At 39.8% G+C, this 57,671-nt stretch carries 59 protein-coding genes and 1 pseudogene (2 of these 60 running past the window's edge); 11 read left to right on the top strand and 49 right to left on the bottom strand.

The features are described from left to right. Nucleotides 1-703, top strand: the 3' portion of a protein-coding gene (locus tag JOC34_RS02100) for an N-acetylmuramoyl-L-alanine amidase (protein WP_205135046.1). Its footprint begins 527 nt before the window's first position; the window shows 703 of its 1,230 coding nt (coding positions 528-1,230); its start codon lies off the left edge, out of view; it ends in the stop codon at nt 701-703. A gap of 79 nt (nt 704-782) precedes the next feature. On the opposite strand, the gene JOC34_RS02095 is transcribed toward JOC34_RS02100, so the two are convergent. From JOC34_RS02095 to JOC34_RS02050, 10 genes and pseudogenes are all read right to left on the bottom strand, one after another. Further along, on the bottom strand, nt 783-2,078 hold the full coding sequence (locus JOC34_RS02095; protein ID WP_205135045.1) for a thymidine phosphorylase: 1,296 nt from the start codon (nt 2,076-2,078) through the stop codon (nt 783-785). A 399-nt stretch (nt 2,079-2,477) separates the two neighbouring features. Further along, nucleotides 2,478-2,753 (bottom strand): annotated as a pseudogene (gene deoA / locus JOC34_RS02090) (pyrimidine-nucleoside phosphorylase); the annotation flags it as partial. Between the two features lie 15 nt (nt 2,754-2,768). Further along, nucleotides 2,769-3,584, bottom strand: coding sequence for a purine-nucleoside phosphorylase (locus JOC34_RS02085; protein WP_205135044.1), 816 nt, complete (start codon nt 3,582-3,584; stop codon nt 2,769-2,771). Continuing rightward, nucleotides 3,581-4,780: a phosphopentomutase gene (gene deoB / locus JOC34_RS02080; protein WP_205135043.1), complete on the bottom strand. Its 1,200-nt coding sequence runs from the start codon at nt 4,778-4,780 to the stop codon at nt 3,581-3,583. Before deoB ends, JOC34_RS02085 begins: the two co-directional genes overlap by 4 nt. A 92-nt stretch (nt 4,781-4,872) precedes the next feature. Further along, nucleotides 4,873-5,766, bottom strand: coding sequence for a site-specific tyrosine recombinase XerD (xerD, locus tag JOC34_RS02075; RefSeq protein ID WP_205135042.1), 894 nt, complete (start codon nt 5,764-5,766; stop codon nt 4,873-4,875). Between the two features lie 5 nt (nt 5,767-5,771). Then, nucleotides 5,772-5,978: a YqzK family protein gene (locus tag JOC34_RS02070; RefSeq protein WP_205135041.1), complete on the bottom strand. Its 207-nt coding sequence runs from the start codon at nt 5,976-5,978 to the stop codon at nt 5,772-5,774. A 286-nt stretch (nt 5,979-6,264) separates the two neighbouring features. Then, on the bottom strand, nt 6,265-6,720 hold the full coding sequence (gene fur, locus JOC34_RS02065; RefSeq protein WP_205135040.1) for a ferric iron uptake transcriptional regulator: 456 nt from the start codon (nt 6,718-6,720) through the stop codon (nt 6,265-6,267). Nucleotides 6,721-6,827: 107 nt separating this feature from the next. Further along, a complete protein-coding gene (gene spoIIM, locus JOC34_RS02060; RefSeq protein WP_205135039.1) occupies nt 6,828-7,463 on the bottom strand; it encodes a stage II sporulation protein M in 636 nt (211 codons plus the stop codon). A 93-nt stretch (nt 7,464-7,556) separates the two neighbouring features. Next, entirely contained in the window at nt 7,557-8,729 is a 1,173-nt protein-coding gene (locus JOC34_RS02055) for an endonuclease Q family protein (RefSeq protein ID WP_205135038.1), read from the bottom strand. Then, the gene (locus tag JOC34_RS02050; protein WP_205135037.1) at nt 8,729-9,274 is read right to left on the bottom strand and encodes an NUDIX hydrolase; all 546 of its coding nucleotides are present in this window, start codon (nt 9,272-9,274) and stop codon (nt 8,729-8,731) included. The genes JOC34_RS02055 and JOC34_RS02050 overlap by 1 nt, the downstream gene beginning before the upstream one ends. A gap of 193 nt (nt 9,275-9,467) precedes the next feature. On the opposite strand from JOC34_RS02050, the gene JOC34_RS02045 reads away from it, so the two are divergent. Further along, the gene (locus JOC34_RS02045; RefSeq protein WP_205135036.1) at nt 9,468-10,388 is read left to right on the top strand and encodes an aldo/keto reductase; all 921 of its coding nucleotides are present in this window, start codon (nt 9,468-9,470) and stop codon (nt 10,386-10,388) included. Nucleotides 10,389-10,474: 86 nt separating this feature from the next. Here JOC34_RS02045 and JOC34_RS02040 read toward each other — a convergent pair whose 3' ends face one another. The 3 genes from JOC34_RS02040 to JOC34_RS02030 all read right to left on the bottom strand — a co-directional run bounded on the left by JOC34_RS02040 (nt 10,475) and on the right by JOC34_RS02030 (nt 13,335). Then, on the bottom strand, nt 10,475-10,804 hold the full coding sequence (locus JOC34_RS02040; protein WP_205135035.1) for an iron-sulfur cluster biosynthesis family protein: 330 nt from the start codon (nt 10,802-10,804) through the stop codon (nt 10,475-10,477). Between the two features lie 12 nt (nt 10,805-10,816). Further along, on the bottom strand, nt 10,817-11,629 hold the full coding sequence (locus JOC34_RS02035; RefSeq protein ID WP_239544030.1) for an SDR family NAD(P)-dependent oxidoreductase: 813 nt from the start codon (nt 11,627-11,629) through the stop codon (nt 10,817-10,819). A gap of 86 nt (nt 11,630-11,715) precedes the next feature. Continuing rightward, nucleotides 11,716-13,335, bottom strand: a complete 1,620-nt coding sequence (locus JOC34_RS02030) for a M20/M25/M40 family metallo-hydrolase (protein ID WP_205135034.1) — start codon at nt 13,333-13,335, stop codon at nt 11,716-11,718. A gap of 72 nt (nt 13,336-13,407) precedes the next feature. On the opposite strand from JOC34_RS02030, the gene JOC34_RS02025 reads away from it, so the two are divergent. From JOC34_RS02025 to JOC34_RS02010, 4 genes are read left to right on the top strand one after another with little or no spacing between them, the layout of a single operon-like run. Further along, nucleotides 13,408-14,154, top strand: coding sequence for a glycerophosphodiester phosphodiesterase (locus JOC34_RS02025; protein ID WP_239544029.1), 747 nt, complete (start codon nt 13,408-13,410; stop codon nt 14,152-14,154). Beyond that, nucleotides 14,151-15,167: an NADPH dehydrogenase NamA gene (namA, locus tag JOC34_RS02020; protein ID WP_205135033.1), complete on the top strand. Its 1,017-nt coding sequence runs from the start codon at nt 14,151-14,153 to the stop codon at nt 15,165-15,167. Before JOC34_RS02025 ends, namA begins: the two co-directional genes overlap by 4 nt. Before the next feature lie 18 nt (nt 15,168-15,185). After that, nucleotides 15,186-16,109, top strand: coding sequence for a ribonuclease Z (gene rnz / locus JOC34_RS02015; RefSeq protein WP_205135032.1), 924 nt, complete (start codon nt 15,186-15,188; stop codon nt 16,107-16,109). Between the two features lie 14 nt (nt 16,110-16,123). Beyond that, entirely contained in the window at nt 16,124-17,494 is a 1,371-nt protein-coding gene (locus tag JOC34_RS02010; protein WP_205135031.1) for an aldehyde dehydrogenase family protein, read from the top strand. A gap of 136 nt (nt 17,495-17,630) precedes the next feature. On the opposite strand, the gene JOC34_RS02005 is transcribed toward JOC34_RS02010, so the two are convergent. Next, on the bottom strand, nt 17,631-18,881 hold the full coding sequence (locus JOC34_RS02005) for a DNA polymerase IV (protein ID WP_205135030.1): 1,251 nt from the start codon (nt 18,879-18,881) through the stop codon (nt 17,631-17,633). Nucleotides 18,882-18,985: 104 nt separating this feature from the next. Next, nucleotides 18,986-20,113, bottom strand: coding sequence for a M20/M25/M40 family metallo-hydrolase (locus JOC34_RS02000; protein ID WP_205135029.1), 1,128 nt, complete (start codon nt 20,111-20,113; stop codon nt 18,986-18,988). A gap of 262 nt (nt 20,114-20,375) precedes the next feature. Between JOC34_RS02000 and prli42 the strand changes: the two genes are divergently transcribed. Then, nucleotides 20,376-20,513, top strand: a complete 138-nt coding sequence (gene prli42 / locus JOC34_RS01995) for a stressosome-associated protein Prli42 (RefSeq protein WP_205135028.1) — start codon at nt 20,376-20,378, stop codon at nt 20,511-20,513. A 35-nt stretch (nt 20,514-20,548) separates the two neighbouring features. On the opposite strand, the gene JOC34_RS01990 is transcribed toward prli42, so the two are convergent. The 9 genes from JOC34_RS01990 to JOC34_RS01950 form a co-directional block, all read right to left on the bottom strand. Further along, the gene (locus JOC34_RS01990) at nt 20,549-21,532 is read right to left on the bottom strand and encodes an aromatic acid exporter family protein (protein WP_205135027.1); all 984 of its coding nucleotides are present in this window, start codon (nt 21,530-21,532) and stop codon (nt 20,549-20,551) included. A gap of 126 nt (nt 21,533-21,658) precedes the next feature. Next, the gene (locus JOC34_RS01985) at nt 21,659-22,090 is read right to left on the bottom strand and encodes a BrxA/BrxB family bacilliredoxin (RefSeq protein ID WP_205135026.1); all 432 of its coding nucleotides are present in this window, start codon (nt 22,088-22,090) and stop codon (nt 21,659-21,661) included. 136 nt (nt 22,091-22,226) lie between these two features. After that, the gene (locus tag JOC34_RS01980) at nt 22,227-23,498 is read right to left on the bottom strand and encodes a dihydrolipoamide acetyltransferase family protein (RefSeq protein WP_205135025.1); all 1,272 of its coding nucleotides are present in this window, start codon (nt 23,496-23,498) and stop codon (nt 22,227-22,229) included. A 21-nt stretch (nt 23,499-23,519) separates the two neighbouring features. Further along, nucleotides 23,520-24,503, bottom strand: coding sequence for an alpha-ketoacid dehydrogenase subunit beta (locus JOC34_RS01975; protein WP_205135024.1), 984 nt, complete (start codon nt 24,501-24,503; stop codon nt 23,520-23,522). A 14-nt stretch (nt 24,504-24,517) separates the two neighbouring features. Next, nucleotides 24,518-25,459, bottom strand: a complete 942-nt coding sequence (locus JOC34_RS01970; protein WP_205135906.1) for a thiamine pyrophosphate-dependent dehydrogenase E1 component subunit alpha — start codon at nt 25,457-25,459, stop codon at nt 24,518-24,520. Nucleotides 25,460-25,538: 79 nt separating this feature from the next. Next, nucleotides 25,539-26,960, bottom strand: coding sequence for a dihydrolipoyl dehydrogenase (gene lpdA / locus JOC34_RS01965; protein WP_205135023.1), 1,422 nt, complete (start codon nt 26,958-26,960; stop codon nt 25,539-25,541). A 25-nt stretch (nt 26,961-26,985) separates the two neighbouring features. Then, on the bottom strand, nt 26,986-28,065 hold the full coding sequence (gene buk, locus JOC34_RS01960; RefSeq protein ID WP_205135022.1) for a butyrate kinase: 1,080 nt from the start codon (nt 28,063-28,065) through the stop codon (nt 26,986-26,988). Nucleotides 28,066-28,110: 45 nt separating this feature from the next. Continuing rightward, entirely contained in the window at nt 28,111-29,205 is a 1,095-nt protein-coding gene (locus JOC34_RS01955) for a Glu/Leu/Phe/Val family dehydrogenase (protein WP_205135021.1), read from the bottom strand. Between the two features lie 280 nt (nt 29,206-29,485). After that, complete coding sequence (locus JOC34_RS01950; protein ID WP_205135020.1) at nt 29,486-31,540, bottom strand: sigma 54-interacting transcriptional regulator; 2,055 nt, start codon at nt 31,538-31,540, stop codon at nt 29,486-29,488. A gap of 145 nt (nt 31,541-31,685) precedes the next feature. On the opposite strand from JOC34_RS01950, the gene JOC34_RS01945 reads away from it, so the two are divergent. Continuing rightward, on the top strand, nt 31,686-31,925 hold the full coding sequence (locus tag JOC34_RS01945; protein WP_205135019.1) for a DUF2627 family protein: 240 nt from the start codon (nt 31,686-31,688) through the stop codon (nt 31,923-31,925). A gap of 118 nt (nt 31,926-32,043) precedes the next feature. Further along, nucleotides 32,044-33,402, top strand: a complete 1,359-nt coding sequence (locus tag JOC34_RS01940; RefSeq protein WP_205135018.1) for an aspartate kinase — start codon at nt 32,044-32,046, stop codon at nt 33,400-33,402. A gap of 436 nt (nt 33,403-33,838) precedes the next feature. Here JOC34_RS01940 and JOC34_RS01935 read toward each other — a convergent pair whose 3' ends face one another. The 12 genes from JOC34_RS01935 to JOC34_RS01880 form a co-directional block, all read right to left on the bottom strand. Then, nucleotides 33,839-37,048 carry a phage tail tape measure protein gene (locus JOC34_RS01935; protein ID WP_275577676.1) on the bottom strand — a complete coding sequence of 1,070 codons (3,210 nt, stop codon included), beginning with the start codon at nt 37,046-37,048 and terminating at the stop codon, nt 33,839-33,841. 77 nt (nt 37,049-37,125) lie between these two features. Next, a complete protein-coding gene (locus JOC34_RS01930) occupies nt 37,126-37,452 on the bottom strand; it encodes a hypothetical protein (RefSeq protein WP_205135016.1) in 327 nt (108 codons plus the stop codon). 247 nt (nt 37,453-37,699) lie between these two features. Further along, nucleotides 37,700-37,987, bottom strand: a complete 288-nt coding sequence (locus tag JOC34_RS01925; protein WP_205135015.1) for a hypothetical protein — start codon at nt 37,985-37,987, stop codon at nt 37,700-37,702. A gap of 135 nt (nt 37,988-38,122) precedes the next feature. Further along, nucleotides 38,123-38,458, bottom strand: a complete 336-nt coding sequence (locus JOC34_RS01920; protein WP_205135014.1) for a hypothetical protein — start codon at nt 38,456-38,458, stop codon at nt 38,123-38,125. Nucleotides 38,459-38,478: 20 nt separating this feature from the next. Next, a complete protein-coding gene (locus tag JOC34_RS01915; RefSeq protein ID WP_205135013.1) occupies nt 38,479-39,147 on the bottom strand; it encodes a hypothetical protein in 669 nt (222 codons plus the stop codon). Between the two features lies 1 nt (nt 39,148). Further along, the gene (locus JOC34_RS01910; protein WP_205135012.1) at nt 39,149-39,301 is read right to left on the bottom strand and encodes a hypothetical protein; all 153 of its coding nucleotides are present in this window, start codon (nt 39,299-39,301) and stop codon (nt 39,149-39,151) included. Between the two features lie 32 nt (nt 39,302-39,333). Continuing rightward, the gene (locus JOC34_RS01905) at nt 39,334-40,056 is read right to left on the bottom strand and encodes a hypothetical protein (protein WP_205135011.1); all 723 of its coding nucleotides are present in this window, start codon (nt 40,054-40,056) and stop codon (nt 39,334-39,336) included. A gap of 11 nt (nt 40,057-40,067) precedes the next feature. After that, nucleotides 40,068-40,280 carry a hypothetical protein gene (locus JOC34_RS01900; RefSeq protein ID WP_205135010.1) on the bottom strand — a complete coding sequence of 71 codons (213 nt, stop codon included), beginning with the start codon at nt 40,278-40,280 and terminating at the stop codon, nt 40,068-40,070. Nucleotides 40,281-40,349: 69 nt separating this feature from the next. Next, complete coding sequence (locus tag JOC34_RS01895; RefSeq protein WP_205135009.1) at nt 40,350-41,549, bottom strand: hypothetical protein; 1,200 nt, start codon at nt 41,547-41,549, stop codon at nt 40,350-40,352. A 425-nt stretch (nt 41,550-41,974) separates the two neighbouring features. After that, entirely contained in the window at nt 41,975-42,208 is a 234-nt protein-coding gene (locus tag JOC34_RS01890; RefSeq protein ID WP_205135008.1) for a helix-turn-helix domain-containing protein, read from the bottom strand. A gap of 251 nt (nt 42,209-42,459) precedes the next feature. Continuing rightward, nucleotides 42,460-43,014 (bottom strand): DUF5067 domain-containing protein, encoded by a 555-nt coding sequence (locus JOC34_RS01885; RefSeq protein WP_205135007.1) that lies wholly within the window; start codon nt 43,012-43,014, stop codon nt 42,460-42,462. 238 nt (nt 43,015-43,252) lie between these two features. After that, on the bottom strand, nt 43,253-43,510 hold the full coding sequence (locus JOC34_RS01880; protein ID WP_205135006.1) for a hypothetical protein: 258 nt from the start codon (nt 43,508-43,510) through the stop codon (nt 43,253-43,255). A gap of 215 nt (nt 43,511-43,725) precedes the next feature. Between JOC34_RS01880 and JOC34_RS01875 the strand changes: the two genes are divergently transcribed. Beyond that, on the top strand, nt 43,726-43,977 hold the full coding sequence (locus JOC34_RS01875) for a helix-turn-helix domain-containing protein (RefSeq protein ID WP_338062628.1): 252 nt from the start codon (nt 43,726-43,728) through the stop codon (nt 43,975-43,977). Between the two features lie 378 nt (nt 43,978-44,355). Here the strand turns inward: JOC34_RS01875 and JOC34_RS01870 are convergent, their stop codons facing one another. Then, nucleotides 44,356-44,769: a hypothetical protein gene (locus JOC34_RS01870; RefSeq protein ID WP_205135004.1), complete on the bottom strand. Its 414-nt coding sequence runs from the start codon at nt 44,767-44,769 to the stop codon at nt 44,356-44,358. Between the two features lie 232 nt (nt 44,770-45,001). Here JOC34_RS01870 and JOC34_RS01865 point away from each other — a divergent pair, with 232 nt between their 5' ends. Continuing rightward, nucleotides 45,002-45,610: a recombinase family protein gene (locus tag JOC34_RS01865; protein WP_205135003.1), complete on the top strand. Its 609-nt coding sequence runs from the start codon at nt 45,002-45,004 to the stop codon at nt 45,608-45,610. A gap of 224 nt (nt 45,611-45,834) precedes the next feature. On the opposite strand, the gene JOC34_RS01860 is transcribed toward JOC34_RS01865, so the two are convergent. The 12 genes from JOC34_RS01860 to folD all read right to left on the bottom strand — a co-directional run. Then, on the bottom strand, nt 45,835-46,404 hold the full coding sequence (locus JOC34_RS01860) for an HTH domain-containing protein (protein WP_205135002.1): 570 nt from the start codon (nt 46,402-46,404) through the stop codon (nt 45,835-45,837). A gap of 271 nt (nt 46,405-46,675) precedes the next feature. After that, nucleotides 46,676-47,647, bottom strand: coding sequence for a tyrosine-type recombinase/integrase (locus tag JOC34_RS01855; protein ID WP_205135001.1), 972 nt, complete (start codon nt 47,645-47,647; stop codon nt 46,676-46,678). A 149-nt stretch (nt 47,648-47,796) separates the two neighbouring features. Beyond that, nucleotides 47,797-48,576 carry a sporulation transcription factor Spo0A gene (gene spo0A / locus JOC34_RS01850; protein ID WP_205135000.1) on the bottom strand — a complete coding sequence of 260 codons (780 nt, stop codon included), beginning with the start codon at nt 48,574-48,576 and terminating at the stop codon, nt 47,797-47,799. 295 nt (nt 48,577-48,871) lie between these two features. Beyond that, nucleotides 48,872-50,155 (bottom strand): SpoIVB peptidase, encoded by a 1,284-nt coding sequence (gene spoIVB / locus JOC34_RS01845; RefSeq protein WP_205135905.1) that lies wholly within the window; start codon nt 50,153-50,155, stop codon nt 48,872-48,874. A 283-nt stretch (nt 50,156-50,438) separates the two neighbouring features. After that, entirely contained in the window at nt 50,439-52,157 is a 1,719-nt protein-coding gene (recN, locus tag JOC34_RS01840) for a DNA repair protein RecN (RefSeq protein ID WP_205134999.1), read from the bottom strand. Nucleotides 52,158-52,186: 29 nt separating this feature from the next. Continuing rightward, the gene (ahrC, locus tag JOC34_RS01835) at nt 52,187-52,636 is read right to left on the bottom strand and encodes a transcriptional regulator AhrC/ArgR (RefSeq protein WP_205134998.1); all 450 of its coding nucleotides are present in this window, start codon (nt 52,634-52,636) and stop codon (nt 52,187-52,189) included. A 30-nt stretch (nt 52,637-52,666) separates the two neighbouring features. Then, entirely contained in the window at nt 52,667-53,458 is a 792-nt protein-coding gene (locus JOC34_RS01830) for a TlyA family RNA methyltransferase (RefSeq protein ID WP_205135904.1), read from the bottom strand. A 47-nt stretch (nt 53,459-53,505) separates the two neighbouring features. After that, entirely contained in the window at nt 53,506-54,078 is a 573-nt protein-coding gene (locus tag JOC34_RS01825; protein ID WP_205134997.1) for a hypothetical protein, read from the bottom strand. 681 nt (nt 54,079-54,759) lie between these two features. Next, nucleotides 54,760-55,644, bottom strand: a complete 885-nt coding sequence (locus JOC34_RS01820) for a farnesyl diphosphate synthase (protein WP_205134996.1) — start codon at nt 55,642-55,644, stop codon at nt 54,760-54,762. A gap of 2 nt (nt 55,645-55,646) precedes the next feature. Then, nucleotides 55,647-55,880: an exodeoxyribonuclease VII small subunit gene (locus JOC34_RS01815; RefSeq protein ID WP_205134995.1), complete on the bottom strand. Its 234-nt coding sequence runs from the start codon at nt 55,878-55,880 to the stop codon at nt 55,647-55,649. Beyond that, nucleotides 55,870-57,222 carry an exodeoxyribonuclease VII large subunit gene (gene xseA, locus JOC34_RS01810; RefSeq protein ID WP_205134994.1) on the bottom strand — a complete coding sequence of 451 codons (1,353 nt, stop codon included), beginning with the start codon at nt 57,220-57,222 and terminating at the stop codon, nt 55,870-55,872. Before xseA ends, JOC34_RS01815 begins: the two co-directional genes overlap by 11 nt. Next, nucleotides 57,219-57,671: the 3' portion of a bifunctional methylenetetrahydrofolate dehydrogenase/methenyltetrahydrofolate cyclohydrolase FolD gene (gene folD, locus JOC34_RS01805; protein ID WP_205134993.1), read on the bottom strand. 402 nt of this gene lie beyond the right edge of the window; 453 of the gene's 855 nt are visible here — the last part of the coding sequence; its start codon lies beyond the right edge, outside the window; its stop codon occupies nt 57,219-57,221. Before folD ends, xseA begins: the two co-directional genes overlap by 4 nt.

Below are 57,671 nucleotides of genomic sequence, written 5' to 3'. Positions count from 1 at the left end.
AGACATGGCACAGGCTGATGCACAGGCTGTTATGGATTATTTAGGAGTTAAGGGTGGCGCTAAGGTACCTAATAAAACATCTAAGCCAAACAAAACACAAACTGGTTCATCCACTACCACTAAACCTAAAGTAACATGGATAAAAGTAACAGGTAGCTGGAATGGTACTCCCACTCTTAGAAATGGTCAATACGGAAATCCTGTAAAGCAATTACAGGACAAATTGAAAGCTAAAGGATACTTGACTGCAAAACAAGTTGATAGCTATTTTGGAAGTACATCAGAAACAGCTGTAAGGAATGCTCAAAAAGATGCTGGGATCACTAATGATGGATTGGCTGGTAAAGGAACATATAAGGCTTTGAGTGGTTCTGCGGGCAATTTAAAAATCGACGGCATTTGGGGTAATGGAACAACTCGACAGCTTCAGAAAGTATTAAAGACAACCGCTGATGGAGTTATCTCAAATCAACCAAACAATGCTGTCACAAAACAAATCATTGGAGTTACATTTGGAAATGGCTCTAGTCCGATGGTCAAGAAGTTGCAGAAGAAAGTCGGTTCTGCCCAAGATGGTCGTTTAGGAGCCAACACTATAAAACAGTTACAGAAACATCTCGGTACGGTTCAGGATGGAAAATTATCTAATCCTAGTTTGGTTGTTAAAGAATTGCAACGTAGACTAAACAAAGGAACATTTTAATTAACATATGTCTCCCCTATTGAGTTAGGGGAGAACCATTTAGTCCTCCCCACCTCTTCCCTGCTCTATTTAATTAACCTCATGATGATATTATCTTAATTATTGGCGACTTATTGACAATGTCTCGACTGTCTGATATCCTAACTGAGTTTTTTAATATATTAATCGAATCATCGGCATTATCGTGATTTGTTCTTATCACAAACAAGTCATCACCCTTACTTATCTCATCTCCAATTTTAGCTTTTACCGTTATCCCAGCTAAAGGATCTATAACATCATTCTTAGTAAGCCTACCTGCTCCAAGCAGAGAGGTTGCATGCCCTACATCCTGAGTATCGAAACCCTCTATATAACCCCTCTTATCGCTTTTAACTACAAGCTCCTTAACGTTATCATTACCCGTTACACTATCCATGTTTCCGCCTTGAGCTGTAATAAATTCATTAAATTTATCATAAGCCTTGCCGTTACTGATCGAATCTTTTACAAGTTGTCTTGCTTTGTCGATGTTGTCAGCTTTATTTCCTAGAAGTACCATCTGAGATGCTACTTCTACAGACACGTCTATAACGTCTGACTCTTTCAATTTGCCCGTTAGTACGTCTATGGTCTCTTGTACTTCATTTAAATTTCCAACTTCATTTCCCAAAGGTTGATCCATACGTGTCAGAATCGCAACGACTTTCCTTTTAAGCTTATTACCTATGCTTACCATAGTATTAGCAAGTTCTTCTGCTCTTTCTTCCGACTTCATGAATGCACCACTGCCCACTTTTATATCCAGTACTATAGCATCTGCACCGCCAGCAATCTTCTTGCTCATAATAGAGCTTGCAATCAACGGAATAGAATCCACAGTGCCAGTAACGTCTCTTAGCGCATATATCTTCTTATCAGCTGGGACTAAGTTTTTAGATTGGCCAATTATTGAGACTCCGACATTCTTAACATTGTCCTCAAACTCTTTATCACTAAGTTCTGTTTTAAACCCTTTGATCGCTTCTAATTTGTCAACAGTTCCTCCTGTATGACCTAATCCTCTTCCGCTCATTTTAGCAACTGGTATCCCCAATGACGCGACGATAGGAGTTATAATGAGACTAACCTTATCTCCAACTCCGCCTGTGGAATGTTTATCTACAATTACATCATCTATAAATGACAAATCAATTTGATCACCTGAATCGACCATGATTTCAGTAAGCCATGAAGTTTCATCAAGAGATAAACCTTTAAAGTAAATTGTCATTAAGAAGGCTGACATTTGATAATCAGGTATAGAGTCATTTGTATATCCGTCAACCATATATTTGATTTCATCGTAAGTTAAGTTTTCGTTCTTCTTTTTATTAATTATATCCACTGCGTTCATAAAGTTTATCAACCTTTCCTAGTAATTGCTCACTGCTCTTCTTGAGTTTCTTCTAATAGCATACGCGTCACTCATTATCTGAATCAATATTTCCTCACTACAAAGCAAAGATTTGCTTCTTATGAAATTAATATAATCGTCTACGGTGCGACCTGCAGAAGAAAGCATATTGGTAAAGTTTTCGTAGGACGGAATGCTTCCATTTTGCTTGTAGTCTCTGTGAGTGCTTAATGAAATATTTGTTAATTTACTGAAATAAGTTGGTGAATTTAGCTTGCTGTCGATTGTTATAAGGTAGCTGTAAAATGTACTAGATACGCATTCAACAAGAGCTGTTAGCCAATCAAAGAAGTTTAAGGAGAATGTTTTTTCGTCTGATTTAATCGTTATGTTCTTAGATGTTGTCGTGTCTCCTACGCCACCAGTCGAATGTTTATCAACCTTTATACCTTCTATAGCAGAGAGATCAATTTGGTCACCTGACTCCACCATGGCAGTTGTCAGATTTGCACGTTCCGCTTCCGTCATATCCTGAAAGTAGATCGCCATTAATAAAGCACTTGCCTGATAATCTGGAATGTTATTATTTGTATATTGATCGATAAAAAAATTAATTTCCTCTTTTGTTAATGCATGACCATCTCTTTTTTTCTCTATGATGTCGTACATACGCATTTTCTATCAGCCCTTTTATAGTTTATGAATGACTTTTTTTACAAATTGCAGGAATGTTTCCTTTACTTTTTCCGTTGTTTCAATCACTTCACTGTGTGTTAATGGCTGGTCTAATATGCCGGCGGCCATATTGGAAATACAAGATATACCTAGTACACGCATACCAGCATGTGTTGCCACGGTAACCTCAGGAACTGTAGACATCCCTACCGCGTCGCCTCCCAATGTTCTAAGCATTTTTATCTCTACTGGTGTTTCGTAAGCAGGACCGGTGTTTCCTACATATACGCCTTTTTGAATCGACAGTCCAAGCTCCTTGGCACAGAATTGTGCAAGCTGTATATAATCTCTATCATAGACTTGTGACATATCTGGAAAACGGGCGCCGAATGCTTCATCGTTATCACCAATTAGTGGGTTATCTCCCATATTATTGATATGATCGGTAATTAACATTAAATCACCAGGCTTGAAGCTTTTATTGATTCCACCTGCAGCATTCGTAACAATTACCGATCCAATTCCCAGTTGCTTCATAACACGAACCGGAAAGGTCACTTGTTTCATGGAATAGCCTTCATAATAATGAAAGCGACCCTGCATTGCAATAACTTGTTTACCCTCTAATGTACCGGCAACCAACTGACCTTTATGACCCGTTACAGTGGATTCCGGAAAGTGCGGAATTTCTTTATACGGAATAATCGTTGGGTTTTCGATTTCTTCCCCTAAAACGCCTAGTCCCGATCCGAGAATTAAGCCGATAGACGGATTAATTGATAATTTACTTTGGATATACGAACTAGCTTCTTTCATCGCTTCTTGATTCATGACTGCTCACCCTTTGATTTAATATCCTGTAAAAAACTCTTTCCAAATGCCGGCATCTTTACATTAAAGTTATCAGCAATGGTTGCTCCAATATCTGCGAAAGTATCCCTAATCGGTAATGCCTTTCCTTCTTTAATGCCCGGATGATAAACAATTAACGGTACATATTCCCGTGTATGGTCTGTTCCATGATGGATCGGATCATTTCCATGGTCCGCCGTAATTAGCAATAAATCATCCTGCCGCAGTTTGTTCAATACTTCTGGAAGTCTTGCATCAAATTGTTCCAGTGCTTTTCCGTAGCCTTCTGGATCACGGCGATGGCCATATTTTGCGTCAAAGTCAACTAAATTAACGAAACTGATCCCAGTGAAATCTTTGTCCATAGATTGAACTACCTTTGTCATACCGTCCTCATTATCGATGGTTCGGATGGCTTCCGTAATTCCTTCTCCATCATAAATATCGGAGATCTTTCCTAGGGCTATCACATCTTTCGCAGCATCTTTAAGCTCATTCATAACTGTTCTGCCAAAAGGCTTCAATGCATAGTCATGCCGATTTGCTGTCCGTTCAAAAGCACCCGGTTTACCCAAAAATGGTCGGGCAATTACGCGACCTACCATATATTTCTCGTCTAATGTCAACTCGCGGGCAATTTCGCAGATGCGGTATTGTTCTTCTATCGGCACAATTTCTTCATGTGCTGCAATTTGCAATACAGAATCTGCTGATGTATACACAATAAGAGCGCCGGTTTTCATATGTTCTTCACCAAGTTCATCGAGGATGACGGTACCTGAAGCAGGCTTGTTTCCAATGATCTTACGACCGGATTTTTGCTCTAATGCATCGATTAATTCTCCCGGAAACCCATCAGGAAACGTTCGGAAAGGTTGTTGAATATTTAACCCCATAATCTCCCAATGGCCTGTCATTGTATCTTTTCCATTTGAGGCTTCCTGCATTTTTGTAAAATGTGCCTGTGGTATAGCAGCTTTTTCAATGCCTTGTATTTTTTTAATATTGCTTAAGCCTAATTTTCCCATATGTGGCATATCAAGTCCGTTCATGTGCTCCGCAATATGACCTAATGTATCGGCACCTTTATCATTAAAATTTTCAGCGTCGGGAGCCTCTCCAATTCCAACCGAATCCATTACAATTAAAAATACACGCTTAAAATGTTGTTTCATTATGAATACCTCCTACTGTTTCTATTCCCAATGATAGATAAATATATGCATCTTATTACCGTTGTAGGATGTCAGACGACTTACAACAAAAACTATGCACGGGGATGATAGGTTTGATACATATCTTTTAATCTCGCTTTTGTCACATGGGTATAAATTTGCGTCGTAGAAATGTCTACATGTCCCAACATTTCCTGAACGATACGTAAGTCTGCCCCATTTTCAAGTAAGTGTGTGGCAAAAGAATGCCGCAATGTGTGTGGTGTAATTGCTTTCGTAATGCCAGCATGCACAGCCGCTGCTTTTAGAATTTTCCAGAAACCCTGGCGCGATAGTGGCCGCCCATGTTGATTCACAAACAGAATATTATCATCTTGTTTTCTTTTCACTAGAATTCCCCTAGCATGTTCTAAATAATCTTCAACTGCCTGCTTTGCTACATTTCCAAGTGGAACGATTCTTTCTTTTGAACCCTTACCCATGCATTGTACAAACCCCATGGTTAAGTGGATATCACTAACTTTTAATGTAATTAATTCACTGACGCGCAGTCCAGTTGCATAAAGTAATTCAAACATCGCTTTATTGCGCAATAATAATGGTGTATTTCCACTAAATGCAAGCAATGATTCAACTTCCTTTACCGATAATACATCGGGAAGCTTTCTTTCCTTCTTTGGTGTTTCGATATGTAAGCTTGCATCCTGGTGTACAATTTGTTCCCGAATTAGAAACTGGTGAAAAGAACGTATGGAAGCAATATGTCGTGCGATCGTTGCCGAAGACTTGCCGTCGTCCTTTAACATATAAAGAAAATGAACGATATCACTTCTGACGACATCTTCCCAAATTGACTTTTCCACCACTTTATCAATATATGTTATATAGTTGCTTAAATCTCTTTTATAGGATGTTAAAGTGTTTTCAGAAAGCCCTCTTTCTATTTGCAGAAAATGAAAATAATCTTCAAAGGCATACGTCAGCATGTTTCTTACTCCCCTAGTCGAAAAAATAAATTCAAGCGATCAATCAAGCTTTGATCTTCATTAAATACCTTTACTGCAGCACCCTCCGGTGTATCATAACGATGATATTGTTCATACTCCGAATGCATGACACGTAGGCCATAGTAAAATAAAAATGTACAGGCTATAAATATAACAAATACCTTCGATGTGTCCCACACGATCCGTCCCATAGAGCATGTCTCCTTTTAAATAGCTTCTACTATAAAAGATATGCCTAAAATGACCGATATTATACATATAACCTATAATTAATAATGCTGTATTTTAAATGTAACCCTTTTCCATGTATTTGTAAATCACATTTTTGCGTAAAAAGAGTTGAAAGTCCTTCCAGAATCGCCATTAGATAACTTGGCATTCGCCTACGCTCATGCAAATAGGTAAGTTTTTTCTTACCTATGTGAAAATAAAAAACCTTTCATCCCGTAAGGAAAAAAGGCTTCGAGTCATCGATGATTAGTTTGCTTTCACTGCTGCTTCCTGACATTGTTTACAAATACCGTGAAAAGTCAAGCGATGATCTTTTACTTGAAATCCCCAATCATTTTGTACTACTTCTTCTACATCTTTTAATAAATCGTCAACAATCTCTTCAACAGAACCGCATTCAATACATACGAGATGATGATGAAAATGTTCTGCTCCTTCTTTACGAAGATCATAACGGGAGACACCATCACCGAAGTTAATTTTATCAACAATTTTTAATTCCGATAATAATTCTAAAGTACGGTATACTGTAGCAAGACCAATTTCAGGTGCTTTTTCTTTCACTAATAAATATACTTCTTCCGCACTTAGATGGTCTGTTTCTCGTTCTAACAATACGCGAACTGTCGCTTCCCGCTGGGGTGTAAGCTTATAGCTCTGCGAATGGAGTTGTTTTTTTATCCGATCAATTCGATGTTCCATGGTAAGTCCCTCCCTCATAGCCCATCTATATTATAGGCACCAATGAATTGCGTGTCAAAGTATAATCTCACATTGTATTTATAACAATTATAATCTAAGTTTCATTATTAGTAAAATGATTTAATCAAAGATTCCATCGCCCCATTGGCAACATAGACCTCTAACACTGCTGCAATCAATGATCCAGCTAATAAAAAAATAAAAATTGTTATATATCTTCCGAACGGCTGGAAGATGGAATGAGAAATTCTGCGTGTGAAAAGTTTATTTAATAAAGTTAGTGAAAATATCATGGATAAACTGCCAGCAATAATATAGACTGGTATAATTAAAATATTTTGTGGTGCAATCGATAATGAAGCAAGTAATAAGCCCTTAGCACCTAGTTGATTTACAATAAAACCAACTGAGAATCCTACGACCAGCCCTTTTATGAATAGCAAAATCCAGACAATTGGTAAACCGATAACCGATAACCCCAAAACAAACAACAATAATAAATATTTGGCATGGTAAAAGAAACTGTCTTTTAATAACTCGGTACTTCCCGGCTGTTGCTCATCCACAACTTGTCCAAAAAAACGTTCCAGATAGAAAAACAAATCCTGTTTTTGTACAAAGCTCATGCTATTTACAATAATAGCGCCAAATATGATCCCAGTTAAAAATAAAATAATCATGAAAATATAAATGGTCGCATGTTCCTTTATGTGGTTCATTACAAGTACTTTGTTTGTTTGCATCGGAATCCTCCATTCCATAAATGGGTCTATCATAAAACTATGAAGCATTCCGATGAATAATACCAAAATATCTATTTTTTATTTTTTGTTCGCCTAATTTATGGGAGTAATGCTGCCATACTTTCCACCGCCACCTGCCTTTATGGCTAACTTACCCTCTCTCATATGAATAATAGATTGTGCTAGTTTTTCCGGTACAACTGTTTTTAGCTGCGACATTGGAACATGATGGATTATATTCATTTCTGTCTGAAAGTGACTTAACAATTTCTCAAAGGTTTTCGGTCCAAGCGTCGGTAAATATTCTAATGGTACCTGATATAAATATGGCGGACGTTCGATAACTTCCTTCGTATCCTTTAATTCCTTAATCCGGTCTGCTACCCCTTTAATAATCTTCGTTGAACCGCATGCTGGGCATTGCTTTTGTTCCGGAGAAAGCGCATGTAAACAGTCCTTACAAACCGTTGTATGATATTTTCCGAGTTGTGGATTCATTCCAAAGTTTCGTGTGATTTCACGTCCATTCACTTGATGCAATGCCCAATAAAACTCTTTAAATGATGGTTCTTCCATAAGCACTTCTTGGTATTCACGGGCAATCTTGGCCAAGGAATGTGCATCTGAATTCGATACAAACGTATAATCGTGCAACTCTTTTATTTGATCTGCCATACCTGTATCTGAGCTTAATCCAAGCTCAATGCCATCAATTAAATCGGGGTCAAGCACTTCTGTCAACGATCGCTTAACACCCTTTCCATACATGCTTTTAAACGGAGTGAACACATGAGCGGGAATAAAGATCCCTTCCAGTTCTTTCACTTTATATTGCAGTTCTTTTGCTGTTCCATAATAGCGCTGAGAACTAAGCGTAATATTTTTCATTCGAGTTGTTAGCCATTGAGAAAAACGCTCAATCGTCTCCAAGGTTGGAAAATAACATAAAACATGGATAGGCCCTTGACAGCTTTCATCATAGACCTCTATTTCCGATCCGAGTAATAAGGTAACCTTTTCAAATCGGATGCCACCATCGGTTAATTCATAGGCATCTTTCGCCCCTATCAATTGTCTGATTTCCTGTTGAACCGCTGGTGCGTGACTATCGATCACACCAACCAAGTCAATGCCTTTATTACGGCTGCATTCCTTTAATATGTTGGTTAGTGTTAAGCTTTTTGATCCAGTAATCTTAACTGGTTTCTGATACATATCACGTCCAATATGAATATGCATATCCGCAAAGTATGTTTGCAGTGCCATCACATCTGCCCCAATGCGTGTAAATAAAGAACAGCATAATTCGTTTTCGCGTCCTGGATGCGTTCTTCTTCCACGTATTGTTTAGCCTCATCCAATGTTAATTCCAATACTTCAACAAATTCGTCATCGTCTCCAGCAACGGGATGTTCTAATTTTTCAAGCTGATCTGTAATATAAATGTGCAATAGCTCATCAGCGAAGCCAGGTGAGGAATAAAATGATGTAACAAAAGACAATTCACGGGTTGTATAACCAGTTTCTTCTTCCAATTCACGAACGGCAGTTGCTTCCGGCTCTTCTCCTGGTTCTAACTTGCCCGCAGGAATTTCAATGATTGATTTTTCCAAAGGCTTCCGGTATTGCTCGACAAAGACAATTTTATTATCCTTTGTAATTGGGATAACGGCTACAGCCCCTTGATGTTTTACCAACTCCCTTTTGGCTGTTTTTCCATTTGGCAATGTAACATCGTCAACCTGTAACTTTATAATTTTCCCATCATAAATGGATTCAGTTTTAATTGTTTTTTCTTCAAATTTTTTCATTTATGTTCATCCTTTAACTTTTAATGCTGTTTCCCTGCGCTGGCACGTCCTGTGTATTATATAAGTGCAACGCTGAAACGATTCTTCTTTATATTTTACCATAGTTTGCTTCAATCTGATTGTGAAATAGTTGTAATCGCAAACAGCTATTCTTACAATGGGATTATACCGAAGAGAAAATGGGGGCTGGAACATGATTAAAAACCAATTAGGCAAATCCGATATTTATGTATCGGCATTAACACTCGGCTGCATGTCCATCGGAACGGACGCAAAACAAGCAAGCTATATTATTGATCAAGCGCTGGATACTGGAATTAACCATCTTGATACGGCTGATTTATATAACTTTGGGGAAAATGAGCAGATCGTCGGCAAGGCAATTCAGGGTAAACGCGCACAAGTTGTATTGACTTCCAAGGTCGGCAATCATTTTAACAAGGAAAAGAATGACTGGTACTGGGATCCATCCAAAGCACATATTAAAAACGGACTCAAAGATAGTTTGCACCGTTTACAGACAAATTATCTTGACTTTTATATGTTACATGGGGGAACAATAGAAGATCCAATTGATGAATCAATTGAAGCGTTCGAGGAATTGAAAAAAGAAGGCCTTATCCGTGCATACGGTATTTCCTCGATCAGACCCAACGTGATTCGTGAATATGTTGAAAAATCTTCTATTGATGCGGTAATGATGCAGTATAATTTGTTAGACCGTAGACCAGAGGAAGAAATGCTGGATCTTTTGCACGCAAATGAGATCAGTGTATTTACCCGTGGTCCATTAGCAAAAGGTATGTTAAGTAAGCATGGAAAGAAACAAATCGAAAAAAAAGGTCAAGGTGGCTATTTGGATTATTCACAAAAAGAGCTTTTCGCTATTTTTGATAACATCTCCAATCAATTTACGAGTGAGACATCCTGTAATGAAATAGCCTTAAAATATGTTCTTAAACACCCGGCAGTCGCAAGTGCAGTATTTGGAGCAAGCTCCAGTGAACAAGTGAAAGAAAATACCGATTTCGACCATGCAAAGGCACTAACAAATGAAACGTACCTGGCAATCCAACAACTGACGAAACCAATTAAATACACGGATCATAGATAAGTATTCCAATAAAGGATGACCGAATGGTCATCCTTTATTGGTAGTACAAGCACGTCATGTGCGTCGCAAGCTACTAATGCAATTCGCTAAGGGTTAACTTCACAGACGCTTGCTTGCGCTATAAATGGATTTAAAATTTCTTCTGGGCTGGATAGACGGAAAGTACCATTGGCAAAATCTAATTTCAAATCATCCGCAAAAAAGATAGCCTGCTGTTTATGAATTAATGTTGGGTATTCAGCATTCTCTATCTCCATATGACTAGCACTTTTTTCATTTGTATATCGAATCGTTGGAACACCATTAACCCCGCATCCACAATCATCGATATCGTACCACAACAACAAATAGCGATATGTCTGATCATTGAGTGGCTGTAATTGCGCCGCAGCTTCAGGTGTTACAGTTAATTTCATTTTCTCACCTTCCTACTTCTTATTAAATTGCCCTTTCAATAGACGCTCCATTATCCCAGGAAAAAGCTGATACATTTTGCTTCCTGCTTCCATCCATAACGGCAAATTTATCTCCCGTTTATTCGTAAAAAGCTTTCGAACTATCTTTTGCGCGACAATATCCGGATCAAGCATGTAGCGGTCTACATTTTTTTGATAGACACCCGACGGATCAGCCTGAATAAAAAAGTTTGTTCGAACCGGGCCCAAATTGACTGCTGTAACATGAAGTGTACTGCTTTTGATTTCCAATCGTAAGGCATTGGTAAACCCCAGTACTGCATGTTTTGTTGCCCCATATATGGCCGATTTTGGTGTGGCCATTTTACCTGCCTGTGACACGATATTGATAATGTGCCCTTCACCCTGCTCCAGAAAGTGCGGTACGATCAGCTTCGTAGCCTGAATTAATGCCAGTACATTTAACTGAAACATATGATCAATGTCATGCCATTCCGTATCCTTTACATATTCAAACACCCCAACACCAGCATTATTAATCAATCCATGAACTTGCTCATGTTCTTTTATAATAGTTGACATGACTGCATTCAATTCTGTTTCATTGGATATATCCACTTGATAAACAAAACTGGTCGCATGCAACTCCTGTTTTAATAGCTGTTGCTGTTCTCTCATTTTATTCAGCGAACGGGAAAGCAAGACGGGTATACCGCCCCTTTTGGCAATATGCCATACTAACCGTTCCCCGATCCCGCTGGACGCGCCTGTGACAATGATCTTCTTATCATTTAAATTATTTTGCATACGAATATAAATTCCCATCCTAATCTCATCATTCAACTAGTTAATGAAGATTTCTTCATCTTACTTTTATTTTACACCTTTATTGACGAATAGTCATTGAAATACTACGCCAACAACTTGTGAATTGCTTCAGTAATAATAGATGGCAGTTCATTAAAACTAAAATCAAGCTCCAATCGTTCTGTCCATTGATGGGCATCCTTGCCAAACGGTCCAATGTTTAAAATCGGCATTGTCAACTGCTCCATTACTTTTTCAGGAAAAACAAAACCATTGTTTTGTAACGGCATATGCTTTGTTAGTTGTTTCAAACTACTATTTGAAGTCGTTGGACCAACAAAACTCAAATCTGAAAGTCCTGTAAAAAACTCAGCTATCGTTAAATCCATTTGATGATTCTTGCGTGCATATGCTTGGATCTCATCCATTACTCGTGTGACACTCGGATCCTGATGGGAGGATACCGCTGGATAAAATGGTGGACTGTAAAACAATACCATCATCGGTGTTAATTCTTTACACATTGCTGCTAAGTCCTGAACAAGTAAGGTTGAGAAATCACGGTCGCCTGACTCTCGATCACTCAATAATAAATTTTGTCGGCGGACAATCTCATCTTCTCCGTATTTTTTTACAGCTTCGGCATATAATTCCTCATACATGAATACATGAATTTTTGCTGCCGGCATAGAAAATTCACCAGCTATTTTTGCAAAGGCTGTTGCTTTTTGTGTCACAAAGCGTTCAGTTTCTAAAGCCGCATTTTTTGCAGCAGTTAAAAGTTTATCATTTAATGTCTGAAAGCTTTGTTTTAAAAATAATATATTATACATCGCGATGGCTGCATGAGGTGTCTGTACGGAATAGGCTGCTTTTAGATCCCGTTGCATTAAACTGATTGGTGGCGGGGTAATTTCCTCACCAACACGCTCGGTAAATTCCTCACTCAATTCCAGTTGTTTGGATAAATGACTAATCATGACATTTGGACTGATACCGGCAAATGGGTCACCAACATGAGACTCCTTTCCATAACAATAGAATCCTGGTAATACTTTACCAATGGATCCGGTATAGACGTAATAATGCGAATCACCAGGATATTTACTAAATGTCGGTTCTCCATTCAGACAGGCCTTAAATGTCAAATTCTCTTTTTCTTTTAATTCATTTAAAACTGGAAGTGCTGTTAACATGCCTTTTGAATTAACTTCTTCGTCCGGAACAGTCAATAATAAGATATTCCCGTCAAAATCTCCTTCTATCGCCTTCTCCATCATGGATAAATGAATGGTTAAGCCTGCTTTCATGTCCATCGTGCCACGGCCAAACAGCCAGTCACCTGAAGCGATATCCTCCAGAACGGCTTGCGGTAATTCGCTCTTTATCTGATGAATTTTACTGGTCAATTCCATGGGGTGAAATGCCAGGTTTTCTAATGAACCATAGTCTTCCACACCAACGACATCAAAATGGCTCAATAAAATCACTGTATCTTTTGTTTCGCGCTTTCCTTTTACTAAAGCTGTCAACAAATGCCTACCATCATCAAGCGGGTGTAAATTCAGTTGATCTGGATGTGTTTGAAAATAGGCTTTTTGTGCTAATAGATGGTATAAGTACTCAGCTAAAGCAATTTCAGCATTTGTCCCTGAAATACTTTGATGATTAACGAGCGAGCACAATAAATCGGTTAATTCTTTTTTCGTTTGCCAGGTTTTCATTTGAATTCCTCCTTGTGTCTAAATTGACTTTTCACGCGAAATAAAACACAATCAAACTAGAGGTGAATCATATTGACAAAGATATTTGCACATCGGGGTGCAAGCAAATATACACCTGAAAATACCATGCCGGCATTTGAGTTAGCCTACGCGATGCATGCAGATGGGATTGAAACAGATATTCAGCTAACAAAAGATCAGATTCCGGTCATTATCCATGATGAACATGTAAAGCGTACAACCAATGGTACTGGATACATAAAAGACTTTACCTATCAGCAACTGTTGCAGCTTGATGCCGGCTCATGGTTCTCAAATAAGTTCTCAGGTACTTCGATTCTTTCACTTGACACGTTTTTGCAATGGGCCAAGGATAAATCATTAAGCTTAAATATTGAGCTTAAAAATAATAAAATAGATTATCTGCATATCGAGGCGATTGCCTACGAAATGATAGACTATTACCAATTATTAAATCGTACCATATTATCGTCTTTTAATCCAAGCAGCATTAAACGCATGAAACACTTTTCCAATAAGGTCCATGTTGCATTTTTAACTTCGAGCAGAAATAAAAAACTTGTTACTGCCGCAAAGGAACTCGGTGCTACCGATCTTCATATCAACTATCGATTGCTTAATCGTTCATTGGCAGCACAGTGTCGACAGATCAATATGCCATTACGCGTATACACCGTTAATAAAATGTACCGTATATCGAAGTGTTTACATAACAAGTGTAGTGGTCTATTCACGGATGTCCCAGATCAAGCTTTAGCATTTCGAGAACAGCAGATAAATAAAGGAGTATTAGAATGACAAAGTTATTTTCACCATTTAATCTAAAAGAATTAACACTTAAAAACCGGATTGTGATGTCCTCCATGTGTATGTACTCATCCGTAGAAGAAACCGGGCATATGACACCCTTCCATTTCTCCCACTATATTTCCCGTGCAGTTGGCCAAGTAGGTTTAGTCATGACAGAAGCAACAGCTGTTCAACCTGAAGGTAGAATTTCTGCACAGGATCTCGGTATTTGGGATGATGAATTTATACAAGGATTCACCGAATTAAACGAACAAATTCATGCTTATGGTGCGAAGTCCGGGATCCAATTAGCACATGCTGGAAGAAAGGCAGAACTGGAGTCACCGGGTTATGCACCATCCACACTCGCCTTTAATGAATCATTTAAAGAACCGATCGCAATGTCCACTGCAGATATTCTAAATACGATACAGGCATTTGCTGATGCTGCAAGGCGTGCAAAAAAAGCAAACTTTGATATAGTAGAAATACATGCTGCACACGGCTATTTAATAAATCAATTTTTATCCCCATTATCCAATAAGCGCTCGGATCAATATGGAGGAACAAGAGAAAATCGTTATCGTCTTCTATCGGAAATAATTAGTGCAGTTAAAAAGGTTTGGGACGGCCCCCTATTTGTTCGTATTTCAACTGATGAATATCATGAATTAGGAAATAAAATAGAGGATATCCTCTATTTTACGAAACAAATGAAAGATCAGGCAGTCGATTTAATAGATTGCAGCTCAGGCGGTGTCGTTCCGGCATCCATTTCAACTTACCCTGGCTATCAGGTAAAACGTTGTGAGATAATCAAGCAATCCACAATGATTGCGACAGGTGCAGTCGGTTTAATTACAACCGGCATTCAGGCAGAAGAAATTTTGCAAAATAATCGCGCAGACCTTGTATTTATCGGTAGAGCTTTATTAATAAACCCATATTGGGCAAAAATGGCCGCTGATGAACTGCGACAAAGTTTGGAAGCACCCACCCAATATAAACGCGGATGGCATTAATTTGCAGGAGGAATCACAATGGAAATCACTTTTCTGGGGACTGGTGCAGGTGTTCCTTCGAAAGAACGAAATGTATCAGCGATCGCATTAAGTCTGCTACAGGAGCAAAAATGTATTTGGATGTTTGATTGTGGCGAATCGACACAACAGCAAATACTGAGAACAACAATAAAACCGGGGAAAATAAACACTATTTTTATTACACATATGCATGGTGATCATATATTTGGGTTACCCGGACTGTTAAGCAGCCGTTCCTTTCAAGGGGGGAATGATCGTTTGACTGTATATGGGCCAAGCGGGATTAAGGAATATATTGAAACGAGTTTAAAGACTAGCGGAAGTCATTTGACTTATCCTTTATCTATTATTGAGATTACCGAAGGAAAAATAATGGAGAATGGTCAGTTTATCGTATATGCAACACTACTAGATCATGCTGTTCCCAGCTATGGATTTAGGATCGTAGAAAAAGATAAACCCGGGGAATTGTTGGTTGATAAATTACTCGAAATAGGTATTAAGCCGGGACCCATCTATCAACAAATAAAAGACAACGAAATCACACAATTGCCGGATGGGCAAAAACTTTATCGTAGGGAATTTATCGGTCCTGACAAAAAAGGGCGTATCGTCAGTATTCTTGGTGACACACGGGCAAGAGATGAGCACCAATCGTTTGTAGAACAATCAGATCTACTGATTCATGAGGCAACATTTGACCATACAAAGGCAGACCTGGCCAAACAATATTTTCATTCGACTACAACACAGGCTGCCTCCCTTGCCAAAGCTGCTGACGTTAAGCAACTTGTATTAACACATATATCATCACGTTATCAACAGGAAGATCAGATCGATTTATTAAGGCAGGCCCGTGATGTTTTTCCCAATACTAAGCTGGCGTATGACTTTTATCACATACAAATAGATTCTAAATAGAGGAGCGGTTTCAAGTGGAACAAATCAGTTCAATCGTTGCCAATCAACGCGCGTATTTTATGAATGGCAACACATTAAGCTATGATTTTCGAAAAGACCAATTACTTAAATTAAAACAGATGCTAAAGGACTTTGAAACAGAAGTTTATCAAGCATTAAAAATAGATTTAAATAAGTCCCAACATGAAACATTAACAACAGAGCTTGGATTCCTTTATACGGAAATAGATTTTGCCATTAAAAATCTATCAAATTGGATGGAGCCCGATAAAGTCTCCGCACCGTTCACACATAAAGGCTCAAAGAACTTTATATTGAAAGAACCTTATGGTGTGAGCCTAATTATTTCTCCGTGGAACTATCCATTGCAGCTAGCGCTTGCCCCTGCAATTGGTGCGATAAGTGCCGGGAATTGTATTGTATTAAAACCTTCTGAATATGCGAAAGCTACGTCTATTTTGCTTACGGAAATGATACAGGAAACCTTTAATGCTTCCTATTTTACCGTTGTAGAAGGTGCAAAGGAAACAAGTCAAGCCTTATTAAAAGAGCGATTTGATTATATATTCTTCACTGGTAGTACAGAGGTTGGGAAAAGTGTCATGCGGGAAGCAAGTACGCACCTTACACCGGTAACACTTGAATTAGGCGGTAAGAGCCCTGCCATCGTCGATAAAGATGCCAACATAAACCTTGCAGCCAAAAGAATCGTTTGGGGAAAATTTACAAATGCTGGTCAAACTTGTGTGGCACCAGACTATTTATATGTACATGAAAAGGCTAAATTTAAACTGTTGAAAGCTATGAAAAGACAAATTAAAGCTTTTTATGGCAAAGATCCTTTAGCCAATGAGGATTATGTGCGGATTATCAACCAGAAACACTTTAATCGCCTAGAACAATTTTTATCTACTGGAACCATTTTGCATGGCGGTCAAACAGATGAGGAAATGTTAACCATTGAACCGACCATCATTGATAAAATTTCCTGGGAGGACCCTATTATGCAGGAGGAAATATTTGGACCTATTCTACCAGTTCTTACATTTAAGAATGTGGAAGATGCGGTAGAAAAGATAAAATGGCGCGAAAAACCGCTAGCACTCTATTATTTTGGAGAAAATGATAAAACCCATCAACAAATTATGCAGTATCTATCATTTGGAGGGGGTGCAATTAACGATACGCTCTTCCACTTGGCAAATCCTTATCTACCATTTGGCGGCGTCGGAGAAAGTGGTATGGGAGCTTATCACGGCAAATATGGATTTGACACTTTCTCACATGGTAAAAGTATCTTAAAACAAACGACCAAATTCGATATTCCATTTAGGTATCCCGGCAGTAAATTAGGACAGTCTGTTATGAAAAAGTTCATGAAATAAGACGGATTGTGGTCAGTTGAGGATCTTTCAGATATATAATAAAAGCACAGCACCCAAAATTGGTTGCTGTGCTTTTATATGGGAATTGAAAAATCTATCACATCATACAACCGCATTACCCGTCTCTTTTCCCTTTTCATTTTTTATAATCATCAAGGAAATCCTTTTGAAAACTAGTTCTTGGTTGTTCTTGATCCCGCTTATTACCATTGAATGTTTTAAATGTATCTTTCCCATATTTATCCGATAAAGCATCGATCGTTGAATACAATTTTTCTTTCCTGGCAAACTTTTCATACGTAAACAAATCCAACTGCTGACCCACGTTTTGCTTCTCTTCCACATCCTGAAGCGTAATCCCTAGTAAACGAATCGGTTCTAAATTCCAGTGTTGCTGCAATAATTCATTCGCTATGTGCAGTATGTCTGATTTACTCTCTATATAGGTTTGCAACTTTCTACTACGGGTTACTGTTTTCCAGTCATGATATCGGATCATTAATTGTACACTTCGGCCGATGGCATCTTTCCGTTTTACCCGACGTTCCACATTATCTGCGAGTTGATGTAGCAAATTACGTATTTCCGTTTCATCGACTGTATCATGTGGCAGTGTTTGTGAGCTACCAATACTCTTAAAATCATAAATAGCATCTGGATCCACTGGTCTATCGTCATCTCCATTGGCCCTGTTTTTTAAGCGTTCTCCATTAATTCCTAAGACTTGTTTGAGTTGATAGACGTCTTTCTCAGCAAGATCCCCAATGGTCTTTACCTCAATAGCATGCAATTTGGCAGCCGTTTTCTCTCCAACCCCATACATCTCTTCAACTGGCAATAGCCATAAAGTTTGTGGTAACTCTCTTTTCCTGAGGACAGTAATTCCTAGTGGTTTTTCCATATCTGAAGCCATTTTTGCCAAAAATTTATTTGGGGCGATACCTATACTACATGGTAGATCAAGTTCATTTAATATTTTTTGCTGTAAGTTGGTTGCGATATCAAGTGCATTTTGCTGTTCCTGGTTATCTGTAACGTCCATATAGCCTTCATCAATTGATACCGGTTGAACGTAAGGGGTTATATCAGCAAGGATTTTAAACATTTCTGCTGAAGCTATGCGATACCGTTCAAAATTAGGGCGCATTACGATTAACTCAGGGCAAAGTCTTTTTGCCTGCCATAAGGGCATCGTCGTTTTTACCCCTTTTGCTCTTGCTTCATAGCTGCTTGTAACAATAATTCCTCTTCTCTCTTCCGGGTTTCCGGCGATCGCTAATGGCTTACCTTTTAATTCCGGATCATATGCCATTTCTACAGATGCATAAAAACAATTCATATCAATATGAAAAATAACGCGTCCCTTTTTTTGTTTTATATCGGTCATCGCTATTCCATCCTTCTAGATCAAATGTTTCTTCCTTCTTAATTATAACATAAAGTAGGAAGAACCCTCCAAGAATCGTTCATTCTGAAGGGTTCTTCCCACTTTTATTTATTCGCTGTTTCTTGGATAATCGCTGTTACTAATTCTGTGATTTTAACGAGCTCAGTGACAGGAATACGTTCATTTGTTGTATGAATCTCTTCATAACCGACAGCTAAATTAACGGTTGGAATACCAAATCCTGCGATGACGTTTGCATCACTACCCCCGCCACTTCTTTGCAGTTTACTTTCACGTCCAATTGCTTTTGCGGCATTTCGGGCTACTTCCACAACCTCATCCCCCGCCTGTTGTTTAAAACCAGGATACATTACTTTTACATCGACGTCAGCACTTCCACCATGTTCCTCAGCAGCAGATTCAAATGCTGCTTTCATTTTCGCTACTTGCGCTTCCATCTTTTCTGGTACAAGCGATCTTGCCTCAGCTAAAATTTCTACATGATCGACAACAATGTTCGTCTGTTTGCCACCTTCAAATCGTCCGATGTTAGCAGTGGTTTCTTCATCAATACGTCCGAGTGGCATTTTAGCAATTGCCTTTGCAGCAAGTGTAATTGCTGAAATGCCATTTTCAGGTGCTACCCCCGCATGGGCGGTTTTTCCTTTTACTATTGCAAACACCTTTGCTTGTGTAGGCGCCGCTACAATAATATCACCAACATCGCCATTACTGTCAATTGCATAGCCATATTTCGCATGAATCAAGGAACGATCTAGTGCTTTAGCTCCCACTAAACCAGATTCCTCTCCTACAGTAATAACAAATTGAATCTCCCCATGTTCCAGGTTACTTTCTTTTATGGTACGAATGGATTCAAAAATTGCTGCAAGTCCTGCTTTGTCATCAGCACCTAAGATCGTCGTCCCATCGGATACAATATAGCCGTCTTGAATAGAAGGTTGTATGCCTTTTCCAGGAACAACAGTATCCATATGCGATGTGAAATAGATTGGATCGATCCCAGATTTATTTCCCTTCAATGTACAGATTAAATTTCCTGCACCGTGCCCCGTTTGTTCCATCGTATCATCTTCATAAACATCTACACCTAAATCGGTGAACTTTTGTTTTAATACTTTCGCTATATTAGCTTCATTTTTTGTTTCCGAATCAATCTTGACCAGTTCAAAAAATTCATTGATTAATCTATCTTGATTTACTGCTACCATTTTTAATTCCTCCTAAAAAATAACTTATGTAATAAAACGAAACTCATTCAGGTGAGACATTTATCGCTCTTTAACCTGGCGATAAAACCCCGCTCAGTCTTTGTTTTGTCAAAGTTCTACGAGTTAACGTCGTCGTTCCCAATTTATTATCAATTGTGTTCCTATTCCATATTTCTTTTATTAATTATCTTCTAACACTTGTCCAATCTTCAATTTAACGATAAAATACAAGTTAGCATTAAGTAATAGAGGAGGATTTACGATGTCTACAAAACAGAATCGAAAACCTGCAGCAAAAAAAAGATCATCACGAGAACGTAAAACACGATTTGTCGTATATCTAATGATTATAGCAATGTTATTAACTACACTTACAACAGGGTTGGCAATGATTCTTTAAGACCCCTATAGAGATATAATAAGACCGGCAGCAAACTATTCAGTTTCCGGTCTTTTCTCTTTTTTTCTTTTTACATCACTCTTTTTAAATTTGCTTTTCAACAATAAATAATCTTCAATATCATGCAGTAAGCGAAATAAATTCGCGCGTGTCTCAAATTCATCCTGTGTGGATGGGAGATCTTCCTGATCAAACTCTTCCCGCAATTGCTCCAATGCATCCAAATGGATAGATGCAGTGTTCCCAGGGTGAACAGCTTTCGAAATATCCTCAAAAAACTGGGCTACTTTTTCCGATATGGAGTATTTATTCGGTAATTTCGTTACGAGTGGAAGCATTTGTTTCAATAGCTCAAATTGTTCCCTACGCATTGTGAAATATTCGTAATATGGATGCTTCTCTCGTAATAAATGATTTTCGCGATCCCGTTCAACCAGTTCATCGACTTCTTCAAATAATGCTTCACATTCGGTAATTTCTTTTCCAGACCAGGCTTTATTCTTATCTCTTATATAAAGCGCAATTTCCAGTAAAATAATTTGAAAGTTTTCCTCAAGTTTTTTGCGTTTTCCATTTAATTGCTTATCAAGACTAGGCATGTAAAAGTTTAACAACAACCCCGTACCAATCCCAACGACAATTAAAAAGAATTGATCGAACAAAAACGTGAAGTTTAGATAGGATGCACTGTATAAGTTAAATATAATGACAGAACTTGTTGCAATGCCCTGCGTGATTTTCAGGAAAACCGCTGTCGGAATAAACACTGCTAACATTAAACCAACAACAACTGGATTGTAACCTAGTGTTTCAAAAAAGATAAAAGAATAGACACTTGCGATAATACAAGCAAGAAACCGATGCCAAGCACTTAAGAATGATTTCTTTCTCGATGGCTGAATACATAAAATTGTGATGATGCCTGCCGAAGCAAAGTTTGTAACTCCTAACAATTGTGCAATCGAAATAGCAACAGGTGCGCCTATTGCGGTCTTAATCGTTCGATAGCCAATCCTCACGTATAAAATCTCCCTTTTGTCTTGGAATCCCCAGTTATTTGATTAAAATGAGGCTGACCTACTTTAACATAGCGTCAGCCTCGTTATCACCAATATAATACGCCTTACTATTAAAAAGCTTAGTAATTAAACTTCTTCACAATATTCATCGAATACGTTTTGAAGTTTTCCGATTACATCAACTGCACTGAAACCCTCGATATCATGACGCTCCAACATTGTAACGATCTTTCCATCCTTTAAGAAGGCAAAAGATGGAGAAGATGGTGGGTATCCTTCGAAATATTCACGAGCCTTTTCAGTCGCATCGCGATCCTGTCCTGCAAATACAGTAACCAAGTGTTCCGGTCTTTTATCATAATGAATAGCATTTGCTGCTGCCGGACGAGCAACCCCACCAGCACATCCGCACGTAGAATTAACCATGACTAAAGTCGTACCATCACGAGTAAGTGCTTTATCTACGTCTTCTGTGCTCTTAAGCTCCTCATAACCAGCTTCTTTTATATCTTTACGAGCAGCGTCAACGACATCATTCATGAATAAATTGAAATCCATCTAAACATCCATCCCCTTATTATAGTTAAGTATTTTAATCTCATTAATAGCTTATCAATTTTACTTTGCTATTTCAATTTATATAAACTATATAATAGGAATAAAATTCGTTTATATCGGCTAAATTCCAAAAAAACTAATAAACAGTTGTCTTTTCTTCATTTATATTTTCCAAAATTTCTTTGACACGTGCCAGGAAGTTACCACTGACAAGTCCGTCTAAAATTCGATGATCCAATGATAATGATAAGTTAACCATGTCCCTAGCAGCAAACATGTCATTAATGATCATCGGTCGTTTGACAATCGATTCAACTTGTAGAATCGCTGCTTGTGGATGATTGATCACGCCCATGGAGTGGATGGAGCCAAAGGAGCCGGTATTATTTACGGTAAATGTACCGCCTTGCATATCATCCGCTGTTAGTTTTCCTGATCGTGCTTTCATTGCTAACTCATAAATCTCTTTTGCAATTCCTTTAATACTTTTATCGTCTGCTGCTTTTATGACAGGGACATATAATGCTTGATCACTTGCAACGGCGATGGATAAATTAATATCCTTGCGTTGAATGATTTTATCTCCTGCCCATGTACTATTAAGCTGTGGATACTCTTTCAGTGCTTGTGCTACTGCTTTTACGAAAAAGGCAAAAAACGTTAGTCCAAAGCCTTCTTTTTGTTTAAAATCATGCTTAATTTTATTACGGTATTTAACTAAATCAGTCACATCAACTTCCACAGTCATCCATGCATGAGGTATTTCCTGTTTTGAACGCACCATATTTTGTGCAATGGCTTTGCGTACCCCTGTTACAGGGATTTCTATATCACCTGCTTGTGTTGTTTGCTTTGATTCAGCTGCCCCCTTCGTATTATCCGGTGCACTGGCAACTTCCTTTTCACTCGCGGTGGGGCTTACTACATCGGTTTGAGGTATTTGACCGGATGCGATTATTTTCTCGATATCTTTTCTTGTTATTCTACCACCACGACCTGTACCGTCTACCGCATCCAAATCAATATCGTTTTCCTGAGCTAACCTAAGTACTGCTGGTGAGTAACGTTTTTTCATAGATTTATCTGGATCAGCTGCATTTTTCTCAGAAACGTTTGCTTGTGAATCATGCTCAGCAGGCGCCTTTTGAGCGTTTGTGCTTTCCACAGTCTCTTCTGTTTCGATATAACACATTAATTGCCCTACTTCTATTGTTTCCCCCTCTTGAGCTACAAGTTCTTTAACCACTCCCGTAAACGATGAGGGTACTTCTGCGTTCACCTTATCTGTCATTACTTCAGCAATTGGGTCATATTTATTTACTTTATCTCCTACACTAACTAGCCAGGAGCTGATCGTTCCTTCTGTTACACTTTCACCTAATTTAGGCATGCTTATTTTTTCAGCCATGGTATACCCCTCCTTTTCAACTTAATACGCAGCCAAATCTCGCATTGCTTTTTCCACTTTATCCGGATTCACCATGAAATACTTTTCCATTGTTGGTGCATAGGGCATGGCGGGTATATCTGGTCCTGCTAACCGCTCAATAGGCGCATCTAAATCAAATAGGCAGTTCTCGGCAATAATAGCTGCTACTTCTCCGATGATACTTCCTTCTTTATTATCTTCTGTGATTAATAATACTTTGCCTGTCTTTTTCGCAGCTTCAATAATTGCATCTTTGTCAAGCGGATAAACGGTTCTTAGATCAAGAATGTGCGCATCGATACCTTCTTCAGCTATTTTTTCCGCAGCCTGAAGTGCAAAATGTACACACAATCCATAGGTGATAATTGTAATATCTGAGCCTTCACGTTTCACATCTGCCTTACCAATAGGAAGTACATAATCCTCTTCAGGCACTTCACCTTTCAATAAACGATAAGCGCGTTTATGCTCAAAGAACAGTACGGGATCATTATCTCGGATGGATGCTTTTAATAACCCCTTCGCATCATAAGGTGTTGAAGGCATAACAATTTTTAAACCTGGCTGATTGGCAAAGATGGATTCAACCGATTGGGAATGGTATAGTGCCCCATGAACACCACCACCATATGGTGCCCGTATTGTAATAGGGCAATCCCAATCATTGTTGGAACGGTAGCGAATTTTGGCTGCTTCGGAGACGATCTGGTTTACAGCCGGCATAATAAAATCAGCGAATTGCATCTCTGCCACTGGACGCATGCCGTACATCGCAGCACCGATTCCGACACCTGCAATAGCGGATTCAGCAAGTGGTGTATCAAGGACGCGCTCCTCTCCAAACGCTTCATATAAACCATCCGTCGCTCGAAAGACGCCGCCTTTTTTACCAACATCTTCACCTAATATAAACACTTTTTCATCCCGCTGCATTTCTTCTTTTAAAGCAGAAGTTATCGCCTGTATATATGACATTACTGGCATTTTGATTCCCCTCCTTACATTTCTTCATATACAAATTTCAAAGCACTTTCAGCATCTGCATATGCTGCATTTTCTGCATAGTCTGTTGCTTCATTGATTGTTACATCAATGTTTTTGTTCATTTCCAGTTCAATTTCATCCGTCAAAATACGATTATCTTTGAGATACTTGCTAAATGTAATCAAAGAGTCTTTCTTTCTTGCTTCTTCTACCTCTTCACTTTCACGGTAGTGACGATCATCATCGTCACTTGAATGGGCAGTCAAACGATATGTTATCGCCTCAATTAATGTAGGACCTTCCCCTTTAATGGCGCGTTCCCTTGCCGCTTTCACATGCTCATATACTGCTAAAGGATCATTGCCATCCACTGTAAATCCGGGCATACCATAACTTATAGCCCGGTCTGCAACATTTTCACTAGCTAACTGTTTTTCAACAGGTACGGAAATTGCATATTTATTATTTTCAACCATGGTGATCACAGGTAGTTTATGAACACCAGCAAAGTTTAAACCTTCATGGAAGTCCCCTTGGTTAGAGGATCCCTCACCTAAAGTTGTGAATGAGACAAAGTCCTTTTTCTCCATTTTAGCTGCCAATGCAACACCAACAGCATGCGGGAGTTGTGTCGTAACCGGAGATGAACCGGTCAATATTCTGTTTTTCTTTTGCCCGAAATGACCAGGCATTTGCCTACCACCAGAGTTAGGATCTTCTGCTTTCGCAAATCCCGAGAGCATGAGATCTTTAGCTGTCATACCAAACGCCAATACGATACCTAAATCCCGATAATAGGGGGCAATATAATCCTTCGCATTGTCTAGCGCAAACGCTGCTCCAACCTGTGCGGCTTCCTGCCCTTGACACGAAATAACAAATGGTATTTTACCTGCGCGGTTCAACAGCCACATTCTTTCATCTAATTTCCTTGCTAAAAGCATTGTTTTATACATATCCAGGACTTGTTCATCTGTTAACCCTAATGATTTATGACGATCTTCAGCCAATGAAATGACCTCCTTGTTTGTTCATTTAACCGTGTATTTGTTTTCCTTCCACTGCCAATGCTGCTTCACCCATAATTTCCGAAAGTGTCGGATGTGGATGGATGGTGTGGGCAATTTCCCATGGGGTAGCATCGAGTACTTTTGCAAGTCCCGCTTCGGAAATCATGTCGGTCACATGAGGTCCAACCATGTGCACACCTAATAAATCTTCGGTGTCTTTATCCATAATGATTTTAACAAAACCGTCTGAATTCCCATGTACCAGTGCTTTACCAATTGCTTTAAATGGAAACTTTCCTATTTTTAATTCGTAGCCTTTTTCTTTTGCCTGTTTTTCTGTCAGCCCAACACTAGCAGCTTCCGGATTGGAATAAATACAGGTAGGAATATTGTCGTAATTGATTGGCAAGGGATTCTGATCAGCCATGTGCTCAACAGCCGTAATCCCTTCGTGCGAGGCAACGTGCGCTAATTGCATCCCGCCAATAACATCCCCAATTGCATATATATGGGTCTCTTTGGTTTGAAAATACTTGTTTGTCTTAATAAAGCCTTGATCAACGACAACATCTGTATTCTGTAGACCAATATTGCTCGTATTTGCTTCACGTCCAACAGAAACCAACATCACATCCGCTTTAAATGTTTGATTTCCTCCAGTCACTTCAGCGTCTATCGACACACCGTTTTCTTTCGTCAATGTGTCTGCTAATACTTTCGCATCCTTTATAAAAGTAATACCCTTCTTTGTTAGAAGGTTCTCCATTTCTTTCGCGATTGCCTCGTCTTCCGTGGGTAAAATCTGGTCTGCATATTCAACGACCGTAACTTTCACACCGAAATCTGCCAACATGGACGCCCATTCAATCCCGATCACACCGCCACCGACAATCAGGATAGTTGTGGGCAATTCTTCCATAAATAACGCTTCGTCAGAACTCATCACATAGGTTCCGTCTATTTCTAACCCGGGAAGTGATTTTGGTTTCGATCCAGTTGCGATCAAGACATTTTTTGGCACAATCATTGTATTTTCATCACCATTTTCATACTCAATTGAAATGGTTCCAGGCATTGGAGAAAAAATACTTGGTCCTAAAATACGCCCGAAGCCGTTAAATACATCTATTTTTCCTTTTTTCATTAATCCTTGGACACCTTGGTGTAATGTATTAACAATACCGCTTTTTCTTTCCATAACCTTTGCGAAGTTTAGTGACACGTCTTTCACTTCAATACCGTAATCTTTGGCCTCCTTTGTTTGCTTAAACACCTCTGCACTTCGCAGTAATGCTTTAGATGGGATACAACCACGGTGCAGACAGGTTCCGCCCAACTCGCCTTTCTCTACCACTGCTACTTGCATTCCCAGCTGGGAGGCTCTAATTGCTGCCACATATCCACCAGTGCCTCCGCCAAGGACGACTAAATCATATTCTTTGGTCATCTATTGTATACTCCTTTTTCATTTATTAATTTGGGTATACTTTTGCACGTTCTTCTTCACGTAACACCCGTAATACACCATCGTTCAATGCCTGCAGTTCATTTTCACCTGGATAAATAAGCGTGTCAGCAATCCACTTTACCCTTTTTGTAATGGCCTCAACAAACGCTTTACCATATGCCAACCTGCCCGTTAATACAATTGCATCTACTTTACCCGATAAAACGGCAGCCATTGAACCAATCTCCTTGGCAACTTGATATGCCATCGCATCGTATATATGCTTTGCTTTATGATCTCCGGATACAATTCTATTTTCAACTTCAAGCACATCATTTGTATTTAAATACGCCATCAAACCTCCGCCACCAATAATTTTATTCATGACTTCATCCTGATAATAGTCACCGGAATAACAGATAGAAACTAAATCACCTACCGGAACAGTACCTGCCCTTTCCGGTGAAAAAGGCCCTTCCCCATGTAATCCATTATTTACATCGATGACCCTTCCATTTTGATGTGCACCAACTGTGATGCCTCTGCCCATATGTGTGATAATCAAATTGAGATTTTCATAGGACCCATTTAAGTCGGACGCAGCGCTTCTGGCGGCAGCTTTCTGATTTAAAGCATGAAATATACTTTTTCTTGGAATTTCTGGAATACCAGATAATTTGGCAATATCTTCCATTTCATCAACAACAACTGGATCAACAATATATGCACCAATATTGAGTCCTTCTGCTATTTCATATGCAATTATTCCACCTAAATTAGAAGTATGTTCACCGTTAAAGCCCATTTTCAAATCGTCCAACATAGGGTTATTAACCACATAGGTACCACCGGCAATTGGTTTCAGTAATCCACCTCTGCCACAAACTGCATTCAGTCTAGATATATTAATCCCCTCGTAATCCAATTGATCAAGAATAACCTGTTTACGAAAATCGTATTGATCCATCACGCTTTTATATTTCCCCAGCTCAGTTGTTTGATGGCGAATCGTTTTCTCAAATATACAATTCTCATCATCGAAAACACCGATTTTTGTAACTGTTGATCCGGGATTAATGACGAGTGTTCGGTAGTGTGAAAGCAATGCTCTAACCTCCGTTTAATCCAAACCTGTTCACCTTCCCGGTATTTATCTTCTGCTAAGTGTATGATGTCCATTTAATAAAAATTGATTTCTTGATTTTCTGACGGATTCAATTCTTTCTTCCGCCATTCGGTCTGCTGCAACATACGTCGGTACATTATCACGTTTTGAGATCTCAAAGATTTTCGTTAAACTGTCATAAATGGTTTCCACCTGTTTCATTGCACGGGATTCGTTATAACCATTCAGTTCATCAGCCACATTGATCACTCCACCAGCGTTAATCACAAAGTCCGGCGCATAAACAATACCTTTTTCATAAATCATATCTCCATGTTCTGGTGTTTTTAATTGGTTATTGGCAGATCCTGCAATTACTTTTGCTTTCAGTTGTGGGATCGTATCATCATTAATCGTTGCTCCGAGAGCACAAGGTGCATAAATATCACATTCCACACCATATATATCGTCCGGGTCTACTGCTTCAGCTCCAAAAGCATCTACCGCACGTTGTACCGCATCTTTATTAATATCCGTTACAATTAATTTCGCACCTTCTTTATACAAGTGTTCACACAGTGTGAATGCAACATTACCTACCCCTTGAACTGCAACAGTTTTACCTTCTAAAGCGTCACTCCCAAAAGCCTCTTTAGTAGCCGCTTTTATTCCTTTATAGATACCGTAAGCTGTTACTGGTGATGGATTACCTGATGAACCGAATTCCGGTGAAATACCTGTTACGTAATCTGTTTCCAGATGAATGGTATCCATATCCTGAACGGTTGTGCCGACATCCTCCGCAGTTATATAACGACCATTCAAGCTTTGAATATAACGACCAAACGCACGGAACATTTCCGGATTTTTATCTGTCTTGGGGTCACCAATAATAACAGTTTTACCGCCCCCCAGGTTTAAGCCTGCTGCAGCATTTTTATAAGTCATTCCTTTTGCTAAGCGCAATGCATCTTCAATTGCTTCCTCTTCCGTTTTGTACGTCCACATTCTGGTACCACCTAAAGCAGGCCCCAAAGTGGTGTCGTGAATAGCAATAATTGCCTTCAGTCCTGAGTTCTTATCCTGACAAAAAACCAATTGTTCATAATCGTATTCTTCCATATAATTGAATATTTCCATGTTGAATTCCTCCTAAAATATTTTAGATGTTACTAAAGTAAGTATTATTAATGATCTCTTTCCTTTCCAAAAGATCAAAGGCAATGTTCATAACAGCAGTTGTATCTGCCCATTAGCAACAGATACAATTTAATTTGTCTTGTTGTGCATTTTTCCTCCCAACATTTACTTATAGAGACAAATGCAAGAAGCATGCCAATTCAACAACGTTGAAAGCGCTTCATTTACCAAAACGGAATACTGCATAACATTGCACATACGCAAATTAATGCATGCTTTTTCATTCCAATTGATACTTGTCCATCTTATAATACAGGCTTCGAATAGATATATTTAATGCTTTGGCTGTCTTGGTTTTATTGTAGTGATTTCGTTCATAGCTGTTAAAGATAAAATCCTTTTCATATTGTTCTAGTGCTGTCTGTAATGTTTGGTGTTCGTTGGATAGATTGGTATGTACTGGACTAGGATGCTGTGATGATTGCAAAATGAACGCTGGAATATGTTCTTTTTTAATAACTTCTTCATTCATGTCCATGTAGATCATTGCTCTCCCAATTATATTTTCCAACTCTCTTATATTTCCTGCCCAGTGGTGTTGTTTCAAATTAATCAATGCATCCTCGGATATAGTAAGAACATTTCTTCCGTAATCCTGATTTGTCTTTTGAATAACATGTTGAATTAATTCTGGCAAGTCTTCGATTCGCTCGTTTAATGAAGGAATAAATATCGGCAAACGATTAAGTCGGTAGTATAAATCCTCACGAAATGTTTTATTTGTAATTGCTTTTTCTAAATTAATGTTGGTAGCTGTAATAATTCGCACATCAACAGGAACTGATTCTGCCCCACCTACACGAACAATCTCTTTTTCCTGCAACACACGTAAGAGCTTTGCTTGCATGTTTAATGATAACTCACCTATTTCGTCAAGGAAAATACTCCCGTTATTTGCTTCTTCAAATAAGCCCTTTTTACCGCCATGCTTTGCCCCTGAAAACGCACCTTCCTCGTAACCAAATAATTCACTTTCCAATATAGATTCTGCAATGGCTGCACAATTTACACGTATAAACTTATTATGCCTGCGATCGCTTTCATTGTGAATGGCGTGTGCGAACAGTTCCTTTCCAGTTCCGGAATTCCCACGCAATAAAACCGTTGCAGGTGTCTTTGCGCCGACTCTTGCTTGTTCCACTGCTATCCGCATTTCATGGGAATTACCAATAATATCAGCAAATGTATATTTGGCTTCTAAGTTGCGAATAATCTGTCTTGCGCGTTTTAATTCATTTGTCAATGAGCGAATTTCAGTTACATCATGTAAAACACCAACACTGCCTTTAATTTTACCATCTACAATTACAGGTGCAACATTTACTAACACATCTTTTTTGGAAGGTCCTACTTTCATAGGGACACTGCGAACCGCTCTTCTTGTTTGCAATACTTTCAGATGCATACTTTCGCCTTCAGATATGTCTCTAGTAGCTGGTTCACCAATAATATCATTATCTTTCAACCCAGTAATGCGAGTATAGGCAGGGTTAATCATTAATCCTTTACCGTTTTCATCCACAACGCTGATCGCTTCGTCAGAGGATTTAATGATTGCTTCAAGCATCGTCTTAATTTCTTTCAAATCCGTATTTTCCTCAGCTAAATTCTTCACTTCTGTAATATCTTTAAATGTAGCAAAAGCACCAATTAATTGCTCTTCCCCATTTATAATTGGGATTCTGGTCGTAATAATATTTTTCCCATTTTCCAATAGAAGCTTCTGATTAATTTCACGTTGTTCAGTTCTCAATGTTTCAAGTAATTTGGTGTTCGGAATAATGGTACGGATATTTTTACCTTCAAATGCTGTCTTTGCATAACCGACGATTTTCTCAGCGCTTTTATTCACAAATTGTACGCTTCCCTGATTGTTAATGACAATCATCCCATCACGAATATTGTTGAGTATCAATTCCTGGTTATTCATCTGGTATTTTATTCGATTCAACAAAGATTCCTTTTCAACAAATAATTCCGAGATGATGTATGCTACACTGCCAGGGATAACAATTGTATCATGATGGGTTCGTTTCATTAATGCCGCTAAAACAGCTTCACTTCCGGTTACCTCAATGACGATATCAATATCACTGTCAATCCAACTTTCCCAATTGCTGTCAGTCGGGATTTGATGCGCTTTCGCTAATTCGAGGCCTTTGGCATGTTGATTACGATCTATAATTGCAACAATTTCCATGCGTTTTACAGCATGTAAAATTTTAAATAACGCACTTCCCCCTCTACCTGCTCCGACAATAAGCACTCGCTTCATATCATCCCACCTTGCATGATTTTGCATGATTTTATCATACGGTAATCTGCACCTTATTGCAAACGTTCTTTTGTTCCTATCTTCACAAAAATTTGATATACTATTTAATGTTGGCCGATGGATCATCTTTATGAGGAGAAATGAAATGATTAGATTTGTTGCAATCGCAATCGTTTTTATACCTGGAATTATTGCTGCTTTTGGAATAAAGCTGATGCGTGATAGCATATTCAATGAATTTTACCCGTTATTCTTTTATCCAAGCATTCAATTTATAGTGGGATTATTACTATTTCTTGGTGGAATTGGCTTTATTGGCGGATTTATTGTACATCGTGACCGCAATAAACAAAAGCTAAAACAACAAAATAAACGAAGAGATTAAAAAAGATGGTGAAAAACCATCTTTTTTATTTAAAATTGAATGTTAAGAACATTTTTTGGCTGATTTATGTTATTATTATCAGCAACTCATTCAATTTATGACCAGGAGGATAAGGAAAATGACAGTAAAAGTAACAAAATTTGGTGGAAGTTCTGTAGCGAGTGCGACACAAATAGAAAAAGTTGGCAGAATCATAAAGCATGATCCGCAACGAAAATTTATTATTGTATCTGCTCCTGGAAAAAGAAACAAACAAGATGTGAAAATTACTGATATGCTAATTGCGTTAGGAGATGCATACTTAAGTAACGTAACATATGAGGATAACCTGGAATCTATCCTCCAACGTTTTAAAGAAATTGTTCTGGAGTTACAATTGCCTAATACCATTTTAATGGATATTGAACAATCGATTCGGGACGTATTAGCAAAGGAAATTCCCGCTGTTCAAAAAATGGATGCCATCAAGGCACTTGGCGAGGATAGTTCTGCAAAAATTGTCAGTGCTTATTTACAGCAATTAGACATCAATGCAACTTATTTAAATCCGCAAGACGCGGGCTTAATTGTTAGCGACGAACCTGGCAACGCACAAATTTTACCGGAAAGTTTTCCTAAAATACATAATTTGAGAGCGAAGGATGGCATTCAAGTCATTCCAGGTTTTTTCGGATTTACAAAAGAAGGCCAGCTTGCTACGTTTTCCCGGGGAGGATCAGATATTACAGGCTCCATTATTGCGGCAGGGCTAAAAGCTGATTTATATGAGAACTTTACTGATGTTGATTCTGTTTATACCGTTAATCCAACGATTGTTGATCATCCAAAAGAAATTACTACCTTAACCTATAAGGAAATGCGCGAATTATCTTATGCAGGCTTCTCTGTATTTCACGATGAAGCACTCATCCCTGCTTTCAGGGAAGAAATTCCCGTCTGTATTAAAAACACGAATAATCCAGAAGCACCTGGAACAATGATTGTAGCGGACAAAGAGCCGGATGAAAAATGTGTCGTTGGAATTGCCAGTGACAGTGGATTTTGTAGTCTATATGTCAGTAAATACTTGATGAACAGAGAAATTGGCTTCGGCCGTAAATTATTGCAAATCCTTGAAGATGAGGGAATTTCCTTTGAACATGCACCTTCAGGAATTGATGATATGTCTGTAATCATCCGGGAAAAAAAATTACCCTTTGAGAAAGAAGCCATCATTTTACGAAGAATTAAGGAAGAACTGGCCGTTGACACCGTGACAATGCATCGTAATTTAGCAATGATCATGGTCGTCGGTGAAGGACTAGTACGAACCATTGGCGTTGCACAAAAAGCTACAACTGCAATTAGAGATGCAGATGTAAATATCGAAATGATTAATCAGGGATCATCAGAAGTTTCGATGATGTTTGGTATTTCTGCCGACGATTTAGATCGGGCAATTCAATCTCTGTATACTGCTTATTTTGGAGATAAATAAGCAAACTAGGCTTATCGCCAAGCCCTTAATGCTTAAACTCCATAATTCTGCGCTTGTGAAATAAGTTTTATACTTTATTATTTGCAATCATGGCATAAAAATATTACTGTACAATTAACTACAGTAATATTTTTATGCCTTTTAATTTTTTCAACTTGCCCGATGTTCCAATCGCAATCGGTCAGCGACCATTGCAATGAACTCACTGTTTATAGACGACGTAGAAGTAATTCGGTAGGTGTGACGGTAGTTTGGCGTATGTTTGTCGGATAGCCTACAAGGTACTTTATCGGAGTACCGAGGTAAGTTTGTTGGCTTCATTGTACGGCATTAATTCCGTAATAGCAAGCGGTTTTTATAATATCGTTGATTTTTTGCATAAAAAAAGAAGCGCCCCGAAGGACGCTGTTGTTGTTCATTAATCGAAATACCTCCCTTAGAATTTACTCATGAAGACATCTAAGGCATTTCGCTCATTTACGTATGCGCGAATTGCCTCGTTGTCACCTTCAATGCGAACGATCGTCTCTTTTTGATTCCGTAGTTCATCGCGGATTTCTCCGAGAAGGCTTGCTTCATCATCCCGTTCGATATTAAATCCGCTCGTTTCTGCTCGAAGTTGCGCTGAAACCTTTCCGGCATAACCGCGCATATCACCGACTTCGAATCCGGCTAACTTCGGCTGATCGGGCGTAGCTGCTAACGACACTGCTTTCGCCATTTTCTGGATAGTCGATATTTCTCCGGACATTCCTTCGGTCAATCCGCGGCCAATCATTCTACCGACGTCATTCCGCATTAGGCGGGAAGGCGATTTGATCTTGAAGAATTTCTTAAACGCACCGGCAACACTACTTCCGACTTTTGTCGCGGTTTCTACCACCGAATCTTTCGCGCTGTTAATCCCGTCCTTCAACCCGCCGACAAGGTCTTTACCTTTACTGAACATATCACCGACGAATCCGCCAATACTCGAAATAAGTCCCTCTCCGACTTTCGCAACTGCTGATCCTGCTTCGCCGACCATACCGATAATTCCGTCAATCAGCGCCCCTATCAATTCGACACCTTTATCGAGCATTTTCGGAACAAACTCGGCAAATTTCACGACTAAATCGGTCAATAAATCGTAACCTGCGGAAAGTAGTTCGCCCGCTGTTTGGCCGATCCCTTTGATTAGCGCCCAAACAAGTTCGACTCCGGCCTGCAATATTTGAGGTAAAGCGCGAATGATTGCGGCTGCTACCTGAATTACGATCGTGAATACTGCCGCCAGTAGCTGCGGAACTATTTTGAGTATTCCAGAAATCAGCGTCAGTAGTAGCTGAACCCCCGCCTCTAAAATCATCGGCAGATTGTCCAGAATTGCGCCAGCAACCGCTAGAACTAGGTCAATCGCTGCATTAATCAGCGAAGGCAAAGTGGCTACGATTCCGTCTATTAACGCGAGTAAAATGTCAATTCCAGTCTCTATCAAAATTGGAAGGAGGTCGATGATTGTCGAGACTATCATTTCAACCAAACTGACTGCCGTACTAATTAATTCCGGAAGAATGCTTGTAATTCCGTCGATCAGCATAAGCAGAATTTCTACTCCGGTCTCTAACACAACTGGCAATAATTTCGTTATTACAAGAACAAGTGAGTCTATTATTTGGGTAGCAACCTCGACGATAATAGGCAGAACCGCTAAAATTCCCTTTTGAACTGCGTTTAAAATTTCCATTCCGGCGTCAATTACTAGCGGTAGATTTTCCGCCAATGTCTCCACGACTGTCGTAAGTATCGTCATTGCTGCCTCGATAATTATAGGAAGCGCGACGACAATTCCCTCGAGGATTTTTTGGATTATCTGAACGCCAGCCTCCAGGATTTTCGGAAGATACTCGGTTATTCCGTTAAGGAACGTGGTAACTACCATTTCGACAGTTTCTACGATCAAGTCTATATTTTCTAGTATCGCGCCAGCAATCGCGGGTAAATATTGGGAAGCTGCGATGATAATTCCTGGCAGACCTCCGACTATAATCCCGACAATTGTTGGTGCAAGCATAGCGAATATCTCGCCTATTTTTTCGAAATCACCGTTCAATATTTCTTGTATAGTGGTCGTCAGCCACTGAAACTTTTCGGTAATTAGACGGGCACCTTCTTGTATGTATTCCTGTACCCAATCCGGCATCATATTATAAAGAGACTCCGCGACATTTGTAGCAATCTCCGCTACTTTTCCAGGTAACTCGCTTAGGTATCCGATTACGTTACTCACCAACGTACGAGTGCTTTGCGCTACCTCGTCCCAATGCGTAACTAAGTAAACAGCGAACGCACCTACGGCCACAATTGCTGCGCCTATTGCTACGACTATTGACATTATCTCAGCTACTAACCCGATTGCTGCGGTCATAGAAATCCCTAGCGCACCTGCTAACATTGCTATTCCGGTCGTTACGACTCCTGCTACTGCCAATAGTGCGAGTAACCCTGCGGTTAAGAAGGATAATACCGGAATAGCGAAACCGATTATTACGATCCACTTGTTAACCTTACCGCCATTTTCTTCAAGAGTTTGCGCCATTTCGACTAACTTGTCGACGAACGGAGTCACTGCGTCAATTGCCTTACTCATTGCGTCCATAAACGGAACGCCGAGTACTTGCGCGATATATAGTAGCTTGTTTCCTAATACTTTCAGCTTGGAAGTAAACGTCCTATAACGCTCTTCCGCCTCTTCGGACAGCGCTACGTTTTCCCTCCACGCCACACTTCCGAGTTCTAGCGCTTCCGTGAATACATCGGACGCACCTGCCGCACGCATCAACGTATCTCTAACACGGATTTCTCCGAGTTCTAAATCGCCAAGTACTGCTGCGACGTCGCCCCCGGAATCGGATATGCCGCCCAATCCTATGATAAACGCCATAATCGCCGATGCTGCGTCAGTCTCGAAAGCATGTGCGAAATCACTTGCGGACATACCGGCTACTTTGGCGAACCCTTCGAGATGCTCCCCGCCACCTTTTACGGCAGTGTTCATGTTAAGCATTACTCGGGAGAACGCGGAGCCGCCCATCTCGGCTTTAATTCCAACGGCCGAAAGTGCGCCCGCAAACGAAAGTATCTGATCCTCTGACATTCCGACTTGCCTGCCCGCACCGGCTAGTCGTAGCCCCATGTTTACGATCTCACTTTCCGTAGTGGCCAAGTTGTTTCCGAGATGAACAACGGTACTCCCCAGCCGTTCTACGTCGTTCGGGCTAGTTCCGACGATGTTCATAAACCGCGCTAATGCCGTTGCCGCATCTGTAGACGACATATTCGTCGCAACGCCCAGATCGATCATAACTCGCGTAAAATCCAGGATATCGTCTTTCTTTACGCCCAACTGCCCGGCAACCTCTGCGACATTGGCGATCTCAACCGCCGATGCCGGCAACTCTAGCGACATATCACGTATGCCTCTTGATAGCGCCGTAAACTCTGCTTCCGTTGCATCTGTCGTTTTTCGCACTCCGGTAAAGGCGTCTTCAAATTTCCTTGCCTCATTTACGAGCATTCCGATACCGGCAGTGGTCGCAACCCCGAGCGTCGCAAATACTGAGGCGCCAGCCGTACCGATAGACGTCAAAGTTTTTCCGAATGCCATCATTCTATTTTGCGCCCTGGTCAGATTCCTTTGGTAGCTTGATATATCTGCCCCAACACGTACTATTACGTCCCCTATCATCCGGAGCACCTTCTGTTATAATCGCCCATAAGACTATTAGCTTGTCTCATCTTTTCGGAATACATCGCTACATCGCCTCGCGCTGCTGCTTCCATAGATTGCCTCAAGGCTGAAAATGCCGCATAAAGCAGTGAGATATGTCGCCTATCTTCTGGACTAAGTTTTAATCTGCGAAGTTTTTCCGCACCTTTTGCGACTTGTTTCGCTGCGTATTTGAAAGAATCTACGCCAGGTTTATCCCTTAACCTACTTGAGGACTGTTCTACGTATTTAACTAATATATGAATAATGTCCGCCCCATCGTGCCTATAAGTCTTTGTCACTTTGCATTCCTCCTCGTTTTTTGTAATAAAAAAAGACACCCAAAGGATGCCTCATTTCGTATCTATTCGTTGTTACTTCATTCTGGTAGGAAGGCGGTATGTAACTCGAATCCCTCTGCCATATTCTGTAATATTCGAGTTTATAACGTTCCCGCCTGTTTGCTTTACGTATTCCACAAATTCCGTAAATTCTTTCGTATCGTATAGGACTATTACATATTCATTCGCCAATATATCGACCCCTCGTCTACTTAAATAGAATATTTCCGATTTCTACATTATTCGTATATTTATCTGATAAATACTGCTGTGTTCCTTCGTTTAATGTTACGCCAGATACTGTAACCTCTTCGCTTTCTTTATTCTCCCGTTCCAAACTACTTAGCAGTCGATTCAATCCTTCTTCGACGCCTTCTAGTAAGTTAGACGGCTGCTTATGACCTTTATCGTATGTGTTTCCGTTCAATTCAATTTCATACATCATAAAAGGTGTGTATCGCTCATATTTCGTATATTTTACATTTAATTCTGCCATTTTGTTTATCCCCTTTTCGATTATTAGTAAATACGGGGCAGTCAGCGCACTACCCCGCGCGATGAACGAACATGGTACGCCATCCGATAACGCTTTTCCCTCCGACAATAGTCGTTCTAGCGGGAAATATTCGCTTTATCTAATCTTTGGCTTATTTCTTATTTTGTCGAACAGTTTCCGACCGACGTCATATCCATCTTTCCTCGGAGGTTTAACCTTGCTGCCATTTCCCATACTAGGGTCGGCGTATTTCCTACGACCACCCAGACGCATCTGTACCCTTAAATCGAACATTACGCCTTCGAGGTTGCTCTCATCATCCGCTAGTCGATCATTAACGAATGTAAGGGCGCTGTCCATTTCGTCCGGTTTGACGCCCTTCATTGCCATCTGTTCACGTAGAAACGCATCTCGATACTTTTGAAAGTTATCCCGCGTTCCCTCCGTTGTTTCCGGGGTTTCGTCTGTCATTTATATTCCACCTTTCGAATTTACTTTAGTTTGGCGGCGTATCCGTTTTGTGCTCGATCCGCGACATAGTCGAACATTCTTTGTATGCCTACCGGGCCAGTTTTCGACTTGATTTCCTTTATCCGTGATCGTTGCTCTGCGACATCCTGGAATCCCTTCACCTTTGAACATTCCTGCCGGATCGCGTCCGCATTTCGATTTATATCGTCTTTCGACTGTTGGCTAATCGCCCGCGATAATGCTTGCTCGGTTAACGCGTCGATCTGTTGGGCCATTGCTAACCGTTCCGCATCATTAAATACCTTCGATTTGTCCGCTAATAGGTCAAACACGTCGGATGATACCGGCGCCGTTGCAAGTTGTGCGCCGATGTTCCCGATTAATTTCTCTGCCGCCGCCTGTTCTTCCGGAGTGCCTGCGTCTGTAGAAAATGCTCGCTCTGCCAGGTCGCGCTCAATCGCTGCGATTTCGACGTCATATTCCTCCTGCATGGCGTCCATATTGGCGTCGTAATCTTTTTCTAATTCCTCCAACTGATATTCGCGCTCGGTTTCGTTATCGTTATAACGATCGGTATTTTTTAATCCTTCTTTTTTGCTTACATAATCACTTCTTTTCGCTTCCGCCTTTTTAGAAATTGCATGTAACGATGGAAAATCTGTATAATTACCATGAATTGTTTTAGACATACTATCTATCCCCTTTTAATTTTGATTTTAATTGAATAACTTCTTCCTCTAATTTATATATTTTGTTATTTGCCCTAGCCATACGCCGTTCAACGATCTCATTCACATCTGCAACGGTGAATAACTTTTCTTCTTCTTCTTCTTCTTCGTTCATATTAAAACGCTCCTTTTTTTGTTGTTGTCATACTACGCAATGTATTCCGCCTCGCCCTCGTCGAAAACTTCTGTAATACTTGATCGCCTTTCCTCGGCTTGTTCCGCTAACTGCCACACTCCTTCCATTTTTGACGTGTATTTGCTTAAATGGAATCGGATCACACCCTCGTATTTTTCATAGTTCCATTTATTCATTCGAAAATCTGTTAACATTACAATTCCGTAGTCATTGCTGCCTATCTGTTCGTTTACATATTCGCCGAGAGTTTCGAAGGCTTCCCGGTTGTTTAGTTTTTCTTCGAAGTATAGCGACGCAATGGATTTCGTATCCTTGCCGGAATGTTCCAATACCCCAATGGCCGTATAGTCGTCGCCTTTTATCTGGTATGCTTTAAACGTTCTTTTATTAATCCGCCCCAAGTCCGCACCTCCATAAAGGTCGTTATATTCATCGAATGACATTTCGATTGTTTCGGTAGTTGTATTAATTTCGATCTGCAACGGTTCTAACGTTATGCGTCGGCTTTTAGCCAGTTTTACTATCGCAAATACTTCCGTTTCTAGTCCACGGGAAACAACTTCACCCGCTGCGTTTATTATCTGGTAGCCTGCGTCTGATATCGTTAACTTTGTACGGTGTCCGTTTTCTATCGGCAATAACGGATTAAATTTGCCGTCCTTCCTTTCCGTCCAAAATTCGGATTTTGAAAAGCTCCCCTTTGCGTATGTATTGCGTTTGATAATACATTTCATATAATCTCCTCCTATAGTTTTATACCGAACATTCTCTCCGCCTGTCGCCTTTGTTCAATTGGTATTTTAAATTGGACAGCTTTTCGTTTATTTTGCTTACTATATTCCGCCATGATCTGCCAATCGTTTTTGAATTTGTAACGACGTATTCGTTGGATTAAATCGGCGTCCTCTGTATACCCGGCAATAAATCCTGGTTGTATCCGCCATAATTCGTTTGTCATCTTGTAATCGTCTCCTCCCAACATAAAAAAGCGTCAGCCGTAATGGCCGCGCCTTGTTATAACTTCTGTTTATATTTTGTAATTCGCCCATGCTTTAAGGACTGTACGCATTCTTTCTGACGGGAGATATAATTCTACTTGTTTTCCGTTTCTTATGCGGGAACGGTAGATCCACTGTAACAAGTCCGCTACTGCGAGCAGTTCTTCATTGACGGTTACCCCGTTATCTTGAAAAAATGATATTTCGGTTGGAGTCATGAACCTATTAAATACGTAAGCCAACGCCCATCGGTCCTGATACTCGTTTGTTGCTCTTGCGTTACACTGTAAGAACGATCTTGCGTATCCCTTACCCGAGAGTCCCGTCTTAGCATCCTTGACCGTCGTCCATATAATCTCCTTCGACTTAGCTTTAACTACATTACGGAAGTAGTTATAAATATTTTTCCTGATTTCGTCCTCTTTATCAGCCGTTAAATTACGTAAATACGTGGCGCTGAGCGAACCAACGTCATTAAGCTTACCTTCGTATAAATTGATTAGCGCCATTAACTCCTCGCGATTCTCGCCTTGCTTATCGTATTCCACAAGATTATACCGATCGCCATCGTGATTGACTGCGTGATACTTATATTCGAAGTTGTATAGGTCGAAATAATATCGCTGTATCTGTGCGTCAAATAGATACGTCATTACATATACGTCACTGAACGCATTGAATACCCTCGGAGGAAACGCCCATATTAAGTATCTCCCACGGAAATAGAATAGGTTGCCCGCCTTGGCTAGTCGCATAACAGAAGAGTATGCCGCCTGTACGTCATAATCATCGCATAACCGTATTACGCGGTTGTATTCAACTTCTATATGCCCTAACCGCTTTAAGTCGGATATATCCCGTTGCGTGACGTTTGCCCGCTCAATAACGTCCATAACTTCATCCAGTATTAGCGTATAGCCTGCGCCATCCAATAACTCAATGAGTTCATCATCTGCCGTTTGGAATAGTGAATGCGTACTTACTATGTCCTTACCGTCTACAATTAACTGCTTGAGGCTATACATCTTACTGCCGTCCTTATTGTTATTATTTGGCTCAAAAAAGTCGCGGTCAGTATTTGCTATGATCCGTTTAACTTCGTCCAGATATGGCGTAATATAGATATACTTATCCAACGGATTTCCTTTGTTCATTCGCTGAATCGCCCAGGACGTTTTCCCACTTCCCATAATCGAATCTACTACGTTTATTTTTATCTGATTTTCCATCGCTCAACCTCTCCTCGCCTTATATTTATATTCGATCAACTACAACAACCGGATATTACGCTTTTATCGGTTAAACCTAAGACCATCGATAATATATATATATCGAATTTACTTAATAGTCTACGGAATAAACGGTTTTAGTTTATTTCGTTGTATCTTGACCTTAATTGTGTACAATTACCGTTATACCAAGACCTTAAGACACTGCGATTCCTTCCAGTCATCGCCATTATACTTTTAGCACGTTCTATACCCTTCCTTTAAGGACAAACGCCTGTAACCGTTGGTATGATAACGTTTGTTTTCGATTTTAGCACTTTCGTTTGCTAAACGGACGTAGTAGTAATACCGCTTAGCCTTTTCCGTAGTTCAGTGTGCTTACTAATACCAATATTTCGGCGGATTATGGGACATTTGGAACGAAGTTATTTATCAAATTCTCCGCTTTTCATTACATCCGTTATCGTACGGACATATTCAATTTGCGCCTTGCCAAATTCTTCTATAAAGCGCCGCTCTACCTTCGGAGATATTCCAGAATACTTAGTTTCGATAAAGCCTATTAACTGTTGCGATACTCCTAGACGTGCAGCCATTTCCGTTTGTGTTAAGCTGTTCAATGTTCGGATCGCTTTGAACACGCCAAAATCGATTGTCATTATCGACTCCCCCTCTCTTCCGTATCCGATTAGTAAAATACTAATAGTTGTGTAAAAAAATAGGCACGACAATTTGCCGCAACTTTCGTTTTTCGTTACGTTAATTATCCTTTAAAGGAATATCTACTTACTAGTATGCATAAGGGCAAGTATTAAAAGTAGTGAAGTGAAACTAATTTATTTTAAGTAAAAAAAGAAGCGCCGAAGTCAATCAGCGCCTCTTGCTATCCTTATAACGTAAGATATTCAGCCTATTCTGTTTCGACTACTTTTTCGAATGTCTCCGGAGTATCCGATCCGTTAAAGTCGATCAGTTGCACCGGCTCACCTGGATACTCTATTTCATAACCGATAACAGCGTCAACAGTCGTTCCTCCACCTTTAACGTCGGAATCGCCCATTTCTACTAACTTCGGCTTGTAATCATCCGGAAAAAGTCCGTTCGCTCCGTCCAATAGTTCTACGGTCGTGTCTGTTTCCTGGTTAGCCTTAATCAAACTTGACATCCACGGACTGATAGAATCCTCCGACTTATTCGTAAACTCTACTTCCAAAGCTAGTACTTGCGTATCGTAGTTCCCGTCTATCTGTTCGACGTCCTTAACAACTATTTTATAATCGTCATCCTCCACAGTGTCGTCGCTTATTTCCACAGATTCCTTGACATCGGTACTTTCTTCGGAACTGACCTCCGCTATTTCCTTCTGACTAACGTTTTCTTCTGCGGTTCCTTCCTCGTTGGAGGTATTACCGCAGGCTCCTAGAATAAACGCAAAACTTAACAATGGTACAAATAACTTTTTCATATTAACATCCCCTTTTATATGATCTTACCGTCTCAAATATACGATAGTTCCGAAAAATCCGCAAAAAAAGTATGCCATTCGATAATTTATCCGTTTATCAATGTCCAGTACATAAATGCCAACGACGCAGTAAACATCGTCATATAAAACGCATCCACCTTGTCAACATTCCGTAATTTCATTATAATAGCAGTTAATAACATAAGGTAACATCCTTTCCGGCTCCGGCGTTGCAGCGCTAGAGCCTTTTATACTTCCCCAACTCTTCCGTCATAAAATCTAAATCCTCCGGGGAATAGTCGTGATCTAAAATAATATTCTCGAGCCATTGCGGCAATTGCGCTGGGTGTATGAACGAATATATATAATCGGATATTATTCGGTTTTCATTTGCGACTCTCTCCTCTAATTCCGCCAAATCCTTTGCGGTCATGCCCCAGTCATCCTTGATATCTTCCGTTAATCCATCCGCACCTATCCACACTGCATTTGACATTTTACATTCTCCTTTTTTACATGTTTTAAATCCAATCCAAGTTAATTTATTCATTTTATGCGCTTCCCATCCCGTATATTTTATTACGTTTAACGTAACCTGCATTCATACTATAAGTTACGTTTAGCGTAATGTCAAACGAATAATTACATTTACCGTAATTTATGTTAAAATGACAATACAGTAACGAAGGCTTAACGAAAGCAGGTGAAGTTGTGACGAAATCAGATGTAAAAATAAATAATAAGGTTATCGAGGTTAAACTTCGCCCTATATTGGAGGAACGTAACATGTCGCAAAAACAACTCGCAGACATTACCGGTCTTTCTACGCGAACAGTCAGCGAACTAGCAAGTAATATGACGCAGCGCTACTCTAAGGACGCGTTAGAGCGCATCTGCGAGGCGTTGGACGTAGAGGTTGGCGAGTTGCTGACGATAGAGAAGCGCAAACATAACGAAAAATAAGCAAGGGTTATAACGTCCATCTTCATACGCACGGCATGCAAGGTAACACACGCGTACCTAACGTTTTTCCTTACCTATCGAACGATGACAGCCGACCTACGCCGTTCCGAGGGTAAACGTACTCTAACGGTATAAAGGCGCTATGATGTGACGATTTATCCTGCGGAGTTTACCCCCTACCTTCGAAATTCTGACAGCAAATTGTTGGCGTCCGACGAGCGGGCGGTGGGGAGGAGGCCCCCGGGGCTGTTGAAACGAATAGTTGTCTGAATATTATTTATTGTTTATACAAGTTGAGCCGGCCGGAATATTAATTATTATTTATCCGATTAACTCCGTGTGTTGTTCGCGCTGCTACTGCCGATACCCTACCATCAGTTACCCTCGTTCGTCCCTCCGTCGTCCTGTCTGTCTCCTCCCTCCTGTTACGTTGTTCGTTACGTATGGGGACGATGCGATGATACGTCTCCGATGTGTGTTCGTTGTATCTGTTGGTGACGGTGTGTGTATGAGTGACGATGGGTGTCCGTTGGGTGACGACAGCCGGCACTGTCTATCGACTACTCCTCGGCATAGCCTGTCCGTAATCGTCCCGCAAACTGCCATATAATCGGGTGTAATCCCCGAAATAAACCGCGCATAATCCCGCTCGCATACGCTTGTAGTACGCTTATAATGTCGCTTGATTTGCGCTTGGATACTACCGCTTAAACCACCTACAATTCCGCGTATAATCGCGTCCGTATAATCGTCTAAAAGTATTAACTTATAGACATAATATAAATCATTCATTAATCAAGTGTTTTATCCTCTTGACTATGTCTAAAAGTTAGTCTATAATTATAAGTATAGAAGATAGCTAACTAATAGACATAAAAGGAGATGATGAAATGAAAAATAAACTATATCGAATGTTACGGATAAGCAACGACATAAACGCATTACGCAAAGGCAAGATGTTCAAACGGATCATGCGACGACTCGCCGGTAAAGCCACTGGCAAAGGAATTGGGAGGTTATTCAAATGAACAACAATGGACATAAAATAGGCTATGCAAGGGTTTCTACTGTAGGACAGGACTTAGAGACACAACGCGAACTACTACTAAAAGAAGGCTGCGAAAAGCTATTTGTCGAAAAGGTAACCGGAACATCGACTTCACCCCGTAAGAAGTTGGCGGACTTGTTGGACTACGTAAGAGAGGGCGATACCGTCTATGTAACGAAAATAGACCGCCTGGCACGTTCAATCATCGACTTGAATAAGATTGTATCGGGGTTAATCAAAAGTGGCGTAAACATAGCATTCCTAAAGGAAAACATCGAGTTTAAGGCAGGCAACGCCAATAGTTCGATTAATACGTTACTGTTTAATGTCCTAGGATCGTTCGCACAATTTGAACGTGACCTTATAGTCGAACGTACAACGGAAGGCAGAGAACGCGCTAAGGCTGCCGGAAAGCATATGGGACGGCCTGCAAGTAGTAGCGACAAGGAAATGCAAAAAGCTATCAAATTACATCGAAATAGGGACGATAACGGCATGAGTGTCGCGGACATCTGCCGACTAACCGGAGTAAAACGTGCGACATTATACGCTAAATTGAAGGCGGAGGCAACTAGCGATGTCTAATCGGCTTGCTTTCCGCCTATTTCGCCCCCCTTTTATTCGAGGTCGTCCTTCCAGTGAACGGCTTGCCCGGTAATATTCTCGTTATAGTATGTGATTATTTTCACAATTTATGTGTAATTTCGTACACTCTTCCGTCATCCCCTAAAACACTTCAACGCTTTACCGTACTTCAGTATTCGCCACTTATCGCACCTATTAGCGTTGATCTATCAAGCATATATCCTTTACACAACGCCTATAAATAGGTTTCTCGATAACTTACGGACGGCCGCATACATATATCCGTCCAGGTTCACTATGCTACCGTTTTTATACCTGCGTATGCAATCGCTTATGCAGGCCTTAAATTCGTCTGCGTGCGATTCCAGACGTATCTTTGGAGTCTTTGCACGGAAAACAATACCGACATATTTACGGAGGTTTGCACCTCGGTAAAACGGAGACAATACCGTATGAAGTACCTCCGGGATATTATTGCGTTCGCCTGCGGACTCTAATACGTATGTATAGGTATCTCGCTTGTATAAAGGTTCATACTCGGAATCAGCCGCCTTGTCCGTTGCCTGACATGCCTTGACGTCTACTTCCCGCTCTGACAATCGCTCTGACACAAACGGCAATATCTGGATAATATTCGCCCCGTGTCCGCCTGACTTCGGCCGTATGCGAACGATCCGCTTAATGATAAACAACGCCTCCAATCGCTTCAATACACGCCTAACAGTGCGGTCTGATACGTCCAAGGCGTCTGCTATTGTCTGTGCCTTTAAGTGCGACGCTCCGGAATACTTCACCGAATACCTCGCAATGAACCGCAGTACGGATCGGCAGGTGGCGTTTAATTGCGAGGTGTGCGTCTTCTCATGCTGCGATATGTTGTAATTAAGTTCCTGCGTAGTGTCGAACGTCTTATATTCGTCCAGATATATCGTCATTGTCGTTTGCTCCCTTTTTGGGCGCACTTAAATAAGCCTTGCAGTTCGGCAATTTTTCAGATACAATAACAATAGGTGGTCGTTCTGTATCGGTTTAATTACCGTTGCGGTGCGTCCTTTTTTTTGTGTTTTAAATATCTAGGTTATTTAGCGGCGAATGCTTTTGGTACTTCCTTCCGACCTCTTGATCGGTAAAGTCTAAGTAAGCCTGTTGAGTAACATCCACACTGGAATGTCCCAGGATTCGGCTTAATGTACTCCAATCTCCGCCGTTTAATAAGTAGTACTTCGCAAAGTTATTCCGCAATTGGTGCGGTTGTACGTCCAATCCGACTAACTTGCTGTGCCTCTTAAACGACGCGCCTACTGTCCGTATGTCCAACATATTTCCCTTGATTGACGGAAACACGTATTGACTGTTCGTATATCTATCTCGATATTCTAGCCAACTACGCAAATTACTCCCCATCTTATGTGAAAAATAAACAAATCGCTCATGCTTACTTTTCGTATTCCGAAGCAATAGCGCCCCATTACGTAAATCAATATCGCTCGGCATTATCGAGACTAATTCACCTATGCGACACCCAGTATCGAGAATCATCCTCGCTATAATCCATGTTCTAAATTCGTGAAACTTGGACACGTCGAAACTCCGGAAAAACAACGCCAACTCATTCTCCGATAATAACGCCTTTACCTTCCGCTGTGGCTTTATCTTTTCGATTCCTTCGCAAGGATTTTTCCGAATTGCCTTCTCGCGGTAAAGATAGCTAAAAAACGCTGCAATATTTCGCTGATAATTGGCGAGTGTAGTTTCGCTGACCGGTCGCCCTACATCGCCTCGATTATGAAGCCCGTTGACGTCGCGCATACTATCGTCAGCCAGTGCGTTATACTTACCACGCTCTCTGATATACGTAAAATATGCCCGTATATGTTCCGATTTAACTTGTTCCGGCTTGTCTATCGACTGCTTTTCCGTCAAGTATCGCTGAAACAGACGCAAAGTTTGATCATAACTCCGCATGGTTTTGGTGGATAAATTACGATCTGTACAGTCATACATGTAACGGTCAATCTCAATTAAAAATTTATTCAACGCAAAAACGCCCCTATCTATTGGAATATTTCGATACTCCGATAAATAAGGGCGTTTATTAGTGTCCGCCTGTTTACTTGTAGGTGTCCGTCCATAGTTTGTCGGCATAGATGTGCGATAGCCTGCGCCTAAATGCCGTCATATCAACGTCAACTTGCCCGATGTTCCAATCGCAATCGGTCAGCGACCATTGCAATGAACTCACTGTTGGTCGGTTTTGCTTTGGAAATGCTAATGGTGTAGCCGAACAGCGCGGAAATGGAATCTATGTTTCCCCTGCTCCATGCAACCTCGATCGCATGCCGAATTGCCCGTTCTACACGTGACGCAGTTGTATTAAATTTCTTAGCGATATCCGGGTAAAGTACCTTTGTAATTGACCCTAAAAGTTCAATATCATTATAAACCATTGTTATTGCTTCACGTAAGTACATGTAACCTTTAATATGTGCTGGAACCCCTATTTCATGAATAATATTAGTAATGTTTGCTTCTAAATCCTGTTTCTTTTTCGCTTTTTTCGGCCCTTTATTCATGCTTGGGCTGACTACCGCGCTTCCTTGTACCTGACGAATCTGATCAGCCAAATTGTCTAAATCAAATGGTTTTAAAATAAAGTAAGATGCCCCTAAATCAACAGCTTTTTTCATTACCTCTTCCTGACCGAATGCAGTTAGCATAATCACATGGGCTGGCTTATTTTTTTCCATTTCTTTCATATGTGTTAATACGGCCAAACCATCGATATGAGGCATAATAATATCTAATAATAAAACGTCCGGGTCTAATTCCTCCACTAGTTCCAAACAATCTCTTCCATTATAAGCAGTCCCAATGACTTCAATATCATCTTGTTCGTCAAAATACTCCTCCATTAGTTGCACAAGTTCTTTGTTGTCATCTACTAAACAAACTGTTGTTTTCTCCATAAAACTTCCTCCTTCATGTAATTAGCTTATTCTCCACTTAACTTATTCTACACAAGTTTTAATTATCCTCTTTTATTTCGAAAAACTTTGGTATTTTTCGCCATTTCTTTGATTTGCTTTCATTTACTACCCATTACGACATGATTCGATAATTTATAACATATTTAAAAATCTTTTGTCGAATAATATTATTTTTAGTATAGCACCTTTTTTAAAAATTGGAATAAGCAATAAGTCTTGTTTATTTCATTCAAAAAAATGGCTTGTAATGGTTAAATCCATTACAAGCCATTGTTTAACTCGCTTCTTTCTGTTTATCCCCGTATATATTAACCCCTGCATCTTGTAACATCCATTCTATATGGACACCGTAACCTGATGTCGGGTCATTGACGAATACATGTGTGACAGCACCAATCACTTTTCCATTTTGGATGATTGGACTTCCGCTCATGCCTTGTACTATCCCACCCGTTTTCTCTAACAGTTTTGGATCCGTAATTTGGATAACCATACCTTTGGTTGCTGGAAATTTTTGTGGAATACTACTGATAATTTCAATATCAAAAGCTTCCACCTTTTCATCTTCAAGAACGGTTAAAATTTTTGCTGGACCTTCTTTTACTTCATGGGATAATGCGATGGGTAATGGTTTATCATATTTTTTTGGCTTCGATTTATTCTCGCCTTTTTCTGTTAATTTGCCAAAGATGCCAAATGGACTGTTTTTAGTAATTGAACCAATTTTATTATCCTGTATTGAAAACTTCGCCTGTTTTTCTCCTGGTGAACCATTATTACCTTTTTCAATCGAGGTAACGGAAGAACGGACGATGGTTCCATCATTAATTTCAATTGGCTTTTTGGTATCCATATCAGATATAACGTGACCCAATGCACCATATTTCTTAGATTCTGGCTCATAAAAAGTCATTGTTCCGATACCTGCGGCCGAGTCCCTGATATATAAACCAATTTTGTAGTCATTATCTTTTTTATCAAGCACGGGTTCAAGCTTTGTTTCAATGGTTTCCTTACCCCTTTTTACGGTCACAGACAACTTTTCTCCCTTTTTCCCTGCTTTTTCAACATAGGGTTTTACATCTTCCATGTCTTTAATTGTGTCACCATTAATTTTTAAAATAACATCGCCTACATTTATTTTTGCATCTTCTCCAGGGGATAGTGCTTCATCATTTTGTTTTACTAAGTGATGACCAACTACAAGGACACCGCGAGTATGCAACTGTACACCAATTGATTCACCACCAGGGACGACCTTTATATCGTCTAGAACGGATAAATCCACCTTTTTAATGGGATAACCGTTTACCTGGTATACCAATTCACTATCTCCTGTTTCCTGTGCATAGAAAGCAGAGGAATCAATTGCTTCAACATTTTCTTCTGAGGTATCAACCTGAACAGTCTCACCCAATTGTGGCACCTCTACCAGAGACTTATTAAATGTAACAATTTCATTCGGGATGGAGAGATATTGCTGTAAAGGGGGATAAAAAGGAACAGCTAACAATATCATCAAAAGTACAATACCTATCCATATTCGGCTATGCTTCATATATTTCAATTTTCATCATCTCTCCTCGTTCCTAACCCATACCTTCATTTTATTTCTGTACTTCTAATTTGACCCTCAAGGACATGTTTTAAACTGGTGAAACATAAGAAAGATGTGTATCTTTTCCTTTTATAAATTTGCCTTTTATGAATAAGTAGATGGCGTGTGTCCTCTTCGTTTCATACCTGCCTATAATTACTATTTAAGGGGGGAATTTTTGGGGCAATATTTATTCAAAAAAATAAATAGCCAGATACTATATCATCTGGCTATTTATAACATTTTATCCGCTATTTTTTGTTTTAAATGATGCTGCTAAATCAAGCAGCTCTTTTGCATGCTCTTTTGCTGTTTCAGTAAGTTTTGTACCCGTAATCATTCTGCTTAATTCTTCAATTTGCTGTGTAACCGTTAATTCCGATACCAATGTCGCTGTACGGTTATTTCTGGATTCTTTTCGTATAAACTTATGCGTATCTGCCATAGCAGCAACTTGAGGAAGATGGGTAATGCATAACACCTGTGACTCTGTCGAGATTTGATAAATCTTTTCTGCGATCGCTTGGGCCACTCGACCACTGACACCAGTATCCACCTCATCGAAAATAACGCTTGTAACGCCCTGATGTTTAGCAAATATTTTTTTAAGTGCCAGCATAATTCGTGATAGCTCCCCACCGGAGGCCACCTTTGTCAAGTCTTTTAAAGGCTCGCCTGGATTCGTTGAGATCAAAAAGCGCACATGATCAAAGCCGTTCTTGTGTAGTGATAACGGTTCTTTGCCATTGATATCATTTTCATTATCAAATGCGATGGAAAAGGTTGCCTTATCCAAATATAATCCTTTTAGCTCTTTATGGATATCTTTTGTTAGTGCTTCTGCAAATTGTTTACGTAAATCATGTAAATGCTTTGCTTCAACGTAAGCATCCTTTTGTATCTCTTCTATTTGCTCGGCTAACTTCGTTAAATGAGAGTCTTTGTTGGTTATTTCTTCTATTTCTTCTTCAATTTTTGCCATATATTCAAGTACTTCATTAACAGTTGTACCATATTTCTTTTTTAACCGATTTATTTCATTTAATCGTGATTCAATTTCATTTAAACGTTTGGGGCTATATTGCAGTGTCTCAATATGGTTACGAATATCATAAGATAATTCTTCCAAAGCAAAATAATGATTGGATAATTCCTCAGCATTTTCCCCGATGAATGAATCATATTCACGATTATCCTGTAACGCAAGCTGGGCTTTATTCAACCATTCAAGACCACGTTGCTCGCCATATAGCGCATTATAAGCATCTTGGAGCGACGTATGAATACGTTCAAAGTTAGCCAGGGAACTCCGCTCTTCCTCAAGTACAGTATCTTCATCAGGCGTTAATTCCGCTTGTTCCAACTCACGCATCTGGAAAGTTAATAAATCCAATCGATGAGCAGTTTCCTGCTCGTTATCATTTAACTTTTTGTAACGATTTCTTAGTGTAGATAATTTGTTAAATAAGTTCGTATATTCTTCTTTAGCTTGTGTCATTAATATGACATCATACAAATCCAAAAAATCAATATGATTATCCGGATCCATTAGTGATTGTGTTTCATGTTGGCTATGAATATCAATTAACGTCTTGCCGAATTCTTTAAGGATAGCCAAGGTCACCAATTTACTATTGACACGACATATGCTTTTTCCATTCGCTGTAATTGTCCGTTGTAAGACAACTTGTTCATCTAGAATTTCTATACCATATAATGTACCTATTCTATATATCGGATGGCGTTTACTTTGTATGGTAAATAAACCTTCTATCTCTGCCTTTTTAGCCTCGTGCCGCACAAATTCTACGGATCCTCTTCCACCAGCTAATAATTGAACAGCATCAATGATAATTGATTTACCTGCTCCGGTTTCCCCTGTTAAAACGGTGAGACCTTCATTAAAAGTGATGGACACTTCATCTATTATTGCAAAATCACGAATAGATAATTCTGTTAACATGATGTATATTCACCTCACTGTCCACAAACTTATAACATATCAATGAATCGGTCTTTAATGATTTGTGCATCTGTCTCTGTTTTACAAATAATTAGACAGGTATCATCCCCACAAATAGATCCCATTATTTCTTCCCAATCTAAATTATCAATTAGCACACCTACTGCATGTGCATTACCTGGAAGTGTTTTTAATACGATAAAATGACTGGCATTATCGATTTTTACAAATGCATCCATAATTAAACGCTTCAATTTATCCAGTGGATTAAAGCGTTGGTCTGCAGGCAAACTATACTTGTACGTGCCATTGGTTGAGGGGACTTTCACAAGATGGAGCTCCTTGATATCCCTGGAAACAGTTGCTTGCGTTACATTGTATCCCAGAGATTTTAGCCGATCAACAAGATCGTCCTGTGTTTCAATTTCTTTTTCTGTTATTAATTCACGTATTTTAATATGCCGTTGAATTTTACTCATCTGACACCTCTCATTGTAATCATTGTGATGTTATTTTAAAGCGATATGAGCGTCCGCTATTATCGCTTCTAATTCAACATCCGAAAAGACAAGTCCTTTATTATCTTTCTTCCATCCGAAATGCGCTAAGAATTCGATATTCCCGTCGCCACCGGTTATTGGGGAGTACGTTATATTGTATAAATCATATTTTTCATTTTGTGCAAATGTCACAATCTTTTTTAATACGTCGAAATGAACACTTTTATCACGCACAATTCCTTTCTTTTCCACCTGACCTCTTTCAGCCTCGAATTGGGGCTTAATTAACGCAACAATATCGCTGTTGGTGGTCAATAATTGTTTTAATACAGGTAGCATTAATTTCAATGATATAAAAGAAACATCAATGGTTGCCAGGTTCGGTTTACCGACATCAAGCATTTCAGATGTGACATAGCGGAAATTAGTGCGTTCCATCACTTTTACCCGGTCATCATTTCTCAATTTCCAAGCCAATTGATTATACCCAACATCAATTGCATAGCAAAGAACTGCGCCGTTTTGCAATGCGCAATCTGTAAACCCGCCGGTAGACGATCCTACATCGACCATGATTTTATCTTGCGCAGAAATCTCAAAATGCTTTAATGCTTTTTCCAGCTTTAAGCCACCGCGCCCCACGTAGGGAAGCTTCTTTCCTTTCAACGTAAGCGGGATGCTTTCATCCACTTTCATGCCTGGCTTGTCCATTCGTAGTTGCTCAGAAAATACAAGACCAGCCATAATGTAACGTTTTGCTTTTTCACTTGTTTCAGCTAAATTTCTTTCCACTAATAACATATCTAAACGCTTTTTGTTCAATAATAGCAAGTCCTTTACAATTATACTTAGTTTTTGGGCAAGATTTTCAATTTAAATTTACTTTCTAAAACATAAATGACCTTACCTGCGAAGAAAATAATTTTCGTTGATGCATTGATTGCAAAATATTTACCTAGTGCTTTACCACCAACTGTAATCGCAGCTACAATACTTGTCAAAACAACTGACAAAACAATTTGCAATGTTGACGTATTATGTTGAAACAAACCAGCAATTTGGATCACAACGATAGCTGTAGCTGTACCACTGACTATGCCTGAGATATCCCCGATCACATCATTACAAAAACTGGCAAATTTATCAGCGTTTCTTATAATGTTAACCGCTTCTTTTGCTCCTTTTACCTTCTCGGCCGCCATTGCGTGAAATGGTGTTTCGTTTGCCGCTGTCGACGCAATTCCCAGCACATCAAAGGCAACCCCGATCAAAACAATAACCAATACAATAAATAAACCAACAATCCAAACGACACCATCGAGCAGTGACGAAGATATAATTGAAAAAATAGCCGCTAACACAAAAGTGATAACGGCAATAGATACACTGAATTTAATTGAACGCTTTATTTGTGATTTCATAATTTACCTCGAACATTTCATATAATTAATGAAAGGAATGGTCATTCAAAAGGTAAAAACTGTGGCTTAGGTCCAGTAGGTTTTCCCAAGCAAATACCCTATGTTGCCATAAAGGCGGTTCCCCTTTAAATTTGCCTTAGCTTTGTCACCAAAAGCTAGACTGGATTACCACTTAGACCACACTATAATCCCTTTTAAATGTCTTTAGAACAGTCTAGGAGTTTTCCTCAACAGTCTTTAGCCACTTCCTAGCCTCTTTTGCAGTGGTGATTTCATAGAAATAAAAATAACGAAACCAGTGGCCACCCAGCTTGTTATTTGTTGTTCTAATCCCCTCACACACCACTCAAGGCAGGCTACGCTGCGAAAAGGGTGTCCCTTACCCAATTGTACAGGTTCATACCCCAGTCCATAATAGTTCCTAGGCTTAGTTACTACTACAGAGATGGGCCTCCGCGGTAATCGGGTCAACGCCCACATGCCTTTGTGGATCGCCCAAAAACCTTAACTCCCAGCACTGACCCAAGGCTGGGCGCCTCAAGCCAACACAAGGAACTTCATCGATGTGCCCTTTGGCGGATTTTTAGGCCCGCCTTCAGAAATGGGGGACTGACTAGAATACTGCACCATCCCTTTTATACACTAATTATAACATATTTTTTGCTGATGTTCTATCATTGATCAATGATCCCGGTGACTAAAATAATCAGTTAAATCCATTAAGATAGATGATTGTGCATTCGCTTTTGTTAACGCATCTTTCGCCTTTTGAACATATGATTTTTTTTGCTCGATAGCGCCATCGATACCTAATAATTTGGGATACGTACTTTTCTCGTTCCCTTCATCACTGCCAACCGGTTTACCTAGTATATCTGGATCACCAGTTACATCAAGGATATCATCCTGTACTTGAAAGATTAGCCCTAAATAGTATGCAAACTCCTTTAAATGCTCAAGCTGTTCTTCGGTTGCATCTCCAAGGTATGCTCCCGCATAGATGGCAAATTGTAATAATTCACCGGTTTTCAGGGTGTGAATATGCTCTAATTCTTTTAATGTAACTGGATGTTGTTCAGCTTCCATATCAAGAATTTGTCCACCAACCATCCCCTTAGGTCCACTTGATTTTGCGAGCATTGTAATCAAATCCACGCTTTGTTTGGGCTTCAAATTCGTGTCCGTAGCAATTAGTTCAAAGCTGTAGGTTAATAATGCATCGCCTGCAAGAATAGCAGTCGCTTCATCAAAAACTTTATGGTTTGTTGGCTTCCCCCGACGAAAGTCATCATTATCCATGGCTGGTAAATCATCATGAATAAGTGAATATGTATGTATCATTTCGACCGCAAGCGCTGCAGAAATGGCCTTATTTACATCATTGCCATATGCGTCAAAGCTCGCAATCAAAAGGATCGGTCGAAGCTTCTTTCCACCCGCTTCAACCGAATAAACCATGGATTCTTTTAAACGTCCCGGGATGGAAAGCCCGTGAAGAGATGAAGACAATTTATCACTGATTATTTGTTTGTATTTATCAATATATGTTTTCAGATTCTCCTGCACAGTTACTCTTCCTCCTGTATATCGAACGGCTCCAATTCATCCTGCTCATTCATGATTTGTGTCATTTTTTCCTGTACGTTTTTCAATTTATCGTTACACAGTTTGGACAGGTTCATGCCATCCTGATAGTAATTGATCGCTTTTTCGATGGGCACATCGCCCTCTTCCAGTTTTTCAACAATTGTTTCCAGCTTTTCGAGCGCATCTTCAAAGGTAATTTCATCTTTAGTTGTCATGGCTATCCTCCTCTATTTGTTCGACCTGACAATATAATGTACCATCACTGATATTCACTGTTATCCTATCTTGTTCATGGACTTGCTTGGTTGTGTTAATAATAGTCCCTGCAGCAGTATACGGTAAGGCAAAGCCACGCTTCATGATTTCTAAAGGATTCAACAGCATTAGCTTATCCATTGTATTGGTTAATTGCATCGTTTTACGTTCGTAAATACGTTTCATAACATCCTGCTGCTTTGAGTTGAGATTATTTAGCTCTTTTGCAGCTTGTTCAAGCTGTTTTTTAGGATGTTGTGTCAATAGACGGGTATGCATATTGTTATATGCTTTTTCTTTATGCTGGTTGTTATTTAGCATCGCACGCTGTAAACTTTCCACATGTTTATCCAGTTCCTGCTCCTTCTGATTTAAAAGCTGTTTTGGATAGCGAAATGCATAAGATTGTTTCAAACGTTGCAAATTATTTTTGTGATTGATGATTTCCCGATTCATTTCTCTGATCAACGCGCGCTTCAATGTGTAAATTCGTTCCACTAATTCGTGCTGAGAAGGCACTGCAAGCTCTGCAGCCCCGGTTGGTGTTGGGGCACGAAGATCAGCAACATAATCGCTGATTGTCATATCTGTTTCGTGTCCGACAGCAGAAATAATTGGGATATTGGAATTAAAAATAGCTTGGGCGACTATTTCTTCGTTAAAGCTCCACAGTTCTTCGATAGATCCACCGCCACGACCGATGATTAATGTATCAAACAATTCTTTTTCATTGGCCTTTTCTATCCCGCGTTTAATAGCTGCAGCTGCCTGTGTTCCTTGTACCAACACTGGAATAACAGTTACCTTAACAATTGGATATCTTCGCTCGATGGTAGTAATGATATCACGTACGGCCGCACCGGTTGGTGAAGTAATTACTCCAATGTGCTTAGGAAACACAGGTATTTCCTTTTTATGACTTTCTGCAAAATATCCTTGCTTATGTAATTTTTCTTTAAGTTGTTCAAAAGCTAAATAAAGGGAACCAATGCCATCCGGTTCCATTTGTTGAATATACAACTGGTATTGACCAAATGCTTCGAAAACACTTATCTCACCTTTGATCAACACTTTCATACCATTTTCAGGTACAAATTTCAATGACCGGTTATTCCCGGCAAACATAACAGATTGTAAACGCGATTGGTCATCTTTTATTGTTAAATACATATGACCGCGGCTATGGTGTTTAAAGTTGGAAATTTCACCCTTAAGCCATATGTTTTTTAGATGTGGATCTGTATCCATCTTACGTTTAATATACTTCGTCAGTGCAGTAACCGTTAAGTAATTATCACTCAATGACTGGACAATCCTTTTGCTGCTTTTATGGTGTTTTTTAACAACATTGTAATGGTCATTGGGCCAACACCTTTAGGTACTGGTGTAATATAAGCAGCTTTTTCCTGCGCACTTTCGAAGTCTACATCTCCTGTTAACTTACCATCTGCCTGACGATTAATACCTACATCGATCACTGTGGCACCTTCTTTAATATAATCCTGATTAATTGCATGTGCCTTTCCAACAGCAACAACTAATATATCAGCCTGTTTCGTAAATTCCTTCAGGTTTTCTGTTTTGGAGTGGCAATAGGTAACTGTAGCATTTTCATTAAGCAGTAATTGTCCTACAGGTTTACCAACGATATTACTGCGCCCAATAATCACCGCGTGTTTCCCTGCGATTGGAATAGCTTTGGATTTAATCATCGTTACGATGCCGTATGGTGTACATGAAAGGAATGCATC

The sequence above is a fragment of the Virgibacillus halotolerans genome (assembly GCF_016908515.1).
In the GTDB taxonomy this organism is placed as follows: Bacteria; Bacillota; Bacilli; order Bacillales; family Amphibacillaceae; genus Virgibacillus_M; species Virgibacillus_M halotolerans.
This window is presented reverse-complemented; position numbering and strand designations above follow the sequence as displayed.

What these genes read in the sequence shown, in the direction of transcription:
- JOC34_RS01945 (WP_205135019.1), top strand. Translation starts at nt 31,686, where the DNA reads ATGATTAGATTTGTTGCAATCGCAATCGTTTTTATACCTGGAATTATT.
- JOC34_RS01925 (WP_205135015.1), bottom strand. Translation starts at nt 37,987, where the DNA reads ATGGCAGAATTAAATGTAAAATATACGAAATATGAGCGATACACACCT.
- JOC34_RS02095 (WP_205135045.1), bottom strand. Translation starts at nt 2,078, where the DNA reads ATGAACGCAGTGGATATAATTAATAAAAAGAAGAACGAAAACTTAACT.
- JOC34_RS01935 (WP_275577676.1), bottom strand. Translation starts at nt 37,048, where the DNA reads ATGGCATTCGGAAAAACTTTGACGTCTATCGGTACGGCTGGCGCCTCA.
- JOC34_RS02085 (WP_205135044.1), bottom strand. Translation starts at nt 3,584, where the DNA reads ATGAATCAAGAAGCGATGAAAGAAGCTAGTTCGTATATCCAAAGTAAA.
- prli42 (WP_205135028.1), top strand. Translation starts at nt 20,376, where the DNA reads ATGTCTACAAAACAGAATCGAAAACCTGCAGCAAAAAAAAGATCATCA.
- JOC34_RS02000 (WP_205135029.1), bottom strand. Translation starts at nt 20,113, where the DNA reads ATGGTAGCAGTAAATCAAGATAGATTAATCAATGAATTTTTTGAACTG.
- spo0A (WP_205135000.1), bottom strand. Translation starts at nt 48,576, where the DNA reads ATGGAGAAAACAACAGTTTGTTTAGTAGATGACAACAAAGAACTTGTG.
- JOC34_RS01900 (WP_205135010.1), bottom strand. Translation starts at nt 40,280, where the DNA reads ATGACAAACGAATTATGGCGGATACAACCAGGATTTATTGCCGGGTAT.
- namA (WP_205135033.1), top strand. Translation starts at nt 14,151, where the DNA reads ATGACAAAGTTATTTTCACCATTTAATCTAAAAGAATTAACACTTAAA.
- JOC34_RS01910 (WP_205135012.1), bottom strand. Translation starts at nt 39,301, where the DNA reads ATGAACGAAGAAGAAGAAGAAGAAGAAAAGTTATTCACCGTTGCAGAT.
- JOC34_RS01830 (WP_205135904.1), bottom strand. Translation starts at nt 53,458, where the DNA reads ATGTTATTAGTGGAAAGAAATTTAGCTGAAACAAGTGAAAAAGCAAAA.
- xerD (WP_205135042.1), bottom strand. Translation starts at nt 5,766, where the DNA reads ATGCTGACGTATGCCTTTGAAGATTATTTTCATTTTCTGCAAATAGAA.
- spoIVB (WP_205135905.1), bottom strand. Translation starts at nt 50,155, where the DNA reads ATGAAGCATAGCCGAATATGGATAGGTATTGTACTTTTGATGATATTG.
- JOC34_RS01915 (WP_205135013.1), bottom strand. Translation starts at nt 39,147, where the DNA reads ATGTCTAAAACAATTCATGGTAATTATACAGATTTTCCATCGTTACAT.
- JOC34_RS01970 (WP_205135906.1), bottom strand. Translation starts at nt 25,459, where the DNA reads ATGTATAAAACAATGCTTTTAGCAAGGAAATTAGATGAAAGAATGTGG.
- JOC34_RS01880 (WP_205135006.1), bottom strand. Translation starts at nt 43,510, where the DNA reads ATGTCAAATGCAGTGTGGATAGGTGCGGATGGATTAACGGAAGATATC.
- JOC34_RS01950 (WP_205135020.1), bottom strand. Translation starts at nt 31,540, where the DNA reads ATGAAGCGAGTGCTTATTGTCGGAGCAGGTAGAGGGGGAAGTGCGTTA.
- spoIIM (WP_205135039.1), bottom strand. Translation starts at nt 7,463, where the DNA reads ATGCAAACAAACAAAGTACTTGTAATGAACCACATAAAGGAACATGCG.
- JOC34_RS02030 (WP_205135034.1), bottom strand. Translation starts at nt 13,335, where the DNA reads ATGAAAACCTGGCAAACGAAAAAAGAATTAACCGATTTATTGTGCTCG.
- JOC34_RS02070 (WP_205135041.1), bottom strand. Translation starts at nt 5,978, where the DNA reads ATGGGACGGATCGTGTGGGACACATCGAAGGTATTTGTTATATTTATA.
- JOC34_RS02045 (WP_205135036.1), top strand. Translation starts at nt 9,468, where the DNA reads ATGATTAAAAACCAATTAGGCAAATCCGATATTTATGTATCGGCATTA.
- JOC34_RS02050 (WP_205135037.1), bottom strand. Translation starts at nt 9,274, where the DNA reads ATGAAAAAATTTGAAGAAAAAACAATTAAAACTGAATCCATTTATGAT.
- JOC34_RS02055 (WP_205135038.1), bottom strand. Translation starts at nt 8,729, where the DNA reads ATGGCACTGCAAACATACTTTGCGGATATGCATATTCATATTGGACGT.
- JOC34_RS01940 (WP_205135018.1), top strand. Translation starts at nt 32,044, where the DNA reads ATGACAGTAAAAGTAACAAAATTTGGTGGAAGTTCTGTAGCGAGTGCG.
- JOC34_RS02035 (WP_239544030.1), bottom strand. Translation starts at nt 11,629, where the DNA reads ATGGGAATTTATATTCGTATGCAAAATAATTTAAATGATAAGAAGATC.
- JOC34_RS01895 (WP_205135009.1), bottom strand. Translation starts at nt 41,549, where the DNA reads ATGGAAAATCAGATAAAAATAAACGTAGTAGATTCGATTATGGGAAGT.
- JOC34_RS01870 (WP_205135004.1), bottom strand. Translation starts at nt 44,769, where the DNA reads ATGAATGATTTATATTATGTCTATAAGTTAATACTTTTAGACGATTAT.
- JOC34_RS01980 (WP_205135025.1), bottom strand. Translation starts at nt 23,498, where the DNA reads ATGGCTGAAAAAATAAGCATGCCTAAATTAGGTGAAAGTGTAACAGAA.
- JOC34_RS01905 (WP_205135011.1), bottom strand. Translation starts at nt 40,056, where the DNA reads ATGAAATGTATTATCAAACGCAATACATACGCAAAGGGGAGCTTTTCA.
- deoB (WP_205135043.1), bottom strand. Translation starts at nt 4,780, where the DNA reads ATGAAACAACATTTTAAGCGTGTATTTTTAATTGTAATGGATTCGGTT.
- ahrC (WP_205134998.1), bottom strand. Translation starts at nt 52,636, where the DNA reads ATGAGTAAAATTCAACGGCATATTAAAATACGTGAATTAATAACAGAA.
- recN (WP_205134999.1), bottom strand. Translation starts at nt 52,157, where the DNA reads ATGTTAACAGAATTATCTATTCGTGATTTTGCAATAATAGATGAAGTG.
- JOC34_RS01865 (WP_205135003.1), top strand. Translation starts at nt 45,002, where the DNA reads ATGAACAACAATGGACATAAAATAGGCTATGCAAGGGTTTCTACTGTA.
- JOC34_RS01815 (WP_205134995.1), bottom strand. Translation starts at nt 55,880, where the DNA reads ATGACAACTAAAGATGAAATTACCTTTGAAGATGCGCTCGAAAAGCTG.
- JOC34_RS01920 (WP_205135014.1), bottom strand. Translation starts at nt 38,458, where the DNA reads ATGACAGACGAAACCCCGGAAACAACGGAGGGAACGCGGGATAACTTT.
- fur (WP_205135040.1), bottom strand. Translation starts at nt 6,720, where the DNA reads ATGGAACATCGAATTGATCGGATAAAAAAACAACTCCATTCGCAGAGC.
- JOC34_RS01955 (WP_205135021.1), bottom strand. Translation starts at nt 29,205, where the DNA reads ATGGAAATATTCAATTATATGGAAGAATACGATTATGAACAATTGGTT.
- JOC34_RS01825 (WP_205134997.1), bottom strand. Translation starts at nt 54,078, where the DNA reads ATGAAATCACAAATAAAGCGTTCAATTAAATTCAGTGTATCTATTGCC.
- JOC34_RS01890 (WP_205135008.1), bottom strand. Translation starts at nt 42,208, where the DNA reads ATGACAATCGATTTTGGCGTGTTCAAAGCGATCCGAACATTGAACAGC.
- JOC34_RS02005 (WP_205135030.1), bottom strand. Translation starts at nt 18,881, where the DNA reads ATGACCGATATAAAACAAAAAAAGGGACGCGTTATTTTTCATATTGAT.
- JOC34_RS01985 (WP_205135026.1), bottom strand. Translation starts at nt 22,090, where the DNA reads ATGGATTTCAATTTATTCATGAATGATGTCGTTGACGCTGCTCGTAAA.
- JOC34_RS02040 (WP_205135035.1), bottom strand. Translation starts at nt 10,804, where the DNA reads ATGAAATTAACTGTAACACCTGAAGCTGCGGCGCAATTACAGCCACTC.
- JOC34_RS01885 (WP_205135007.1), bottom strand. Translation starts at nt 43,014, where the DNA reads ATGAAAAAGTTATTTGTACCATTGTTAAGTTTTGCGTTTATTCTAGGA.
- rnz (WP_205135032.1), top strand. Translation starts at nt 15,186, where the DNA reads ATGGAAATCACTTTTCTGGGGACTGGTGCAGGTGTTCCTTCGAAAGAA.
- lpdA (WP_205135023.1), bottom strand. Translation starts at nt 26,960, where the DNA reads ATGACCAAAGAATATGATTTAGTCGTCCTTGGCGGAGGCACTGGTGGA.
- JOC34_RS01975 (WP_205135024.1), bottom strand. Translation starts at nt 24,503, where the DNA reads ATGCCAGTAATGTCATATATACAGGCGATAACTTCTGCTTTAAAAGAA.